Source organism: Niastella yeongjuensis, assembly GCF_900110245.1.
Classification (GTDB): domain Bacteria; phylum Bacteroidota; class Bacteroidia; order Chitinophagales; family Chitinophagaceae; genus Niastella; species Niastella yeongjuensis.
Genome location: NZ_FOCZ01000019.1, coordinates 1 through 57,671 on the forward strand (window position 1 = coordinate 1; position 57,671 = coordinate 57,671).

General features: G+C 44.7%; 47 protein-coding genes and 2 tRNA genes (1 of these 49 running past the window's edge). 21 read left to right on the forward strand and 28 right to left on the reverse strand.

Annotated elements, in window-relative coordinates:
* The coding region (locus tag BMX95_RS30990) for a transposase (protein WP_143067625.1) at nucleotides 1-318 on the forward strand (318 nt) is incomplete at its 5' end.
* A 112-nt stretch (nucleotides 319-430) separates the two neighbouring features.
* Here the strand turns inward: BMX95_RS30990 and BMX95_RS30995 are convergent.
* The 4 genes from BMX95_RS30995 to BMX95_RS34740 form a co-directional block, all read right to left on the reverse strand.
* Nucleotides 431-504: transfer RNA gene (locus BMX95_RS30995), tRNA-Pro, on the reverse strand.
* A gap of 79 nt (nucleotides 505-583) precedes the next feature.
* Nucleotides 584-674: transfer RNA gene (locus BMX95_RS31000), tRNA-Ser, on the reverse strand.
* Nucleotides 675-1,303: 629 nt separating this feature from the next.
* Nucleotides 1,304-2,737 carry a chromosomal replication initiator protein DnaA gene (gene dnaA / locus BMX95_RS31010; RefSeq protein WP_081200821.1) on the reverse strand — a complete coding sequence of 478 codons (1,434 nt, stop codon included), beginning with the start codon at nucleotides 2,735-2,737 and terminating at the stop codon, nucleotides 1,304-1,306.
* A 268-nt stretch (nucleotides 2,738-3,005) separates the two neighbouring features.
* Nucleotides 3,006-3,293 carry a hypothetical protein gene (locus BMX95_RS34740; RefSeq protein WP_133053927.1) on the reverse strand — a complete coding sequence of 96 codons (288 nt, stop codon included), beginning with the start codon at nucleotides 3,291-3,293 and terminating at the stop codon, nucleotides 3,006-3,008.
* A 472-nt stretch (nucleotides 3,294-3,765) separates the two neighbouring features.
* Between BMX95_RS34740 and BMX95_RS31015 the strand changes: the two genes are divergently transcribed.
* Nucleotides 3,766-5,340 carry an NAD(P)/FAD-dependent oxidoreductase gene (locus BMX95_RS31015; RefSeq protein ID WP_081200820.1) on the forward strand — a complete coding sequence of 525 codons (1,575 nt, stop codon included), beginning with the start codon at nucleotides 3,766-3,768 and terminating at the stop codon, nucleotides 5,338-5,340.
* 149 nt (nucleotides 5,341-5,489) lie between these two features.
* Here the strand turns inward: BMX95_RS31015 and BMX95_RS31020 are convergent, their stop codons facing one another.
* Complete coding sequence (locus BMX95_RS31020) at nucleotides 5,490-6,488, reverse strand: zinc dependent phospholipase C family protein (protein WP_165758945.1); 999 nt, start codon at nucleotides 6,486-6,488, stop codon at nucleotides 5,490-5,492.
* A 123-nt stretch (nucleotides 6,489-6,611) separates the two neighbouring features.
* Here BMX95_RS31020 and BMX95_RS31025 point away from each other — a divergent pair, with 123 nt between their 5' ends.
* From BMX95_RS31025 to BMX95_RS31040, 4 genes are all read left to right on the forward strand, one after another.
* A complete protein-coding gene (locus BMX95_RS31025) occupies nucleotides 6,612-7,544 on the forward strand; it encodes an ABC transporter ATP-binding protein (RefSeq protein WP_081200818.1) in 933 nt (310 codons plus the stop codon).
* Between the two features lie 12 nt (nucleotides 7,545-7,556).
* Nucleotides 7,557-8,846 carry an ABC transporter permease gene (locus BMX95_RS31030; protein ID WP_081200817.1) on the forward strand — a complete coding sequence of 430 codons (1,290 nt, stop codon included), beginning with the start codon at nucleotides 7,557-7,559 and terminating at the stop codon, nucleotides 8,844-8,846.
* 91 nt (nucleotides 8,847-8,937) lie between these two features.
* Entirely contained in the window at nucleotides 8,938-9,480 is a 543-nt protein-coding gene (locus BMX95_RS31035) for a 2'-5' RNA ligase family protein (RefSeq protein WP_081200816.1), read from the forward strand.
* A 110-nt stretch (nucleotides 9,481-9,590) separates the two neighbouring features.
* Nucleotides 9,591-10,496, forward strand: a complete 906-nt coding sequence (locus tag BMX95_RS31040; RefSeq protein WP_081200815.1) for a hypothetical protein — start codon at nucleotides 9,591-9,593, stop codon at nucleotides 10,494-10,496.
* A 127-nt stretch (nucleotides 10,497-10,623) separates the two neighbouring features.
* Here the strand turns inward: BMX95_RS31040 and BMX95_RS31045 are convergent, their stop codons facing one another.
* Both BMX95_RS31045 and BMX95_RS31050 read right to left on the reverse strand, forming a co-directional pair.
* A complete protein-coding gene (locus tag BMX95_RS31045; protein WP_081200814.1) occupies nucleotides 10,624-11,037 on the reverse strand; it encodes a carboxypeptidase-like regulatory domain-containing protein in 414 nt (137 codons plus the stop codon).
* A 163-nt stretch (nucleotides 11,038-11,200) separates the two neighbouring features.
* A complete protein-coding gene (locus BMX95_RS31050; RefSeq protein WP_081200813.1) occupies nucleotides 11,201-12,199 on the reverse strand; it encodes a sugar phosphate nucleotidyltransferase in 999 nt (332 codons plus the stop codon).
* A gap of 411 nt (nucleotides 12,200-12,610) precedes the next feature.
* On the opposite strand from BMX95_RS31050, the gene BMX95_RS31055 reads away from it, so the two are divergent.
* Nucleotides 12,611-13,891, forward strand: coding sequence for a serine hydroxymethyltransferase (locus BMX95_RS31055; protein WP_081200812.1), 1,281 nt, complete (start codon nucleotides 12,611-12,613; stop codon nucleotides 13,889-13,891).
* A 119-nt stretch (nucleotides 13,892-14,010) separates the two neighbouring features.
* On the forward strand, nucleotides 14,011-14,433 hold the full coding sequence (locus BMX95_RS31060; protein ID WP_081200811.1) for a DUF4293 domain-containing protein: 423 nt from the start codon (nucleotides 14,011-14,013) through the stop codon (nucleotides 14,431-14,433).
* Between the two features lie 23 nt (nucleotides 14,434-14,456).
* Here BMX95_RS31060 and BMX95_RS31065 read toward each other — a convergent pair whose 3' ends face one another.
* A complete protein-coding gene (locus tag BMX95_RS31065; RefSeq protein ID WP_081200810.1) occupies nucleotides 14,457-14,948 on the reverse strand; it encodes a hypothetical protein in 492 nt (163 codons plus the stop codon).
* Nucleotides 14,949-15,435: 487 nt separating this feature from the next.
* On the opposite strand from BMX95_RS31065, the gene BMX95_RS31070 reads away from it, so the two are divergent.
* Nucleotides 15,436-16,335, forward strand: a complete 900-nt coding sequence (locus BMX95_RS31070) for a T9SS type A sorting domain-containing protein (protein ID WP_081200809.1) — start codon at nucleotides 15,436-15,438, stop codon at nucleotides 16,333-16,335.
* A 175-nt stretch (nucleotides 16,336-16,510) separates the two neighbouring features.
* On the opposite strand, the gene uvrA is transcribed toward BMX95_RS31070, so the two are convergent.
* Nucleotides 16,511-19,321: an excinuclease ABC subunit UvrA gene (gene uvrA, locus BMX95_RS31075; RefSeq protein WP_081200808.1), complete on the reverse strand. Its 2,811-nt coding sequence runs from the start codon at nucleotides 19,319-19,321 to the stop codon at nucleotides 16,511-16,513.
* A gap of 260 nt (nucleotides 19,322-19,581) precedes the next feature.
* On the opposite strand from uvrA, the gene BMX95_RS31080 reads away from it, so the two are divergent.
* Both BMX95_RS31080 and BMX95_RS31085 read left to right on the forward strand, forming a co-directional pair.
* Nucleotides 19,582-20,163, forward strand: coding sequence for an RNA polymerase sigma factor (locus BMX95_RS31080; protein ID WP_014223477.1), 582 nt, complete (start codon nucleotides 19,582-19,584; stop codon nucleotides 20,161-20,163).
* Nucleotides 20,164-20,443: 280 nt separating this feature from the next.
* Nucleotides 20,444-21,226: a hypothetical protein gene (locus BMX95_RS31085; protein ID WP_133053926.1), complete on the forward strand. Its 783-nt coding sequence runs from the start codon at nucleotides 20,444-20,446 to the stop codon at nucleotides 21,224-21,226.
* 72 nt (nucleotides 21,227-21,298) lie between these two features.
* Here BMX95_RS31085 and BMX95_RS31090 read toward each other — a convergent pair whose 3' ends face one another.
* The 5 genes from BMX95_RS31090 to BMX95_RS31110 all read right to left on the reverse strand — a co-directional run bounded on the left by BMX95_RS31090 (nucleotide 21,299) and on the right by BMX95_RS31110 (nucleotide 27,317).
* On the reverse strand, nucleotides 21,299-23,257 hold the full coding sequence (locus BMX95_RS31090; RefSeq protein WP_081200806.1) for a protein-disulfide reductase DsbD family protein: 1,959 nt from the start codon (nucleotides 23,255-23,257) through the stop codon (nucleotides 21,299-21,301).
* Between the two features lie 87 nt (nucleotides 23,258-23,344).
* Nucleotides 23,345-23,800 carry a protein-disulfide reductase DsbD domain-containing protein gene (locus BMX95_RS31095; protein WP_081200805.1) on the reverse strand — a complete coding sequence of 152 codons (456 nt, stop codon included), beginning with the start codon at nucleotides 23,798-23,800 and terminating at the stop codon, nucleotides 23,345-23,347.
* Between the two features lie 68 nt (nucleotides 23,801-23,868).
* Entirely contained in the window at nucleotides 23,869-24,573 is a 705-nt protein-coding gene (gene purQ, locus BMX95_RS31100) for a phosphoribosylformylglycinamidine synthase subunit PurQ (RefSeq protein ID WP_081200804.1), read from the reverse strand.
* Nucleotides 24,574-24,746: 173 nt separating this feature from the next.
* The gene (locus tag BMX95_RS31105; protein ID WP_081200803.1) at nucleotides 24,747-25,727 is read right to left on the reverse strand and encodes a hypothetical protein; all 981 of its coding nucleotides are present in this window, start codon (nucleotides 25,725-25,727) and stop codon (nucleotides 24,747-24,749) included.
* A gap of 12 nt (nucleotides 25,728-25,739) precedes the next feature.
* Nucleotides 25,740-27,317 carry a hypothetical protein gene (locus tag BMX95_RS31110; RefSeq protein WP_133053925.1) on the reverse strand — a complete coding sequence of 526 codons (1,578 nt, stop codon included), beginning with the start codon at nucleotides 27,315-27,317 and terminating at the stop codon, nucleotides 25,740-25,742.
* A gap of 239 nt (nucleotides 27,318-27,556) precedes the next feature.
* Between BMX95_RS31110 and BMX95_RS31115 the strand changes: the two genes are divergently transcribed.
* The 3 genes from BMX95_RS31115 (at nucleotide 27,557) to BMX95_RS31125 (ending at nucleotide 31,245) form a co-directional block, all read left to right on the forward strand.
* Entirely contained in the window at nucleotides 27,557-29,542 is a 1,986-nt protein-coding gene (locus BMX95_RS31115; protein ID WP_081200801.1) for a KUP/HAK/KT family potassium transporter, read from the forward strand.
* A 66-nt stretch (nucleotides 29,543-29,608) separates the two neighbouring features.
* The gene (locus BMX95_RS31120; RefSeq protein WP_081200800.1) at nucleotides 29,609-30,397 is read left to right on the forward strand and encodes an alpha/beta hydrolase; all 789 of its coding nucleotides are present in this window, start codon (nucleotides 29,609-29,611) and stop codon (nucleotides 30,395-30,397) included.
* 41 nt (nucleotides 30,398-30,438) lie between these two features.
* Complete coding sequence (locus BMX95_RS31125; protein ID WP_081200799.1) at nucleotides 30,439-31,245, forward strand: alpha/beta hydrolase; 807 nt, start codon at nucleotides 30,439-30,441, stop codon at nucleotides 31,243-31,245.
* On the opposite strand, the gene BMX95_RS31130 is transcribed toward BMX95_RS31125, so the two are convergent.
* The 4 genes from BMX95_RS31130 to BMX95_RS31145 form a co-directional block, all read right to left on the reverse strand.
* The gene (locus BMX95_RS31130) at nucleotides 31,238-32,173 is read right to left on the reverse strand and encodes a hydrogen peroxide-inducible genes activator (RefSeq protein ID WP_081200798.1); all 936 of its coding nucleotides are present in this window, start codon (nucleotides 32,171-32,173) and stop codon (nucleotides 31,238-31,240) included. The genes BMX95_RS31125 and BMX95_RS31130 overlap by 8 nt on opposite strands.
* Nucleotides 32,174-32,452: 279 nt before the next feature.
* Complete coding sequence (locus BMX95_RS31135) at nucleotides 32,453-33,886, reverse strand: TIGR04222 domain-containing membrane protein (protein WP_081200797.1); 1,434 nt, start codon at nucleotides 33,884-33,886, stop codon at nucleotides 32,453-32,455.
* A gap of 174 nt (nucleotides 33,887-34,060) precedes the next feature.
* Nucleotides 34,061-34,969 (reverse strand): S66 peptidase family protein, encoded by a 909-nt coding sequence (locus tag BMX95_RS31140; RefSeq protein WP_081200796.1) that lies wholly within the window; start codon nucleotides 34,967-34,969, stop codon nucleotides 34,061-34,063.
* A 47-nt stretch (nucleotides 34,970-35,016) separates the two neighbouring features.
* On the reverse strand, nucleotides 35,017-36,039 hold the full coding sequence (locus BMX95_RS31145) for a S66 peptidase family protein (protein ID WP_081200795.1): 1,023 nt from the start codon (nucleotides 36,037-36,039) through the stop codon (nucleotides 35,017-35,019).
* A gap of 73 nt (nucleotides 36,040-36,112) precedes the next feature.
* Here BMX95_RS31145 and BMX95_RS35150 point away from each other — a divergent pair, with 73 nt between their 5' ends.
* From BMX95_RS35150 to BMX95_RS31155, 3 genes are all read left to right on the forward strand, one after another.
* Nucleotides 36,113-36,283: a hypothetical protein gene (locus tag BMX95_RS35150; protein ID WP_165758944.1), complete on the forward strand. Its 171-nt coding sequence runs from the start codon at nucleotides 36,113-36,115 to the stop codon at nucleotides 36,281-36,283.
* A gap of 329 nt (nucleotides 36,284-36,612) precedes the next feature.
* Nucleotides 36,613-38,703 (forward strand): methionine--tRNA ligase, encoded by a 2,091-nt coding sequence (gene metG / locus BMX95_RS31150; protein ID WP_081200794.1) that lies wholly within the window; start codon nucleotides 36,613-36,615, stop codon nucleotides 38,701-38,703.
* Nucleotides 38,704-38,781: 78 nt separating this feature from the next.
* Nucleotides 38,782-39,648, forward strand: a complete 867-nt coding sequence (locus tag BMX95_RS31155; protein WP_081200793.1) for an NAD(P)-dependent oxidoreductase — start codon at nucleotides 38,782-38,784, stop codon at nucleotides 39,646-39,648.
* Nucleotides 39,649-39,793: 145 nt separating this feature from the next.
* Here BMX95_RS31155 and BMX95_RS31160 read toward each other — a convergent pair whose 3' ends face one another.
* The gene (locus BMX95_RS31160) at nucleotides 39,794-41,110 is read right to left on the reverse strand and encodes a glycerate kinase type-2 family protein (protein WP_081200792.1); all 1,317 of its coding nucleotides are present in this window, start codon (nucleotides 41,108-41,110) and stop codon (nucleotides 39,794-39,796) included.
* A gap of 152 nt (nucleotides 41,111-41,262) precedes the next feature.
* Between BMX95_RS31160 and BMX95_RS31165 the strand changes: the two genes are divergently transcribed.
* The 4 genes from BMX95_RS31165 to BMX95_RS31180 all read left to right on the forward strand — a co-directional run bounded on the left by BMX95_RS31165 (nucleotide 41,263) and on the right by BMX95_RS31180 (nucleotide 46,175).
* Nucleotides 41,263-43,644 (forward strand): 3-hydroxyacyl-CoA dehydrogenase/enoyl-CoA hydratase family protein, encoded by a 2,382-nt coding sequence (locus tag BMX95_RS31165; RefSeq protein WP_081200791.1) that lies wholly within the window; start codon nucleotides 41,263-41,265, stop codon nucleotides 43,642-43,644.
* 82 nt (nucleotides 43,645-43,726) lie between these two features.
* On the forward strand, nucleotides 43,727-44,392 hold the full coding sequence (locus tag BMX95_RS31170) for a peptidase M10 (protein ID WP_081200790.1): 666 nt from the start codon (nucleotides 43,727-43,729) through the stop codon (nucleotides 44,390-44,392).
* A gap of 81 nt (nucleotides 44,393-44,473) precedes the next feature.
* Nucleotides 44,474-45,370 (forward strand): ABC transporter ATP-binding protein, encoded by an 897-nt coding sequence (locus BMX95_RS31175; protein WP_081200789.1) that lies wholly within the window; start codon nucleotides 44,474-44,476, stop codon nucleotides 45,368-45,370.
* A 1-nt stretch (nucleotide 45,371) separates the two neighbouring features.
* A complete protein-coding gene (locus BMX95_RS31180) occupies nucleotides 45,372-46,175 on the forward strand; it encodes an ABC transporter permease (protein ID WP_081200788.1) in 804 nt (267 codons plus the stop codon).
* Here the strand turns inward: BMX95_RS31180 and BMX95_RS31185 are convergent, their stop codons facing one another.
* The 9 genes from BMX95_RS31185 to mraY form a co-directional block, all read right to left on the reverse strand.
* Nucleotides 46,176-47,102 carry a TIGR01777 family oxidoreductase gene (locus tag BMX95_RS31185; RefSeq protein ID WP_081200787.1) on the reverse strand — a complete coding sequence of 309 codons (927 nt, stop codon included), beginning with the start codon at nucleotides 47,100-47,102 and terminating at the stop codon, nucleotides 46,176-46,178.
* Nucleotides 47,103-47,448: 346 nt separating this feature from the next.
* Complete coding sequence (gene ftsZ / locus BMX95_RS31190) at nucleotides 47,449-49,275, reverse strand: cell division protein FtsZ (RefSeq protein WP_081200786.1); 1,827 nt, start codon at nucleotides 49,273-49,275, stop codon at nucleotides 47,449-47,451.
* Nucleotides 49,276-49,471: 196 nt separating this feature from the next.
* Entirely contained in the window at nucleotides 49,472-50,851 is a 1,380-nt protein-coding gene (gene ftsA / locus BMX95_RS31195) for a cell division protein FtsA (RefSeq protein WP_081200785.1), read from the reverse strand.
* Between the two features lie 81 nt (nucleotides 50,852-50,932).
* Entirely contained in the window at nucleotides 50,933-51,706 is a 774-nt protein-coding gene (locus BMX95_RS31200) for a cell division protein FtsQ/DivIB (RefSeq protein ID WP_133053924.1), read from the reverse strand.
* Nucleotides 51,707-51,715: 9 nt separating this feature from the next.
* On the reverse strand, nucleotides 51,716-53,134 hold the full coding sequence (murC, locus tag BMX95_RS31205) for a UDP-N-acetylmuramate--L-alanine ligase (protein WP_081200783.1): 1,419 nt from the start codon (nucleotides 53,132-53,134) through the stop codon (nucleotides 51,716-51,718).
* Between the two features lie 23 nt (nucleotides 53,135-53,157).
* Nucleotides 53,158-54,312 carry an undecaprenyldiphospho-muramoylpentapeptide beta-N-acetylglucosaminyltransferase gene (murG, locus tag BMX95_RS31210; RefSeq protein ID WP_081200782.1) on the reverse strand — a complete coding sequence of 385 codons (1,155 nt, stop codon included), beginning with the start codon at nucleotides 54,310-54,312 and terminating at the stop codon, nucleotides 53,158-53,160.
* 19 nt (nucleotides 54,313-54,331) lie between these two features.
* A complete protein-coding gene (locus tag BMX95_RS31215; RefSeq protein WP_081200781.1) occupies nucleotides 54,332-55,801 on the reverse strand; it encodes an FtsW/RodA/SpoVE family cell cycle protein in 1,470 nt (489 codons plus the stop codon).
* A gap of 74 nt (nucleotides 55,802-55,875) precedes the next feature.
* Nucleotides 55,876-57,216 (reverse strand): UDP-N-acetylmuramoyl-L-alanine--D-glutamate ligase, encoded by a 1,341-nt coding sequence (gene murD / locus BMX95_RS31220; protein ID WP_165758943.1) that lies wholly within the window; start codon nucleotides 57,214-57,216, stop codon nucleotides 55,876-55,878.
* A 235-nt stretch (nucleotides 57,217-57,451) separates the two neighbouring features.
* Nucleotides 57,452-57,671 carry the 3' portion of a phospho-N-acetylmuramoyl-pentapeptide-transferase gene (mraY, locus tag BMX95_RS31225; protein ID WP_081200779.1) on the reverse strand. 1,067 nt of this gene lie beyond the right edge of the window, so only the last 220 of its 1,287 coding nucleotides appear in the window; its start codon lies off the right edge, out of view — the gene reads right to left on this strand; the stop codon is at nucleotides 57,452-57,454.

Consider the following 57,671-nt stretch of genomic DNA (forward strand, 5'->3'; position numbering starts at 1 on the left):
TATCCGCCAATCAAGAAGGCCTATGATTTATCAATGAGACTGACTATCATCTTCAACTCCTGCAAGTGCAAAGAAGAGGCGTTTAAAAAACTGGCTTTATGGTTCAATGAAATAGAAGAAGCGGGTATTGAATCTTTTAGGACCGTTTATAGATCCATCGAAACACACCACCCAAGTATCTTGAATTACTTTAATAACAGAAGCACCAATGCTTCGGCTGAATCTTTTAATGCAAAAATCAAATCTTTTAGGGCTTCTGCCAGAGGGGTAAGAGACATTAACTTCTTCTTATTCAGGCTCCAGAAAATCTATGCGTAAAAACCTAATCCCCCAACTATTTGACTTGATCCATCTTTTCCGCGCCATCGCGAATGCCTCTTACCAAATAAAAAACCCATCCCGGTTAAACCGAAATGGGCTTATTTGCTCGTCGGGAGGACAGGATTCGAACCTGCGACCCCGTGGTCCCAAACCACGTATTCTACCGGGCTGAACTACCTCCCGAGCATCTTTCTGGTTGTTACCAACCTACCAAGATTGAGGTAAAAATCTCCGCTTCAGCTTTCGCTTTGGCGGCCTTTCGCGGAGAGGGAGGGATTCGAACCCTCGGTACAAGTTTAAGCTCGTACAACGGTTTAGCAAACCGGCCCTTTCGGCCACTCAGGCACCTCTCCTTTTCCAGCGGGAGGCAAAATTAAGAGTATTCTTTCAAATAAAAATCAATTACATAGAGAAATCTCAAAAATGTTTTATTTTTTTTCAGAACTAGGTTAATAAACCGGCTGAAAGTAGCGTCCAGATTCATTTTTGGCAAAGTCACTTTGTTTGAAGTATTTACAAAAATTATTTACGACGGTATCAAGATGTAGAAGTGAAGCCATTTTACCGGTACCCAGTCCTTTCCCCAAGGTTAGTTTCAATAAGCGCCGCATCTCTTCAAATCCTCCTCTGGTTCGCCACAGGAAGCTCCTCCTTATCTCTTTTTGCATTAAATGAATAGTGAACTGGCCAGTAAAACACAAGCATTTTATGGCCCAAGGCGCGGCAGTCAGGCCCCAACCGAAGAGATAACCAGGACCTGACAAGGATAAAATTCCTTTCGGGTCCCTGTTATGTCCTTGTTAGGTCCCTGCCATGTCCTTGTTAAGTCATCTTTAAACCGGGTATTGTCTCAGACATTCCTCAGAAGCAGACTAAACAGTTACCTTTCAACTGTTTGAAGACCTGGGAAATGCCCCAAAACAAAAAATCCCTCCCGGCTGGCCGGGAAGGATTCGATATATAAATTTTGAAAACTATTTTTCTACATGGCGGCCAGTTGCACCTTTTGCTGTAATTCCATTACGCTCTCGCGGAATGTGCTATCGGTGTCCATCAGGTCTTTTACCGTTTGGCAGGAGTGGATAACTGTTGTGTGATCCCGACCACCGAAATGCTCCCCAATGGTCTTTAATGAGTTTTTGGTGAATGCTTTGGCCAGGTACATAGTAATTTGCCGGGCCTGAACAATTTCACGCTTACGGGTTTTTTGTAGCAGTTTGTCGTAAGGCACATCGAAATATTCGCATACCATTTTCTGGATGGTTTCGATAGTGATTTCTTTGCTGCTAGTTTTCACGAAATTACGGAGGACTCTTTTTGCCAAGTCTAGGTCTATTTCCCGCTTGTTAAGCGAAGATTGTGCCAATAATGAGATCAAAGCACCCTCCAGTTCCCGTACATTGCTGTTGATATTATAAGCCAGATACTTAACTACTTCTTTGGGCATTTCCAACCCGTCATTCTTCATCTTCCGCTCCAGAATTTCGATTCGGGTTTCATAGTCGGGCACCTGCAGGTCTGCACTTAACCCCCAACGGAACCGGCTTAACAACCTTTCCTGAACCCCTTCCAGGTCTTTGGGTGGTTTATCGGAAGTCAAGATCAATTGCTTGCCACTTTGATGTAAGTGGTTAAAGATGGCAAAAAAAGCATCCTGCGATTTCTCAGCCCGGTTAAAGAACTGAACGTCGTCTATTATTAACACATCTATCAGTTGATAGAAATGTATAAAGTCATTGATGGCATTATTACGGCTATGGTCCTGAAACTGGTTAATGAATTTTTCAGAGCTCACATACAACACCACTTTGTTTGGATGCAGCCGCTTTGTATCATTACCTATACTCTGTGCCAGGTGGGTTTTTCCCAAACCAACACTACCATATATTACTAAGGGATTAAACGAGCTGGCGCCTGGTTTTTCCGCAACGGTTTTTCCTGCCCTGCGGGCCACACGATTACTATCACCTTCAATAAAGTTCTCAAATGTATAAATGGGATTGAGCTGCGGATCAATCTGCATTTTTTTCAACCCCGGAATTACAAAAGGGTTCTTAACCGGATTATTTATAATGAGTGGAAAATCCATCTCATTACTTGAAAAAGTTTTGTAGCCGTGTGTAGGAACATCCATAGTTAGCGGTTTGTTATTGTGATTACCACTATCAACCATTATCCGATATTCTAATCTGGCTTCCTTACCCAAAACCCTTCTTAATGTTTTCGCCAACAGATTTACATAATGCTCTTCCAGGTATTCGTAAAAGAATTGACTCGGAACCTGAATGATAAGTATATTGTCTCTCAGCTCTACTGGTTTAATTGGCTCAAACCAGGTTTTGAAATGTTGCCACTCAACAATATCCTTTATTATTTCCAAACAGTTACTCCAAACTTTTTCGGACGTCTTAGCCATTATACTAGAAGCAGTTTTTTTATGTTGAGTTAAGTTGCTATTCATCTTTAATTGCGCACATTATTCTGACTTCACAGGACAGTTGGGGAATCTCAGAAACTTAAAAAGGGCGACGAATATCAAATTTTTCTTCTGAAAAAAAAATTTTTTATTCACTAGTTTTTGACAATTCTACACTTGGCCTGACTTATTATTTTATTTTATTTTTTACTGTCAAAATAATTCCGTTCAATAACTATCCCATGCAATTATTATGCGCAGATTTTAGTTACTGTTCCAACCAGTGAACACTGGCTAATACAAGTGACGTTTCGCAAAAAGCAGCACTCCATTTATTCAATAACTCACAACCAGTACTGCGTACTTTTGCGACACTACTAGTATTAGCAGCGCTCATTAACTTAATATATGCCCGGGAAATTTTTTTGTGCGGGCCTGCCGACCGATACCGTGAAGCTCCTGGTTTACATTGAACGGATTTTATAGTGTTGGTTTTGCAGGAAATACTAAAGAAGAAAGACAACAACGCAGTGATATCAAACAATTCTTTCTTCATATTATTTATTGGATGCTATTGAAGGTACAAATAATTTGAAATGCAGGAAATATTAATCCTCTTTTTTTTATTTCTTGATTCAAAATAAAAAACCAGCGACACCATTGCATTAACTGGAAAAAAGTTATAGATTAACTTTTTACTGCATTAGCTATAAAAGTACCAATATCCAATAACGCTTGTAAGCTTAAAGTGCCCCAAGGTATTCAGGTATTTTATAAAAGCAATAACACTTAGCGGTATAATTTTATACTCCCTGTTCATTTATAAATAATTATCTCCTGCTACTACAAAACATAACAAATAAACCTTCACTTTCACCATTACAAAAGCTAAATAGCTGTATTGCATTAGCAATTCCCATAAATAGAAATCTTTCTCTAATTCGGTTCTAATAGTTCGTGGAACACTTTTGTGAATCGTAAGGTATTACCTTTGCAGGAAATAATTTTTAGGTTAACTACCTAACACTATGCAACAACGAATCACTTTAAAGCTTCTTCCTGCTGAAGCTGCCAACGAATCTATAATACAGCAATACGCTGCGAAAAGTTTAGGACTGTCAGTAACTGCCATTACCGGTTTCCAGATTGTTAAAAGATCTATTGATGCTAGAGGCCGTCAGGCATGGATCATGTTGACGATCACTGCATTTATAAACGAACCATTCATCCAGCGAAGTGTTAAAAAACTTTTACTGCAGGATGTTGCAACCGCCTCGCAACAAGTGATCATTGTAGGCGCCGGCCCTGCAGGTTTGTTTGCTGCACTGAAACTGATTGAACAGGGTATTAAACCAATTCTTCTTGAAAGAGGTAAAGATGTACGCGCCCGCCGCAGAGACCTGGCCGCACTCAATAAACAAGGCACAGTAAACCCCGAAAGCAATTACTGTTTTGGTGAAGGTGGCGCCGGTACATATAGCGATGGTAAATTATATACACGTAGCACCAAACGTGGCGATGTGGAGCGTATCTTAAATATACTGGTTCAATTTGGCGCTCAGGAAAAGATCCTGTATGAAGCACATCCACACATTGGTACCAATAAATTACCCGAGATCATTACTGCTATAAGAGAACAGATACTTGCCTGTGGCGGTATTTTTCTATTTGAACAAAAAGTAACAGACCTCTTAATAAAGGATAACAGCATTTATGGTGTTAAAACCGCCACTGGCGATTCCTTCCATGCCAATGCGGTGATCCTGGCTACCGGACACTCGGCCAGAGATATTTTTGAATTGCTTCATAGTAAAAATATTTTAATTGAAGCAAAGCCCTTTGCACTCGGCGTTCGTGTAGAACACCCGCAAAGCATAATCGACACCATACAATATCACTGCGCCCCTGGTAAACACCGCGACGATTTATTACCACCTGCCTCTTACAGCCTGGTGCAGCAGGTAAACGACAGAGGTGTTTTTTCTTTTTGCATGTGCCCCGGAGGGATCATTGCACCCGCATCCACCAGTGATGGTGAACTGGTTGTGAATGGCTGGTCGCCCAGTAAACGGAATAATCCCTTTGCCAATTCGGGAATTGTTACGGCTGTTGAGGTAAAAGATTTTATACAATTCCAAAAGAAACCATCTCCATTATCAGGCATGTATTTTCAACAAGCTGTTGAACGTAAAGCCTTTCAATACGGTGGCGGTAAATTTGTAGCGCCTGCCCAACGTATGGTTGATTTTACGCAAGGGAAAAATTCTACCTCCTTACCTGATTGTTCTTATTTACCTGGTATTTCTTCAGCTCCATTGAAGGAAGTGCTGCCGCCTTTTGTTTATTCATCCCTGCAACAAGCCTTTATTGAATTCGGGAAAAAAATGAGAGGGTATTTTACCAATGAAGCAGTTCTGGTGGCTACGGAGTCAAGGACCTCTTCGCCCGTTCGCATTCCCCGCGATGCAGAAACAACACAACACCCGCAAATAAAAATGCTTTTCCCTTGTGCTGAAGGCGCTGGTTATGCCGGTGGTATTGTAAGCGCGGCAATGGATGGAGAGCGCGTTGCGGAGAATATTGCTGCCCTTTTGGAAGCCTGATGTGTTGTTATATTAACAATTGATTCAGATAACTGCTGTTCGTTTGTAAGTTATTGAGTTCTTTAATTGCTTTTTAAGAACCCAATAACTTCTAAACTAAATAACTTATAATCTTTTGTTGATTTTACTCCCCAATTCCCCAATACCAACTAATCTTCTTTATCGTAGCCTTGTCTTGATATTAATAATTTTTTCTCTAACAATTTGTTTTTCCTGAACGCCTCATATTCCGTTTTCAGTTCCTCTTTTTCCTTATCGAAATCTGCTGATTGAAATTCCTTGTTCAAATTAGGACAACCGGCATCCATCCAGCTTGTGTACCAGAAATCTGCGACCAGGTTGGCAGAACTGATCAATCGTTGATTGATGGTTTTCCCCAGTCTGGCGCTATATGCTTTGGCAAAGGCAGACGTATAACTTTTACTCTCCTTGCCGTAACGCATTTGCACCCGGTACTTCTCTCCTTCTGTAAATGATTTGCTTACTTCTTTCTCCTGTTCAAATATATCATGCAGTAATTTTTGCGACTGGCGGATCGCTTTCCAGATATTTCTTTCAGGATGCTTCAGGTAATGCGCCTTGTGTTTGCTGCGCAAATCGTATTGTTGTATTTCCAACTCGGGGATCATAGACTCCCATAAACTGTGCAATCCTTTTTGTCCTGTCAATTGCCCGTCATAATTCTCCGATACATGCAAAGGCACATGCGCATCGCTTATATAATGGCCCAGGTCAATGGCGTAAAACAGCATGCTGTCTTTATTTCCACTTTTAAAGGCGGCGGTAAGCCGATCTTTCATGGTGATCACATAATAAGGTACATAACCGCAATGGTTTAAACTGTCCTTCCCGTACTTCTTCAGGGCATCTTCCCACTTCAGGGGCATTTTCCAGGCAGCAGAATCACCATACAACTCCAGGTCAATGTAATGTTTGGGTGCTTCTTCCTTGTCCTGGTTCCGCCGCTGATCGGGCCGTACCGATTGCTTCACCATCTCATTTAAATTATGGTGGAAGAACATACGCATCGAAGGTGGCAACTCATAAACTGCCAGCTGATGAATGGTCCGATGACCCAGAAATCCCCAGCTGCTACATATAATAAATGTCGCTATTAACACACTACCTATTACTATCAGTCGTTTCATGCTGCTTTTTTTGTAATGAAATTGCATAAATATAGGATGCGTATGTAACAATTATGATTTTTTTGCTACTAATTAACTGTTTCGTTATCTTAAGTATCAGACTTCCCTCAAAAGCTCGCATACATGAACAGACTGGACGTTAAACATCTCAAAAAATATTATACTTCGCAAAAAGCGGTAGATGATATCAGTTTCTCCCTTGCTCCGGGCAGCATCTTTGGTTTGTTAGGCCCAAACGGTGCCGGCAAAACAACGCTCCTCAGAATGGTAACCGGGATCCTGTACCCCGACGAAGGCGAGATCACCTTCGATGGGCAACTGTTCAACCCCGACAAGGACAATGCCTATATAGGTTATATGCCCGAAGAAAAAGGCCTGTACAAAAAAATGAAGATCGGTGACCAGGCCATTTACCTGGCGCAGTTGAAAGGCCTAAGCAAAGCAACCGCTATGGAACGGGTGAAACACTGGTTCATAAAATTTGAAATGCAAAGCTGGTGGAACAAGAAAGTGGAAGACCTGAGCAAGGGCATGCAACAAAAACTGCAGTTTGTTACCACTGTTTTGAACGATCCCAAACTCATCATCCTCGATGAACCGTTTAGCGGGCTCGACCCGGTGAACAGCAATCTTATTAAGGAAGAAATATATATGCTTGCGCAAAATGGTGCCAGCATTATTTTCAGTACGCACCGAATGGAGCAGGTGGAAGAAATATGCGACCATATTATTCTTGTAAATAAAGGACAAAAAATACTCGATGGGTCGGTGAACGGCGTTAAGCAACAATTCAAAGAAGCCATCTTTTCCATTGGGCTCGACAGCCAACCCGGTCAAATAAATTCTCCTGCTTTTGAGATCATCAACAAAAAAGAGCAACAACTGATCCTGAAAATAAACGAAGGGTTCAGGTCAAACGATGTGCTGCATTTTTTCCTTCAGCAGGAGGTGGGCATCAACTCCTTTCAGGAAATATTGCCTTCCCTGAGCGACATATTTATAAAACTGGTAGAGGGCACTCCACTCACCCGGCAATTTCAAACAGTAACTGCTTAATACGATATTGTCATGAACAAGATCTTACTTGTTATACAACGTGAATACCTGGTACGGGTTAAGAAAAAATCATTTGTATTTACGACTATACTGATCCCCCTTGTCATCATTGGCTTTTATGCCGTCATATTTGCTATTAGTGTAAGTGGGGGACACGACAAAAATACGGTAGCAGTGATTGACCAGGCCGGATTTTTTAGTTCCAATATTGAAAATTCCAAGGGAGATGAATCGAAATATATAATTATCACCGACCAATCACTCGAAACGTTCAAAGGCAATTATAAAAGTAAAGGCTATGATTACCTTTTATATATCCCGCCTATGGATGTTACAAAAAGCACCAGCAATATTCAACTTTTCAGTCCATCGCCGCTGGGGTTAAGTCAAAAAAGAAAGATAGAAAGAACGATCGATAATGCTGTTGAATTAAAAAGGCTGCAATCGGCTAATATTCCGCGTGAACAGTACCGTTCCATTCAATCGGATGTTTCCATTGAAAACAAAGTGTTGAATGGAAAGGAAGAAAAGAAAAACGTTGCCATTGTTGCACAAACCGTTTCATTCGCTTGTGGCATGCTTATCTACGTCATAATGTTGATTTACGGCACCATGGTAATGCGGGGAGTGATGGAAGAAAAGATAAGCCGTATTGCTGAAGTAATGGTTAGTTCGGTAAAACCATTTCAATTAATGATGGGAAAGATCATTGGCATAGGCGCCGTAGGACTTACCCAGTTCGCCATCTGGATTACATTGATTGTTACTTTACGATATGTACTGCACATTCCGGGCCTTGACTCCATAGGAACAACACCAGGTATGGCAGAAAGCGGAGGCATGATGACTACCATTAACACCGGCTTAGGGTCATTACCCTGGGCTTTAATTATCTCCTGCTTTATCTTTTATTTTCTGGGCGGTTATTTGTTGTATGCCTCATTGTTTGCAGCTATTGGCAGTGTGGTAAGTGAAGATCAAAGCGAAGCTCAGCAATTTGTGTTTCCGGTAATGATGCCAATCGTCCTTGGCTTCGTCATTATGTCCAAAGGCATGTCTGACCCCAATTCACCACTGGTGATTTTTGGCAGCTTATTTCCGCTTACATCGCCTGTGGTGATGATGGGCAGGATAATGTACAATGTGCCCGTGAGCCAGATCATTGCGTCTATGCTATTGTTAGTGCTGGGCATTCTGTTCTTTACCTGGGTAACAGCTAAAATTTATCGCACCGGCATATTAATGTATGGGAAGAAAGTTACCTGGAAGGAAATGATTAAATGGACTTTCCGAAAAAGCTAGTGCAGGTTATTATGTTATTGAAGTTATTGGGTTATTTAGTTGTTAGGTTCGTTGGTTTTAAAACGCAGGAACCTAATAACTTTGTATCCATATGCTTCACTTCATAGCCATAGTAGCTCCCGATAACATAAACCAACAGGTATTGCACTGGAAACACTACATGCGTGACCGGTTCTTGTGTAAAGTGGCCTTGAAATCGCCGGCACATATTACGCTCATTTCTCCTTTCGATATGCCTGAAAATCTGGAGCCTGCTATGCAGGAACTATTACTCCCGTTTGCAGCCCAACAACAGGGCTTTTCCGTTCACTTGAAAAACTTCGCGGCCTTTAAACCGCGGGTAATATATGTAGATGTAATGCCCGGCGTCGCATTGAATGAATTGAAAACAGCTCTTGAAACTACACTTTTGCAAAACAACCGCTTTCTCATCAAAAAAGAAGAACGCCCCTTTCACCCGCACGTTACCATTGCCAACCGCGGCCTCCGTAAAGAAGATTTCCCTGAGGCCTGGCAGTATTTTCAACACCTCAACTATGAAACATCCTTTACTGCCAACACCATTGCCCTGCTGCGTCATAACGGTCAGGTATGGGAAATAGCCCGGTCATTTCCATTTGGCTTTAAACGTTAAAAAAGATTTTACCCCTTAAAATATTTTCACCCCATGCAACATTTTACGAAATCCATCGTATATTTATACGAAAGATGTCGTAATTAGTCAATCTTTAAAAGTAAACAACCATGAAATTGAATCAACCGCTTATCCGCTGGGGTTCGCTGGCGCTGGTAACCAGTGTAGTTACGTTACTGGCTTTTACCGGCGGCCCGCAAAAGGAACAGAGCATTTTTAACCATAACACCGATACCATTCCCACCCAAAAAAGAAATAAAATTACCAGGGAAGATGCCAATGATCGCGACCTGGATAAAGAGTTACGCCAGCTGGATGATGCCAAAGAGAAGCTGGAACAAATGAAAGACAGGGACTGGGAACAGATCTCAAAGCAGGTGGAAGAAACGATCTATAAAATAGATTTCGATAAAATACAACAACAGGTTGATGAAGCTGTGAAACGCATAGATGTGGAGAAGATGCACCGCGAGGTGGAAGAATCGCTTCGCAGGATAGACTTCGATAAAATTCAACAGAACATTGATCAGGTTAACAAAGAAGATCTAAAACGGGAGATTGAAAAGGCCAGAAGAGAAGTGGAGAATGCACTCAGAAATGAGGAATGGAAACAGGAGTTGAAAGAAGCCCAACGGCGTAGCAAAGACGATGTTCAGAAAGAACTCGACAACGCCAAAAAAGAAATGGACCGGGTAAAAGAAGAACTCCGCAACCAGAAATTCGATTTCAAAAAAGATATGGACAAAGCCCGGGAAGAAGTTGACAAAGCCAGGGAAGAAATGAAAGGATACCAGGAATTGATCTACGAAATGGAGAAAGACGGTTTACTGAACACTAAAGAAGATTACAGCATCGAGTATAAATCGAGCGACCTGTTTATCAATGATAAGAAACAACCACAATCAGTAACTGATAAATACAGCAAGTACTTTAAGAAAAAGAATATAGCCATAAAAAAACAAGGTGGTAAAATGAAAATCAACCATCAGGAACGTTCGGATACGCATTTAGACTAGTGATTTTCTCATTTCGCCTCCCGGTTCTCCGGGAGGCTTTTACCCCCCATCAACTGATCGTAAAAAGAAAAGAGGCCATCCGCCGTTGCGGATAGCCTCTTTTTATTTTTAGTTAGTTTATTCTAAATTATCCTTCCATCATCCGGAAGAAAGGGTGGAACACATCGCCCTCATCTTCCAGTGGCAGGTTGGTAAGATCGAAGCTCATTTTCAGGGAAACACCTTCTTTAATTATGATCCCCTCACGGCGGGTAGTTTTATAACCTTTCTTCTCCAGGATAATGATCACCTCACCTACGGGCATTTGCGGCACTTTAAAGTTGCCCAATGCATCGGTAGTGAATTCTTTCATCTCCTTGCCTTTTGAAGTGGAAATTGATACCGTTACGCCTTGTACTGGTTTTTTGGTATATGCATCAGCTACGCAGCCCTGTAATACCGGTTCAGTCGATTTACGAAGACCGTTATCGCCGTTAGCTTTGGTTAGCAGAGAAAGAGGCAATAACGCTGCTAATAACAGGTAATTCTTTTTACCTCTCATAAAAATTAGTGTTTAAAAGGTTGGCAAACCAAACATCAGCTGCCATAAGTTTTCAACCAGGACCAAACATAAAGACACCAGGTGCGTACATTATGTTGCATTCCCTGCTTGAAGATACTCAAATTTTACCCAGATAAGTTGGTTTTTTCGCCGAAATATTTTATCAGGATTCGCCCAGATCTATTTCGGTATTATCGCCAATATTTAAACTGCGGCTCTCCCCTTTTACTTCGGTATCGCTGCCAATGAGTGAATTGGTTAATACAATATCGTAGAGGTCTGCAAATGAGCCTATAATAGAATCTTTAATTATCGAATAATTGATGGTGGTTTTTTCGCCAATGGTTACATTAGGCCCCACTATGGAGTTTTTGATATCGCAGCCTTCGGCCACGCTTACAGGGGGGATAATGATGGTATTTTCAAAATTGTGCTCGGGTGAAATAATCCCGCCAAACTTTTTTAGCAAAGTGGCATTCGACTCCAGTAAGGTATCCTTCTTGCCACAATCGAACCAGTTCTGCACCTTGAATGGCTGAAACCGGGCGCCATTCTGGATCATGCATTCCAGGGCATCCGTTATGCTGAATTCGCCGCGGCTCATAACCTGGTTCATGATATTGCTTTCCAGACAATTGAACAGGAAAGACGTTTCTTTGATGCGGTAAATACCTACGAGGGCCAGGTTCGATTTGGGGATCTGTGGTTTTTCAACCACGCGGGAAATGTACCCATCTTCACCCAGTTCGGCCACCCCGAAATCGCGGGGATCATCAACCCGTTTTACGCCCAGGGCAGAGCAGGGCATATCGAGCAGTTCCTTTACATCATATTCGCAGATGGTATCACCCAGCACGATGAACATTTCATCATCGCCCACGATGTCTTTGGTCAATTGAATGGCATGGCCAATACCGTGACGTTCGCTCTGGGTAACGAACCAGGCTTTCAATTCGGGATATTTCTCTTTTACGTAGTCCTGTATTTTATCGCCCAGGTACCCTACTATAAAAACAAATTCACTGATACCCGCATCGCGCAACTGGTCAACAGTAATGCTGAGGATAGTTTTGCCGGCAAGGGGTATAAGTGCCTTTGGTTGAGTATACGTATGTGGTCGCAGTTTTGTGCCTGCACCTGCTACGGGAATGATTGCTTTCATTTGAAAAATATTTGCTTTTCAGCCATTCCGTCTACCAGTTGGCAGACGAAGAACATCCATGCTTATTTATTGAACTTCTGCTTTCTTTTTTTACTAGGCCGCCAAGCACTGTTATAACTTGAAAAACAAGTGGTTTGTTTTTTTTCAAAGCCGTGAAAATAGTAAAAATTATTTTACCAGCGTTTGTTAGCATAAAAGATGCCCTAAGCTTAACCCTTTGGAAAGGGTCCTCCTACGCTAAAGCTTCGGCGGACAAAGCAGAAAATCCTCCTTTATCAACAATATCAACCCTGTCAACCTGCTTTGCCCCCGACTGCGTGCTGCCTAAGCTTTAGTGAAGGCACAAGCCTTGGCATAGGCGGGTCAACTTTTCAACTCCGTTAACTCCCCAAACCGCTGTATATTTGCGCCATGCAAAAAGACACGCTTGTTTTTGACCTTCTCAAGAAAGAATTGGAACGTCAAAGAAATGGAATAGAACTCATTGCTTCAGAAAATTTTACATCATACCAGGTAATGCAGGCCATGGGCACTGTACCAACCAACAAATATGCGGAAGGCTATCCCGGCAAACGCTATTATGGTGGTTGTGAAGTGGTAGATGAAATTGAAACGCTGGCTATTGAGCGCCTGAAAAAGGTTTTCAATGCCAGTTGGGCCAATGTGCAGCCCCATGCAGGCGCCCAGGCAAATGTGGCCGTATTCTTAGCCTGTTTAAAACCAGGCGACAAGATCCTGGGTCTGGATCTGAGCATGGGTGGTCACCTTACCCATGGCAGCCCCGCCAACTTCAGCGGTAAAAACTACCAGGCGCTGTCGTACGGGGTGAGTAAAGAAACCGGTTTGGTTGACTATGACCAGCTGGAGTCCATCGCCAGAAAGGAAAAACCAAAAATGATTATTTGTGGCGCTTCTGCCTACAGCCGCGACTGGGATTATAAACGCATCCGGGCGGTAGCCGATGAAATTGGCGCCCTGGTAATGGCCGATATTGCCCACCCCGCAGGTTTAATTGCTAAAGGTTTGCTCAACGATCCTTTTGATCATTGTCATATTGTAACCTCAACTACCCATAAAACATTACGCGGTCCCCGTGGCGGTATCATCATGCTGCGTCATGATTTCGATAACCCACTGGGTATTAAAGACCCTAAAGGCAATATCCGCTCTATGAGCTCCTGCCTTGACCTGGCCGTTTTCCCTGGTATGCAGGGCGGACCGCTGGAGCATGTGATCGCTGCCAAAGCAGTAGCTTTTGGTGAAATCCTCACCGATGAGTTCAAAGCCTATGGCGAGCAGATCATTAAGAATGCCCAGGCTATGGCCGCCTCTTTTGTTAAACGCGGTTATAACCTCATTAGCAATGGTACCGATAACCATTTAATGCTGATTGACCTGCGTAACAAAAACATCACCGGTAAAAAAGCCCAGGAAACCCTCGATAAAGCACACATTACACTTAACAAAAATGCAGTGCCTTTCGATGATAAGAGCCCATTCGTTACCAGTGGTATCCGCGTTGGTGTTCCTGCGATTACTACCCGTGGTATGAACGAAGGACATATGGAAACAGTAGTAAGCATGATCGATAAAGTATTAATGGATACTGATAATGAAGCTACCATCACAACTGTTAAGAATGATGTATATGCCTTCATGAAACAGTTCCCGTTATATCCTGAATTGGGATAGGTCAGTGGTGAGTGGTCAGTGGTGAGTAGGTTCCCGAATTTTTAGCAATCTGATTTTTCGCGAGCTTACTCACCACACACAACTCACTTAGCGTATTCACTACTCACAAACATTAACCCATGATCCAACGTCTACAGTCAATTTGGTTACTTTTGGCTGCCGCAGCCGCTTTTTGCAGTTTGAAGGTCCCCTTTTACAGCGGGCCTATGATCGTAGGAAATCAAACCCAACAGGTTAAATTAACTGCGGAAAGTAATCTGCTTTTATTGATCTTAACTGCAGGTGTAGGCATCGCTTCGCTGATCGCAATCTTCTTATACAAAAACAGAAAGAAGCAACTCCGTATCGTTTTACTGACTCTGTTAGTATCTATCCTCAACCTGGGTCTGTTCTTTATTGAAATAAAAAAGTTTGTTCCGGATCAGGGCAATTTGACCCTTACTGCTGTATGCGCCCTCTTTGTTCCCATTCTGTTGTTCTTTGCAATCAGGGGAATTCGCAGGGATGAGAAACTGGTAAAGAGTCTGGACAGGCTTAGATAGTGAGTTGTCAGTTACTCACTGTCTTACTTCCCCAGTTCCAATTCATATGCAATAAACTTCCTCCCATCTTTCAATGCGGTGGTGATCACTTTTACCCTGATGGTAAAGGTGCCATTGCTGTATAAGGTATGCTGGGCTTCCTTGAAATCGAATTTCGCCGTGCTGTGATAGTTATTGGCCAGCAGCCAGGCAGCTATTTCCTGGTATTCTTCTTTTTTATAGGTGCGATAGGTGATCAACCGGCTTTTCAGGTTTCTGACGGCCGCATCGGCATAAATAAACGATCGTACAACCGCTTTGCCATCTTCCTGCTTATCGAACCAGGAATACTGAAATAACGAACTGGTTGAATCAACATCCTTTTGCATCAACAGGTACCCGTCCTTCTTAAGAGTGGTATCTATCCCAACCGGGGTCCAGTCGAGCATGCCGATCAACTGCTGTACAGCTATTTCCTGTGAGTGCGCGCTTACAGAAGTGATTATCAGTAGTAAAGAAATTATAAATTTATACATTCAACTGCTATAGTTTTTGCAATGTAAGCATTCCAAATGTGTTCATTGTGTTAAAAGGCTACAAAGGGGCATGGTGAAAATCGGCTACCCTCCCTCGTAAATACCTCAACGCGCTCACAATCACAATTTAATCTTACAAATGATTTTGAAATCTGATTTTTATTATTACCTTAGCCACCATATCCACCCCCTATTAAAATAAAGGAAAAGAAGACCTTTAGATTTCATTCCCCTTGACGTAGTAGCCATACTCCAATATCTGTTAGAATTTCCTACCTGTTGTATTTCCCTAGTTGAAACTTTTTTGTATTTAGTCCAGATCCTGTGTATATCCCACCAGTTTTGGTTTTGTTACTCCCTAATTATTCCACTCCTGTCTAAAGCCTTTGCGGTCTTACACGAGGTAAGTCGCTAACTGTAATCCGTACGTTTTTACAAACTGCGGCAAGGCTTTGTATTCTATTTTCTGAACCAAATAAATGTATGTATGAAAAAGTTTTACCTCTTGATTTTGGCATTGGTTACTTATGCCGCTACTACAAACGCTCAATGTCCGGCGGGACTTTATGTACAACCTTACAATTATGGCACTTACACTAAATTGTTTGTTGCCTTTGCCCCTGTTGGCGACAACGGTACTGCCATATTAACTGTGATTGATGTTTTTAACAAACCCATTCCCAGCATAAGACCTCCACATAATATTAATACCACTTTGACTGCTGATGTTACCGGAACAACAACCGGCGGAACCTTTGAATACAATTTTGAGAGTATTGGAAAAGTTCAAATAGAGTGGTTCGAGGGTGGTGTTTTTAAGCAATGTGTGGTTACGAATCTTCCGCCTCCAGCTTCCCTCCCCATCAAATTATCTTCTTTCACCGGTCGTTTAAGCACTGAAACTGAAGCTACGATCGCCTGGTCTTCTTCCCTGGAAGAAAACAGTTTCAGATATGAAGTAGAAAGAAGCGCTGATGGAAAGAACTTTGTAAAGGTGGGTACAGTAACCGCTGCCGGAACTTCTGTACAAACCGTTAAATACTCATTCAATGACCCACTTCCTGGTAGCGGCGCTTATTTCTATCGCCTTAAGCTGGTGGATCAGGATGGCAGATCTGAATATTCAAAAACGGTGTATGTGAACAGCAAAAAAGGCGCTGGCGTGGTTACCAAAGTGTTCCCGAACCCATTCACCAGCGAAATACAGCTGATCGGCGCTACTTCTGCTGACCTTACTACCAACAACATTAAAGTATTCAGTATTACTGGCCAGCGCGTCGATTATCGCATTGTGGGCGCCAACGCCATCGCAATCGATGACAATGCCCCCAGAGGTTTGTACATCATTAAGATCAAGGATCAAACGTTCAAGCTGAGCAAACAATAAGGTATAGTTACCGCAAGTAACACTGTGTTATAAAAAAAGCTGTTCCGGTAGCCGGAACAGCTTTTTTAGTGGTGAGTGGTGAGTTGTGAGTGGGAGGCTGAGCTTTAGAGTGCCTGCAAAGTTGGCGAATACCGAAATTTTTTGAACTAACTCACAACTGACAACTCACCACTCACTACAAAAATTTCCCCGTATAACTTTCCTTCACTTTCTTCAATCCTTCCGGCACACCGGCATATACGATCTGTCCGCCACCATCACCCGCTTCGGGGCCCAGGTCTATGATCCAGTCGGCGCTTTTGATCACATCAGTATTGTGCTCAATTACCAGAATGGAATGTCCCTGTTCTATCAACGCATTGAAACTGGTGAGCAGCTTTTTAATATCATGAAAATGCAAACCGGTAGTGGGTTCATCAAAGATGAATAAGATATGCCCCTGCCCGCGTCCCTTACCCAGGAAGGAAGCCAGCTTTACGCGTTGCGCTTCACCACCCGACAGGGTATCTGACGACTGGCCCAGTTTAATATAACCCAGGCCCACATCACTCAGGGGTTTTATTCTATTGATGATGTCTTTTTCATCTTTAAAGAATTCCAGCGATTCATCTACACTCATTTCCAGCACATCGTACACGCTCTTTTCTTTATAGGTCACTTCCAGTACTTCTTCCTTGAACTTCTTGCCACCGCATACTTCGCAGGTAAGGTGCACATCGGCCAGGAACTGCATTTCAACAATTTGTTCGCCTTCGCCTTTACAGGTATCGCAACGGCCACCGTCAACATTAAACGAAAAATGTTTGGGTTGAAAACCACGTATTTTGCTCAGCGGTTGTTTGGCAAACAGGTCCCGCACTTCGTCCCAGGCTTTGATGTAGGTTACCGGGTTACTGCGGCTCGATTTACCGATCGGGTTCTGATCTACCAGTTCTATCTGTGAGATATAATCTATATCGCCGGTAATGGCTTTATGCAAGCCCGTTTTATCAACCGGTTCGCCTTTTATCTTTTTTAAGCCGGGGTAAAGGATCTGTTTTACCAGGGTGGTTTTACCACTGCCGCTTACGCCGCTTACCACACACAACAGGTTCAATGGAAAGGTTACATCCACGCCTTTCAGGTTGTTCTGCATGGCTCCTTCTATGTTCACCGACCGGTTCCATTTACGTACGGTGCGGGGCACTTCAATCTTAAGATCGCCGCGCAGGTACTTGCCCGTAAGACTTTTATCGTTTTTGATAATGGCGTCATAATCACCCTGGGCTACCACTTCACCACCCAGGTGTGAAGCCAGTGGTCCCATGTCGATGATGTAATCGGCTTCGCGCATCATCATTTCATCGTGTTCAACCACTACTACCGTATTGCCCAGATCGCGCAGTTCTTTTAACACCTTTATCAGTCTTTCGGTATCGCGTGAGTGCAAACCGATAGAGGGTTCATCGAGTATATACAAAGAGTTAGTCAGGTTGCTGCCCAACGACCGGGTCAGCTGAATACGCTGGCTTTCGCCACCACTCAGGGAGTTGGCCAGGCGGTTGAGGGTCAAATAACCCAACCCTACATCCAGCAGGGTTTTCAACCGGTGGTTTATTTCAATTAAAATACGCTTACCTACCTGTTTATCGTACTCGCTTAACTGCAGTTCGGCAAACCATACGGCCAGGTCTCTTACCGGCATTTCGCACAGCTCGCCAATATGCATGCCACCTACTTTTACATACAATGCTTCCTTACGCAGGCGATAGCCATGACAATCGGGGCATTCAGTACGGCCGCGGTAACGGGATAATAAAACCCGGTATTGTACCTTGTACAGATTCTGTTCTACTTCTTTAAAGAAATCGTTGATCCCGTTTACAAATTCATTGCCTTCCCACAGTATTTTGAATTGGGCTTTGGAAAGCTCCATAACAGCTTTATGTACCGGAAAGTCGAATTTGCGGGCGCCGCGGATGAACTGGTCTTTCCAGGCCCCCAGTTTCTCCCCTTTCCAGGGCGCAACAGCGCCTTCGTATACGCTTAACCTTCTGTCGGGGATCACCAGGTCCTCATCGATACCCAGCACCTGGCTAAAGCCTTCACAGGTAGGACAGGCGCCAAACGGGTTATTAAAGGAGAACAGGTTGGGAACGGGTTCTTCGAACAGCATGCCATCCAGTTCGAACCGGTTGCTGAACTGGAGTTTGGTTTTGCCATTCACTTCCAGCATCAGTTCGCCTTCGCCTTCATAAAAAGCGGTGCCAATGGAATCGGCCATGCGATGCCGATCGTCCTCATCGAAATCCTTTACCACCAGCCGGTCAATCAGCACATAGGTATCACCGGTGAGTTTGGGACCGGAACCTTTTTCGTTGGCCGCGTCGATCAGCTCTTCGATGCGCAGTATTTCGCCATTGTATAAGCGGGAAAATCCTTTTTGCAAGAGGATGTTCAGCTCTTCCAGCGGTTTTCGGTTCTTATGCTGTTTGAAAGGGATCAGAATAAGGACCTTATCGCCGGCCGGCCGTTTGGCAATTGCGTCAATAACATCGTTGACGTCGTCTTTTTTTACCTCACGGCCTGAAACAGGGGAAATGGTTTTACCTGTACGGGCGAACAGTAGCCGCAAGTAATCATAAATTTCTGTCATACTTCCCACGGTACTGCGTGGGGTACGTGTAATTACCTTTTGTTCTATCGCAATTGCCGGGCATAAACCCTTGATAAAATCCACATCGGGTTTTACCATACGCGCCATGAACTGGCGCGCATAAGCACTAAGGGATTCTGCATACCTTCTTTGCCCTTCAGCAAACAAAGTGTCTATGGTAAGTGAGGACTTTCCCGATCCAGAAACACCGGTAACTACGATAAACTTGTTCCGCGGAATCTCTACCGAAATGTTTTTTAAGTTATGTACCCTGGCCCCCTTTATGAAAATGTTATCAGAGGACTTAGGCACAGGACTTGCTAATGTATTAGCCTTTGTTGATGTTGCCATAATATTAAGGATACAAATTTATTATATAACAGCGCTTTTCGTAAATAGTTTCTTTAGCGGTTATTGGGTAAAAAAATCTAAAAATTGCTTAAAGTTTGCTTTTTTCGAAAAAGTCTCTATCTTTAGTTGGTAATTTGTACAACGAAACGAAAACTAAACACACACCGCCTATCAGCAGGACACTTCTACTCAGAAAAGCCATTCATATATAAAAATCCATTTAATAAATATCCTATCACCTTCAAAAAACCGTAGAAGTTATGAGTTCACTACGTAAAAAGACCGATCATGAGTTAATCCAGGACTTCCAGGATGGAGATCTGTATGCTCTTGAGACACTCATTCTCCGCCACAAGGAAAAGATGTACACTTCCATTTTATTCCTCGTTAAGGACAAATATCTCGCCGAAGATATTTTCCAGGATGTGCTTATCAAGATCATTGACACTATTCGTGGAGGTCGTTACACAGAGGAAGGAAAGTTTCTTCCCTGGGCAATGCGTATTGCTCACAACTTGTGTGTTGATCATTTCCGTAAGGTAAAACGTACCCCTGCTATCAAAACCAGCGACGACAGGGATATCTTCGAGGTGATCAATTTCACAGAAGACGGTGCGGATCAAAAAATGATGAAGCGTCAAAGTTATGACCGCGTTCGTCAAATGCTTGATCTGTTACCGGATGATCAACGCGAAGTGATCATTTTACGTCATTATGCCGATCTGAGCTTCAAAGAGATCGCAGCCCTGACCAATTGCAGCATCAATACTGCATTAGGCAGAATGCGTTATGGCCTGATTAACCTCCGCAAAATGATGTTACAAAAAAAGATCGCTTTGTAGGACTTTTTTACTTTTGGGTACTTCAGAAAAAAATTTAACAGCATTTTCTGATTAGGGAACGGAACAAGCTGCTTAGATTTGAGATAACGATTCGAAAAAGTAAAAATATTGTCATTCTGGCCCTCCATCCGGGCCCATTTCCTGAATTGCTTGCTTGCCGGAAGGCTGGAACAGAATGACGCCTAATTAAACACCCCGCTCAGGCTGAGCGGGGTGTTATTTTTTGTATATTGGGATTGGCAAAAAAGGGAATCAGACAACTACATCAAATCAAACCTTTATGCCAACAAACATTTTGTACGGTTTCGTACTGCTCTTATTCGTCATTTCCTGTAACGACAAAGACTCACCGATTGATCCTCCCACTGATCCGGTTAAGAAATGCCGCCTGGTAAAAATGATCCAGGGAACGAACAATGGTGCCGTGAATGACACCACCTTTAATTTTTACTATGATGCCGCAGGAAAACTATATATGGTCACCGGATCCTACGCCGGCTACCGCCGCATTGACACCTCATTAATAACGTATAACGATTCGGGAAAGCTGGTAAAAATTTCAACGCCCGGCTCCGCTTATGGAACAACGTTTTCGTATACCAGCAATGGTTTGCTGAGTGAAATAAACCACAGCAGCTATGACCCAATGAGGATGAGGTATGTGTATAACGGCACTTCTATCCTGCCCGAAAAGTGCGTAGCATTCAGATTATCCGGCACCAGTGGTACCCCGCTAGACACTACAGAGTACCGTTACACGTCACAAAACGGCAATATCGTTTCCAGTGAAACTTTTAGAGGTGGTGTTTCAAGGGGCAAAAGTACCTTTGAGTTTGACACCATACCTAATCTGAATGCCGACCTGGCTTTGATCGATCTGTTTGATCAACCACTACTTTTTGGATTTGAGTTTTTTTACTTCAACAAAAACATGTTCAAAAAAGGCGGCAGCACCTACCTTACTTATAAACTGGATTCAGGCAGGTTAGTACAAAGTTTAACTTACAAAGATCAAAACCAGCTGCCCAGTGCTACCCGCAATTATTTTTGGGAATGTAATTAATAAAACGTCTTTATAAATGAATAACCCTCCCGAATAAATTCAGGAGGGTTATTCATTTAATTGCTTTACAGCTTATTTAGAAGCAGTTCCCTGCCCTTTTTTATAGGCATCTACACCACACTCCAGCCACTGCGCAAATTCCTTGGCACTGGGGGTATAGCCTTTTGTTTTTGTCAGTATTTTCTGATCGGGGCTGATGATCGCATACTGCGGTTGTGCTACTGCATCAAAATTTTCTGACTGAAAAGTAGCCCATTTGTCCCCCACCGTAATGATCTTCTTTTGCGAACCGGTTTTGGTAGTGAAATCAACCTGTTGTGTAGCAGGTAACGTCCTTCTTTCATCTACATACAGCGATACAATGATGAATTTATCCTTTATCAGTTCGCCTACCTTTTCATCGGTCCATACGTTCTCTTCCATGCGGCGGCAGTTTACACAGGCCCAACCGGTAAAGTCTATCAATACAGGTTTGTTTTCCTTTTTAGCCCGCGCCAATGCTTCCTGGTAATCATTTCGCAAGGGTTCAATTCCCTTTTCACAGTTCACCGGGTTCTTATACAGACTGTAGCAAAGCGGTGGCGGAAAACCACTGATCAGTCCCAGGTTGGCACTGTGCGTATTGGTTAAACCGGGTATCACATACAGGGTGGCAGCACTAAACAAAACAATAAACGCGATCCTTGTTTTGCTGAACTTTTTAACCGGGCTGTCGTGCGGGAATTTGATCTTACCCAACAGGTACAACACGATACAAATGCCTACTATTACCCAGATGCCGATAAATACTTCTCTTTTTAGTATGCCCCATTGTTTTACCAGGTCGGCATTCGATAAAAACTTCACGGCCATGGCCAGTTCTAAAAAGCCCAACACCACCTTTACACTGCCCAACCAGCCACCCGCTTTGGGCAACGATTGTAACCAACCGGGAAACATGGCGAATAAAGCAAATGGCAGCGCCAGGGCGAGACCAAAACCTGCCAGGCCTACTGTTAACGGCCACGCACCTTCAGCCGCTGTACCAGCCAGTAATGAGCCCAGGATGGGGCCAGTACAGGAGAAGGAAACTATGGCCAGGGTCATGGCCATAAAGAAGATGCCGCCCAGGCTGCTCATGCCCGATTTGGAATCAATTTTATTGGCAAGCCCGCTGGGCAAACCGATCTCAAAATACCCAAAGAACGAAATGGCAAAGAACACGAAAATGAGAAAGAAGGTAATGTTCAGCCAGATGTTGGTACTGATGTTATTGAGTATCTCGGGGTTTACACCGCTTACCAGATGGAACGGAATACTCAGTAAAATATAGATCAGGAAAATAGAGAATCCGTACATGATAGCATTGGATACTCCTTTCTTTTTGTCTTTCGATTGTTTGGTAAAGAACGATACCGTTAATGGGATCAACGGGAACACACAGGGTGTAAATAAGGCTATAAAGCCACCTAGCATACCCAGAAAGAAAATGCTCAGCATACCTTTGCCGCCAGTATTCTCGTCGCCACATCCGCTTACCGGGTGTTTCAGATCGAACGATTTTACCAGGATGTCATTGGTTGCAGCTACCCCGCCTTCGAGTGGCACAGAGAACGCACAAGCATTTAACGGATAGAACTCATCGCCCTTTCCATAAGTATAACGAAACGTACCCAACAGCTTCGCCGGCACATCGCCGGTAAAGGTTACCGTTGCGGTAAATGCGGCTTTTCCTTCGTAGATCTTAAAGGAGGCATTGTCAAAAATGGGATTTTTGAATGCTTTGTTATCGCCTGTTTCTTTAAAAGGCCTGGTTATTTGTATGGAAGAATCGGCCAACTCCAATTCAGCAGCAGGCACATCGCTGATCACCTCATTGACGCCATATAATTGCCATTTGGGGTTGCCGGTTGTTGTGAAAGTTAATTCGTATACTTTATCCTGTACTTTTTTACCGGATACTTCCCATTGATAAGCAGTTGAATCCTGTCCCTTAACCACAGTGGAGTTAATAAAAAGCAGCACTATTAAGCTCCATAGAAAATGTTTCATAAAACAGATACTGGTTGATTTAAAAAAACAAACGAGTTCTTTCAATAAGAACCCGTTTATATCATTGTTAACTTACATTACACAGTTTTAACCACCGATGGCAACAGAAAAAGTTGTTTCTGATGGCGGTAAACATTTTTCATCGTTACAAACCATGTACTCCACTTTACCAGCCACATTAGTTTTTGCTGCGGATCTTGTTTTAACTACCTGTATAAATTCAACCTTGTTTTCGTAATACCGTACTTCTCCACCCCATACTTCTTCGCTCTTCTTTATCAGTTTACCATTTTCTTTTGGTGTGCCATCCATGGCAACCAATGGGTTTTTGGTAAAAGTAAAGGAAGTAGCAATAGGTCCGTCTACTCCTACATTTTGAGAATAAATATGCCAGTTGCCGGTGACAGTAGCTGTCGCATGCAATTCATATGTTTTATCGGCTATTTTCTTGCTTGAAAACGCCCATTTAACCTGGGTATTTGACTGTGCAAAAGACACAGCACTGATCATCATTACAAAAAGAGAGAGCAGAGTTACCTTCATGTTGTTTTGTTTACTTATTAAAACAGTTTACCTGTTCCAAAAGTCTAAGAAAATATCTTAATAATTTTCTAAAAATTTACCAACGCAGCTTTTTGATTGGCAACGGCGTTCGCTCCAATGATCAATGACTCTAAAACAATGCGGCCATCGGTATTTCCCAGAGAATCGTTCGTTGCTCTTTCGGGATGCGGCATCATGCCAAACACATTGCGTCCTTCATTACATATTCCGGCAATATTGCGAATGGCACCATTGGGGTTGCTCAGTTGTGTTATTTCGCCACTTTCATTGCAATAACGATATATTACCTGGTTGTTTTTCTCCAGTTTATCTAATGTGGCTTCATCGGCAAAATATCTTCCTTCGCCATGGGCGATCGGTATTTTCAGTGCTTTATCAGCTCCTACGCCTTTAATGTGGACGTTCTTGCAAATAAATTGTTGATTGGCATTGCGTAATAACGCGCCGGGCAACAAATGCGCCTCACATAATATTTGGAAGCCATTACAAACCCCCAGCACCTTGCCGCCTTTATTGGCAAATTCAATCACACTTTGCATAATAGGGCTGAACCGGGCAACGGCGCCAGTACGCAGGTAATCGCCATAAGAAAAGCCGCCTGGCAGTACAATACAGTCATCTGTAGTGAACATGCTGAGGTCCTTTTCTTTGTGCCATAACATGATTACTTCCTGATTCAGATCATTTTGCAAGGCATCCTGCATATCGCGATCGCAATTGGAACCGGGGAAAACTACAACACCAAATTTCATTAGCGGGTATTTATTGATTTAAGCGGGTATTTATACAAACAAGGTGCAAAGATAACATAAGTTGCGGTTACAGGTTTCAAGTTACATGTTACAGGGAGCCATATTAAGAATTTCCTTGAAACCTGGAACCCAGAACCTGAAACAGCAATTATAAAACGATAATTTTCAACCTATTAGATAAGCCAGTAATTAAGATAGATCGCATAGCCAAACAAGATCCAGTGAATGATCATGGGCAGGCGGCGGGAATTGATGTAATAGTAAGCGGCGGCATGAAAGGCCGTAATAGGCACCGAACACAGCATCCAGCTGATGTAATTATTGCCGCCATCGGCCATAATGATCAGCATGGCCATGATCAGGTACAACAACAACAGGCTCCAGCTTTTACGTACGTGGATATACATTTTATTGAGGTTCGCCTGTACATAATACCCCCCGATTATAAACGGCACAATCAGCAGGGTAATACTGATGGTGGTGTAAACGGAGGAGGGGATAGCGGGCAAACCAATGTTGAAAACCGGTTTTATCTTGTTCCAGTCCCATTTATTGCCCAGGTACAACACCAGCGCCAGGAAATAATACGGCATGGTGATCCCCAGTACATTGATGGCCCATTCCCGCAGGCGGAAAGGCCGCATAATAAACAGGGCCAGTAATACCAGCAGCACAAATACAACCGCTGGTTTGTATAATAAGGTAACAATACCCATTTGTATCCCAATTCCCAAAATGGCTGCCGCCGGTTTTTGAATAGTGGGCAGTGTGGTCATGCGGTAAAAGGTCCAGATCAGGAAGGTATTGGCCAGCAGGGGTGCCGAAAAGTAGTTCCACTCCACAAAAAGTGAAGTGGTGAGCATGTGCGCCATGGCCGGCAGGTAATTGGGCCGCGGTAATAACTTCTGGTCGTTACAAATGCGGTTGAATAAAAGCGCCTGGCCATACAGCAGTAAAAACGTGATGAGCACATACAATACCCCTGGTATATGCAGGGGCTTTAGCCACTCTATAAGCCAGTTGTATAAAAAGTGATCTTCCGGTTGTTGTATTGGACCGGCAGGGTGCAGAAAGCAGTTAAATTTCAGAACTAAACCATAAACCAGCAATAACACAATATTGCTGGAGGTTTTTTGCTTGAATATTCCTGTCACTCAAACAATAATTTAAAATTCAATTTTGGCGAAAGTAAGATAGTTTCTGTACTGACATGGAACGATAATAGAGCTGGCGCTGATCTGCTTTGCCAGCCTGGGCATGAATTCCACGCCTCTTTCCAGGTTTTTCAACGTGGGATGCCGGGTTATTTTACCATCGGCGCCTACGCTGTGATCGTTCAACAACAGGGTCCTGCGTTCGTATAAATTAAATAAAAAATGCAACTCGCCGCCGGTATTCATCAGTGTGTGCGATACCAACGCATCTGTTTCATCGTCAAATTGCGTTTTGGAGATCACATTGCTCCATTGCAGGGTTTCATCCTTGTCGAACGACAGTACCATGATGTTTTCTGCATGGTACCGGGTAGCAGCCGAACCTCCATACCGGTTCCACGGCGACCGCCAGGGACTATAGTAAGGCGACCAGTAACTATAATCGAGTGGCGACGACCAGGGATTGTTATAATACAGATAATCCCACCTATTAAACGTACCGCCCCGCGATGTAGTATACATGGATTCGGCGGTAAGTATATAACCGCCGTCGCGTTTTATGATAATATCACTAATGAAATAGTCATTAAAGGCTATGCGCAGGTTGGCATCGGGCCCCTTGGCCTGTTTGCGCAGGTCGTCATTGAAGGTGAGCATTATTTCCTTCAGCACCGAATCGGCCGTTTTATCCCAGATCACGGTGTACAATCCTTCTACATTTCCCCGTTTTTGTTTATAATACAGCGCCGAAAACACATAACGCTTGTTTGTATTATCGATTTTCACCTTCACCTCATCCAGCACCCGTTCGTCTTTGTGGTTTAGGTCCCTGACGGTGAACTTCTCCTCCCCTGCCTTTTTAGTGACCAGTTCCAGGTTGGTGATGTAATCGCTCCCGTTCTTTCGAATAAACTTGCCGAAGACCATGTCACCATCGTTATCGAGCAGAAAATCGGTAAAGTAATCGTTCCGCTCTTCCATGGTCATGCTCATATGGTGCTTGTTCTGCAATTGCATTTCAGAATTATACAACTGGGTGGTAAACAGGAAGTTTTTCGGGTTCTTGTTATTGATCTTGAATACCATGATCTTTTGCTTGTCGTCGCTGAAGATGGTGCTGTATAATTTGTTGCTGGCAGCCCAGCCGATACGGGTAGTATCCAACTCTACGGGCTCGGTCAGGCGTTTGGCATTGGCATCGAGCTTAACCGCCATGCAATAGACAATACTTCTGCGCTGAAACTGGTAGATCATCCAAACGTGATCGGTGTAGGGCACAAAATCCACATTGATCCACCGGTCGTCTAACGCATCCACTTTCACCCGGTCGAGCAATTTCATCTCCTGGTTGTAAACACTGATGGCGTTTTCGTTGCGGTTATTTTTAAAAACAAGCACATTCTGCCCAATTTTACCGATGATCTCAAAATCTGTACGGCGGCTGTCTTCCCGTTCTGCTTCGGAATAAGTGATCTTCTGAGCGGTACTGATTGTGGAAAAGGCAACCAGCAACAGCGTTACCAGGAACGCCTGTCGCCCGATTTTTTCGCAATATTTCGTCATGATGGTGAAATACATGTTATATGCCAAATTACTGATTGTTAAACGGCTGCCCAAACTTTCAATATAAATTTAAGCATTCATTTTTCCTGATTCACAAACAACCCAAACTGCATAAATTTCGTTCCCTTAATGATTTGACGTTATAAAACCGTGGAGAATTAATTTTTTTACGTATACCTTTGTATCAGCGCGCCCCGGGTTACTAACCCGGGGTTCTATTATTTTTACAAAAAACCCTTTGATAAACGGGATAAGCGACAACTACCGTGGGCAATAAATTAAATAAAGTAACAGTTGCCACTTTACTAATTGCGTTAGGAATTATTTATGGCGATATAGGAACATCTCCATTATACGTACTGACAGCAATTACAGGTGGCCGGACGATAGATGAAAGATTGATTCTGGGTTCATTGTCCTGTATTATCTGGACACTCACCCTGCAAACCACTCTCAAATACGTAGTGCTTACCCTTAAAGCCGATAACCGCGGCGAAGGGGGCATATTTTCGTTATACGCACTGGTGCGACGGCAAAGAAGGTGGCTGGTACTGCCCGCCATGCTGGGGGGCGCTGCCCTGTTGGCCGACGGTATGATCACTCCACCCATTTCGGTTACCTCCGCCATCGAAGGTTTACGCAATATCAAGGCCCTTGGCCATATTGAAGATAATACCATTGTTTATATTGTTATTGCCATCTTAAGCGTACTGTTCTTTCTGCAGCAATTCGGTACCGCATCCATAGGCAAAATGTTCGGACCCATCATGTTCTGCTGGTTCTGTATGCTGGGTTTACTGGGCGCCTCTCACCTGCTGGACGACATGCATATTTTTAAAGCACTCAGCCCTTATTACGCAATAGATTTACTGGCTAATTATCCCAAAGGCTTCTGGCTGTTAGGAGCCGTTTTCCTTTGTACAACCGGGGCCGAAGCCCTGTATAGTGACCTGGGCCACTGCGGCCGGGCCAACATCCGGTATTCCTGGATCTTTGTTAAAAGCACGCTGATCCTGAACTACCTGGGCCAGGGCGCTTTCCTGCTTTCGAACTACCATGGTAAAGTAATCACCCACGATATGATCAGTGCCGGGTTCAACCCGTTCTACGCTATTATGCCGCACTGGTTTTTGATCCCGGGCATTTTAATATCCACTGCCGCAGCCATCATTGCGAGCCAGGCCCTTATCAGCGGGTCGTTTACGCTTATCAGTGAAGCCATGCGGTTGAACCTGTGGCCAAAGCTGAAGATCAATTACCCCACCGAAGAAAGGGGCCAGCTGTATATACCCGGCATAAATATGCTGTTGTTTGTGGGTTGTGTGGGCATGGTGTTATACTTTAAAAAATCCAGCAATATGGATGCGGCCTATGGTTTGGCCATCACCATCTGTATGCTCGCCACTACCATCCTGTTTGCGAACTTTCTGGTAAGCCGACGGGCCAAACCTATTTGGATCTATATGTTCCTCATAGTTTATTTCACCCTGGAACTGTCGTTCCTGTTCGCCAACCTGGAGAAATTCCCCCATGGTGGTTTTGTAACCCTGCTGGTAGGCGGCTGTCTGTTCTTTGTAATGTACATCTGGTACCGCAGCCGTAAGATCAAGAACCGGTATGTGGAGTTTGTTCGCCTGGAACATTATATCCCCCAGATCCAGGAATTGAGCAACGACAAAACCGTACCCAAGTACGCCACCCACCTGGTATACCTTACCAGTGCCAATAACCCCAAGGAAATTGAGCATAAGATCATTTATTCCATCCTGAATAAAAAGCCCAAACGGGCCGATATCTACTGGTTTGTGCACGTCGATACCCTCGACGATCCCTATACCTGCGAGTATTCGGTAGATCATATTATCCCCAATGACATCATCAGGGTTGAGTTCCGCTTAGGGTTCAGAATGGAGCCCAAGATCAACCTCATGTTCCGCAAAGTGGTGGCCGACCTGGTTGCCAATAAAGAGGTGAATATTACCAGCCGGTACGAAAGCCTGGAACGGAACAATGTGGTAGGCGATTTCCAGTTCATTGTAATGGAAAAATATCTGAGCCAGGATATCGAACTGCCTTTCTTCGAGAAGATGATCATGCGCCTGTACTTCATGGTGAAGGAATACAGCCTGTCGGAAGAACGCGGTTTTGGTTTGGATGTCAGCAACGTGACCATCGAAAAATTCCCGCTTATAGTAGCGCCGGTACCCAACCTGAACCTGAAAAGGGTTTATCACGGCGAAGAAAGTTTGTAAATTCAAAGGGCAGAAGGCAGAGGGCAAAGATGAAATACAGTAACTTGTAAACTGTAACCATAACTATTGCCAACTTTCGTTTACTATATTGCCGGAAGCCTGTTGCTATTAACGATAGTAGCTTATTTCATCCAGGACCGTTTTATCTTCAAACCTGAAAGATTACCTCCCGATTTTCAGTTCCGGTACGATGTGCCCTTCAATGAATTAAATTTTGATGTATCCCCCGGTGTGCGCATCAATGGGCTGCACTTTTACCGTGCCGAACCCAAGGGACTGATCCTGTATTTTCATGGCAATACCCGCAGTATAAAAGGCTGGGCTAAGTATGCCCGTGATTTTTACCGGTACGATTACGATGTGGTACTGGTTGATTACCGGGGGTTTGGCAAAAGTACCGGCAAACGCAGTGAAAAGGATATGCTGGATGACATGCAGTTTGTTTATAATGTTTTAATTGGCAAGTATCCCGAACACCACATTATTGTCTATGACCGCAGCATCGGCAGTGGTTTTGCCGCCAAGATCGCATCAGACAACAAACCGCGCTACCTGATCCTGGATTCCCCTTATTATAATTTCCGTATTGTGGTAAAACGGTTCCTGCCCATTTTGCCTGTAAACTGGGTATTACGATATCACCTGCGCACCGATAAATGGATCCGCCACGTAAACTGCCATACCTATATCATTCATGGTACCCGCGACCGCCTGATCCCTCTCAAACACAGCGAAAAACTGCAGGCCATCAACCCCAATAAAATTACCCTCATCCGAATCGTTGGCGGCCGTCATAATAACCTGCCTTCCTTTCCTGAGTATCATAATTTTATCAGGGACATACTAAAATATTGATAGTTCCACTCCACGCAGGAGTATTATCTTGCAGCCCAGTTATGAAAAAGAAGATCCTCTTCCGCTGGCTTAAAGTATTCATTCTCATATATTGTACTATTGGGATTGCCATTTATTACGGGCAGGACAAAATCCTCTTCCATCCGCAGGAATTATCCGAACATTCGCAATACACCTTTCCTTATCCTTTTAAGGAAGTTAACCTCCCATACTCGCAAAAGTCGAACATCAACATCATTCAATTCGCGGCCAATCAACCGCAGCCCAAAGGAGTGGTGTTGTATTTTCATGGCAATAAGGAAAACATCGCCCATTATGCGAAGGCAGCCCCCGATTTTACCAGCCGGGGATATGAGGTGTGGATGATCGACTATCCCGGATATGGCAAAAGCACCGGTGCTTTTACTGAACAGCAGTTGTATGACTGGTCGCTGGTATTTTACAAACTGGCGCAGGCAAAGTATTCGAAGGACAGCATCATTTTATACGGAAAATCAATGGGTACCGGTATTGCGGCCCAGCTGGCCACCCTGCGCGATTGTAAAACACTGATCCTGGAATCACCGTATTACAGTTTTCCTTCCCTTATCGGCAGCTGGCTGCCGGTATACCCCGTTAACAATATGATCAAGTTTAAAATTCCTACCTGGCAATACCTGAAGGAGATCACCAATCCGGTGGTTATATTCCATGGTACGGATGACAATACCATTCCTATCCGCAATTGCAATCAATTGAAGCCGTATTTAAAACCGCAGGATGTGTTTGTTACCATTGAAGGTGGACATCATAATGATTTACCTGCGTTCCCGGTGTATAAACAAAAAATGGATTCGTTACTTAAATAGGCACCACATTCAAATCCTTATTCAGTTTTATTTTATCAGGTATTGCATTAATGATCTCCTCCTTCAGCGCTTCGATCAATCGCTTTTTTACAAAATCGCGGTGCACTACAATACTTACTTCGCGCATGGGCGCGGGCTTTTTAAAATGCCTGATCAATTGAGATTGGCGGGTCGTCATATCGAGTGTAGAGAGCTCGGGTAATATGGTGATGCCGTCGTTCAGTTCCACCATCCGGCGGAGGGTTTCAATACTGCCCGCTTCGTATTCGAAATGGGTGCCCATTTCACTGGCGCGGCGTAATTCGCACAGGTTTACGATCTGCGAACGGAAACAATGCCCCTCTTCCAGCAACCATAATTTCTCGGGGTCAATGTCCTGCGGCAATACATACGTTTTTTTATACGCTACATTTTTACGGGAAACATAGGCCAGCATTTCCTCATAAAACAATACATGTTCCTTGATGCCATTTTCCTGTAAAGGCGTTACCAGAATACCGACATCGATGCGGCCTTCCCGCAGGCGGGTAACAATGTATTCTGTCATCAGTTCCTGCACCACCAGTTTTATATGCGGGTATTTTTTGTAGAAGCTCTGGATGAACAGGGGGAGTAAATAGGGCGCCAGGGTGGGTATAATACCGATGCGCAGTTCCCCCGTGAGGATACCTTTTTTGGTTTGAACCAGCTCGTTGATCACGTTTTTCTCCGACAGAATGCGGCGTGCCTGCTCAATGATCTCTATACCAATTTCAGTAGGCACAACAGGTTGTTTACTGCGATCGAAGAGCTTTACACCCAATTCTTCTTCTAGTTTTTGTACCTGCATGCTTAGGGTAGGCTGGGTAACAAAACAATGCTCGGCAGCGGAGGCAAAATGCCGGTATGTATCTACTGCTACCACATATTCCAACTGTACAAAGGTCATAAATAGATTTTATCTATGGTTCTATAATATTAATCAATTTGCTTTATAAACAAAATTATAGAACATTTGTGAAGCAATCTAATCTTTCATTATAGCAACAGCACAGGAGAAAATTATAGCTTGGATAGTTTGACAATTAAAGGGTGTGTTCCATCATGGCGGAATGCACCTTTTTTAATTTGACAGGCAAGTTATATAAACAACAAACCCGCCTATTGGGGCGGGCAAAATTTACATGTAGAACGTTGTACCTAAAACTTTGAACTTAAAACTATAGCCTTAACTTCCGCATCCACCACCACAGCCTCCGCATCCGCCGCCACAGCTGCTGCCACATCCACCACCGCCATCACCGCCACTGCTACAGCTGCTGCAACTACTGACGTTGAGATCATTTCCTGCGACCTTGTTATGGTTCAGGACGGGGTAAGGTGCAAAGATGCTTGCCAGCAGGGCGCCTTCCGCAAACCATACGATGGCGCTGTCGCCCTTTTGTGCGAAACTGGATACTACATAATCATCATACAACGTATTCACTCCTTTATTGTTCTTTGTAAGCACTTCTACTTTATCGAGTACTATTCTTTTTCGCGATAAGTACTCTGAAACAAGGTAGCAAACAAACGAGTAACCCATCATTTCCGCGATGAGGTAACTTACCGGTCTTTCGTGGTATAACCCCTGACAGAATCTCGCTATCCCCACTGCAAAAGGAATAATCAGCAGATTGTATCTTTTGATGAAAGACTCTTTGCGATAAGCCAGTAAGTACAGCTTTTGCAAAGCCGGGTGTTTCGCGGTCTCTTCATTGAACCAATTATTGACTATTCCTTCATAACTGGTACTGTCGTTGGGCTCATTTAGCAACCCGGTTATCAGCGGATTCTGTTCATTGTCCACCGCATGGTACCTGTTTTTATGAACCAGGAATCTTTTATCAACAGTAAGCTCGATCAGATTCCTTCGTATCAGGTCTATGATGGCCGTTTGCACAGCCCGGTGTTTACCATAGAGGAGTTGGGCGGTTTGATAAATAGTAGCATCAGTGGGAAAGTGTTCATCTGCCAGTTTTTGTAAAGGCCGGCATTTGTCTGCCTGAAGAATGATATAGCTAATAATACAACTTAGTGCCAGCCACGGAAAGAAGGATAAAAACTGGGGCCCCGTGAGTGCAAAAGGAAATAAAACGTTGTGCTGAATGGCACTTGCAATGAGCGGGAGACTTAACAATGTTACAATAAGAACTAATACTTCATTTCGGATATGCCAGGCCGGTTCTCGTATTGGCAATTCATTTTGCGGTGGCGGCCAAATGTCATCTGGCGGTGGTGAGCCAAAAACCGACTCATACAGGAGTAAGGTTTCGGCATACCAATCATGGTGTTTGTGGTCTTCTTCATCCCCTCCCCGGGATGGATGGTGGTGAATGTCTTTGTTGAGTGTGTTTTTACACAAGTCGATCCAATAGGATTTTGTGTACGTGAGGTGCAGGTGCCATGCTTCGTCTACAACCTGTGAAGGCGAAGCGCCATTTGGAGAGATACAACACAAGAAGAGGAATTTCCGGTATTCTTCAATGACCCGTTCTGTAAAGAATGGTAACCAGTTTTGCTTTGCAGCCAGTTTGTGAGAGAAAGTAATTGCTGCATTGGGGTCATCGAGTGGAAATTGTTGAATACTACTCCAAAGGCCAGTGTGTTCTTCAATTTTCATAATTCTGACTTTGGTTATACAAAGGTATAACGGAGTTATTCAACCGTGCAAGGAAAACTATATTACCAAAATGTTAAGTACCGTGGAACCTGTGGAACTGTATAAATGGCGCGTGGAACTCCCGTGGAACTTAAGACAAAGTGAAACTTCGCGTGCCCACTCACCACTCACAACTCAACTAATCAACACTGTCTTCGATTTTCCCACCTTCAACTTGTACCCAACTCCTACCTTCAGCGCATAATTCTCTTTCTCATGGCTTACAGGGAAGTCAAAGCAAACCGGATAATCGTATTCCTTCACTATATCGCGGATAATTTCATACACTGTTTGTCCGAATGGCCGTTCGGTATCTTTGGTATCGGTAAAACCGCCAATGATCAGTCCGGCAAGTTTTTCCAGTTTACCACTGCGTTTTAACTGGTGCATCATGCGATCGATATTGTAGATGTATTCGCCCACATCTTCCAGGAACAGGATCCGCCCTTTTGTTTTTATATCGGAAGCTGTTCCTACCAAATGCGCCAGCAATGCCAGGTTGCCGCCTATGAGCTCGCCTATGGCTTCGCCCTTTCTGTTAAAGGCATGGCCGGCCACTTCATACTTTATGCTTCCTCCTTCCATTACATGCTTCAGCGATTGTACATATTCGTTCTTATAACCGTCGTTGTTAAAAGCTCCGGCCATGGGTGCATGCAGGGTAGCAATGCCATAGTTGGCATAGATATGGGAATGCAGCACGGTTATATCGCTAAACCCGATCACCCACTTCGGGTTCTTCTTAAATTTTTTGAAACTGATGTGATCGATAATACGGCTTAAGCCATAACCCCCACGGGCGCAGAGCACGGCCTTCACATCATCATCGTCCAGGATCTGTTGAAAATTGATGAGCCGTTCCTCATCGGTACCGGAAAAGTAAGTAGTGGAATGGCTGCCAACGGTAGTGCCTACTTTTACTTTGTAACCCCATTCTTTCAATACATCGATACAGGTTTGCGCTTTTTCAATTGCCATATATCCTGAAGGACATACCAAAGCTATTGTATCACCCGGCTGTAAATAAGGAGGAACTTTTACCATTGTTGTTGTTATTACGAATGCGCAAAAATAAGCAAACCATTTCACGCTTAAATTTCCCGCAGTATTACATCTTCATTAGAAACGGTCAGCTGGTGTTTAACCCCGCATTTTAATGCATAATTATTCCGCTGGTGGCCAACGGGAAAGTCGAAACACACAGGATAATGGTAATCTTTCACCTTTTCCAGCACAATATCCTGAATGGTGCGGCCAAACTCTTCACCGGGATCGTCGGGCTTTATCTTAAAACCACCCACTATCAGTCCGGCCAGTTTTTCCAGCTTGCCGGTACGTTTCAGGTTCCAGAACATGCGGTCGATGCTGTACAGGTATTCCCCGGTATCTTCCACAAACAGGATCTTATTGGTGGTACGCAGATCGGATTTGGTACCGGCCAGCGTTTCAATAAGCTTCAGGTTTCCCCCAATGAGGGTACCCTCGGCCCTGCCCGGTTTATTCAGTGGATTTACCGGTACGGTATACTTCATCTTCTGCCCGGTAAGGGCCTGTTTTATGCTGAGGATCGTTTCTATTTGAATGGGTTCGGCTTTATTCCAGTCATCGGGAAAACTGTTACACATTTTAGAGTGAATGGAGGCAATGCCATAATTCCGGTTCAGGTGGCAGTGCAAAACGGTAATATCGCTGAAGCCGATGATCCATTTGGGGTGGGCAACCAGTTTGGTGAAATCCAATTTATCGATGATCCGGACAAAGCCATAGCCCCCACGGGCACACATAATGGCTTTTACTTTGGGGTCGTCGATCATTTGTTGAAAATCGTGCGCCCGTTCTTCATCGGTACCGCCGAATGTAAAATCCTTTTTTCCTACCGTATCCCCCACCTTTATGTTGAACCCCCACTCTATCATTTGCAACATCGCCGGTTGTATTTCAGGCAGGGTAATAAAGCCGGCCGGACAGGTAATACCAATTGTATCGCCGGGTTTTAAATAGCGGGGCAGAACAGGCGCCGGAGCATCGGAGTCGCCATCGCTACACCACGCAGACCAACCAGGCAAAGGCAAACCGGCTACCAGGAACGAGGATAAAAAATATTTACGGTTCATGTACTTAGATATGATTTTTAAATATAGCTGAAAGTTTTATGCTACAGGAATCTAAAACACTAAATTTACTTTCATGTACGGACGTTTTATTCAAGCCATATTTGTTGCTGTGGCCCTTGTTGGCTGGGTAGTATACCAGCTGGCTATACGCAAAAAGCGTTTTTCTGAAATATCGGGCGATGCGCTGTTCATTGTGTTTTTTGTGGCCGTTTGGTTTGGCATTTGTTACTGGGTGCTTAACTAACATTTTACCTAAATCTTTCTTTTCCCAACCTTTTCAACTCTTCCCTTCGTCTGTAAGCAATACACCTCTGCACGGCAACCGCGTCGCGGCCCTCTCCTTCCGCCAGCTGGCGAAGCCGGGGAAGGCCGATAACCTCGAACGAAGAACTCAGAACCCAGAACTAAGAACCTGGAACCGGAAAACCTGTACCCTGCAACGGGTAACTGGCAACCGGTAACCGGAAACTCGTTATTTTTGCAATCCACCTTCGTGCCCTCCTACTCCAACAGTTGGCGGATTCGGCGGGCACAAAAGGTTGATAGTCAGAAATACTAAAGAGGATTACCAAAATGAGCAATTTTAAGCGCTATTTAGTCACAGCGGCCCTGCCATACGCCAATGGCCCGGTGCACATCGGTCACCTGGCAGGCTGCTATTTACCGGCTGATATTTACGTGCGTTACCAACGGGCGCAGAAAAGAGATATCAAATTCATTGGTGGCAGTGATGAACATGGGGTTCCCATTACCATTCGCGCCATGAAAGAAGGCGTAACGCCGCAACAAGTTGTAGATAAATACCATGCCCTGATCAAAGAAAGTATGGAACAGATGGGCATTTCTTTCGATATCTATTCCCGTACCAGCAACCAGGTGCACCACGAAACTGCAGCTGCTTTTTTCAAAAAGCTGTACGACGATGGACTGTTCGAGGAAAAAGAGACCGAACAATTTTATGATGAAAAAACCAATACGTTCCTGGCCGACCGGTACATTACCGGTACCTGTCCCATTTGCGCCAATCCCAATGCGTATGGCGATCAGTGCGAACGTTGCGGTTCTTCCTTAAGTCCTGAGCAATTGATCCAGCCGCGCAGCACCCTCAGCGATGCTGTGCCGGTAAAACGGAAAACCAAACACTGGTATTTCCCGCTGCAAAACTATGAGGAATGGCTGAAGGGCTGGATCCTGGAAGGCCATACCGAATGGAAAAACAACGTATACGGACAGTGTAAAAGCTGGCTCGACAGCGGCCTGCAAAGCCGCGCCATGACGCGCGACAGCAGTTGGGGCATCAAGGTTCCCCTGCCCGATACCGAAGGCAAAGTGCTGTACGTATGGTTCGATGCGCCAATCGGGTATATTTCCGCTACTAAAGAATTAACCGAGGAATGGGCTGATTACTGGTGCCAGGAAGACACCAAACTGGTACACTTTATCGGAAAAGACAATATCGTTTTCCACTGTATCATTTTCCCCGCAATGTTAAAAGCACACGGTGGATTTGTACTGCCCGATAACGTACCGGCCAATGAGTTCCTGAACATTGAAGGCGATAAAGTAAGCACCAGCCGCAACTGGGCGGTTTGGGTGCATGAATATATACAGGATTTCCCTGGTTGCGAAGATGTATTGCGGTATGTGCTTTGCAGCAATGCCCCTGAAACCAAGGATAATGATTTTACCTGGAAGGATTTTCAGGACCGTAATAACAGCGAACTGGTTAGTATCTTCGGCAACTTCGTGAACCGGGCACTTGTGCTGATGCATAAATTGTGCGGTGGCAAAGTTCCCCCATTGCATACCGATGTACTGGACAACACCGACAAAAACATACTGGCAGAGTTTGAGATTGCTAAAACCAGAGTGGAAGAAAGTATCGAGAACTTCAAATTCCGCGATGCCCTGTTCGAAGTCATTGACCTGGCCCGTAAAGGCAACAAATACATGCAGGAAAAAGAACCCTGGATCGTTGCCAAACGCCTGGAGTCAGATCCTGAAGCACAAAAGCTGATCGACAACTGTTTGCATATCTGTTTACAGTTAACCGCCAACCTGGCGATCCTGATCAATCCTTTTCTGCCCACCACGGCTAAAAAAATGCTGCACCTGATGAAGGTGGTGGAAAAAATGCTGGATTGGGAAAATGCCGGTAAAACAAAATTGCTGAGTGTGGGTTATAGCTTACGTGCACCAGAGTTACTGTTCCGGAAAATTGAAGATGATGAAATAACAGCACAGGTCGCCAAATTAAAAGCCGGACTTATTAAACCGGCACAACCCGCGGAAACAAAACCAGCCACCGACGCCGATACACAACCTGATGCCCTGAAAGCACAGATCGTATACGACGATTTTGCCAAACTCGATCTTCGGGTAGGCACCATTGTGGCTGCAGAAAAAGTACCAAAAGCTGATAAGCTCTTAAAATTACAGGTTGACCTGGGTTTTGAAACCCGTACCATCGTATCGGGTATCGCAGAACATTTTCAACCCGATAACATCATCAATAAACAGGTGGTGGTGGTAGCCAACCTGGCCCCCCGCAAAATGCGCGGTATCGAAAGCAATGGCATGATATTGATGGCGGAAGACAAAGCAGGCAAACTGCATTTCGTCAATCCCATCGATGCTATCGACAACGGTTCTTCAGTAAGCTAAATAGTTTATTCACCATTGTGCCCCACTTGTTTTGCATAATGGCAAAGCAAGTGGGGTTCTTTTTTAAAATACTATTATATGAAAATCGGATTTATTGGATTGGGAAATCTGGGCACGCCCATAGCAGAGAACATCCTGGAAAGCGGTCATGAGTTGTATGTATACAACCGCACGGCTTCCAAAACAAAACCATTGGTTGACAAAGGCGCTATCGAGGTTGGATCGGTAAAAGCACTGGCCGCAGCATGTGCGTTCATCATTACCATGGTATCTGATGATAAAGCTTTGCAAACAATCACAGAAGGCGCTGATGGATTAGTGGCCAATATGCAGCCCGGCGGTGTACACCTTTCCATGAGCACCATATTACCACTTACCGCAGAAGAGTTAAGCAAACTGCATACACAAAACGGCTCCCAATACCTGGCCACCCCAGTGTTTGGCCGGCCCGATGCGGCACGCGCCCGTAAACTGAATTTTGTGGTATCTGGTGATGCCAAACTGCGTCAGCAATTTGAACAGTTGTTAAAAGATGCCGGTGGCGCCGGCGTGTGGGATTTTGGCGACAGCATCACAGCCGCCAATACCGTTAAATTATGCGGCAACTTTACTATCGCCGCTGCCATGGAAGCCATTGGCGAAAGCGCCGCCCTGGCCAGCAATAGTGGCGTTGATGCCCAAAAGATGTGGGCCTTCTTCTCCCAAACTATTTTCAATACCCCCTTATACCAGAACTACAGCAGGATCATCGTTAACCAGCAGTTTACACCCGCCGCCTTTAGTATGCAGCTGGGGTTAAAAGACCTTAACCTGGTTTTATCACAAGCCGAACAGGTTCAACAAAACATGCCATTGGCTGATCTATTGAAACGCCATATGCAGGAAGTGATTAAAAAAGATCCCGAGATTGACTGGAGTGCGGTATCGCAGGGAGGAAATAATTAAAGGCACTAGGCAGTGGGCAGTAGGCAGTGGGCAGTAGGAAATAACACTGTTCAGAATTCTATGTTCTTGCTTTTAGTTGCCGCGACAATGCTTTTGCCCTCTGCCTTTTCCCCATTGCCTACTGTCCACTGCCAACTGCCCTTCCCTACGGTATCAACACCACAATAATATCCATCACATTAGTATGTGTTGGCCCGGTAATAACATGCCCGCCGGTTTGATCAAAGAAGTTCCAGGAATCATTTTGAGTTAAATACTTTTCAGGTGACAGTCGCCGTTGGGCCGTCAGTTGTAATACCCCTTTATCAACTATGGCACCGGCAGCATTGGTTGGGCCATCGGTCCCATCGGTGCCGGCACTGAGTAAAACCGGCATTTGGCCGCCATCGGGGTAAGCTTGTTGTAACGCGATCATCGCAGCCAGGGCAAACTCCTGGTTACGGCCGCCTTTACCGGGGTTGTTGATGGTAACAGTTGTTTCGCCCCCCAATAATAAACAGGCAGGACGCGGCCCATCATACTGCTGTACCTGTGTTACCAGCTCCCGCGCCTTATCACGCGCCTCTCCTTTCAGCGAATCGGTTACTATCACAGGTGTATAATGTAACTCCCGGGCCATGGCAGCAGCGGCCTCCAGCGCAATGCGATTGGTGCCAATGAGGTAATTGAAGCTCTTTGTAAAAATGGGATCATCCGGTTTAGGGGTTTCTGCCACCTCTTTATTCAACCCTAAATGTAACCAACGGATGATACTCACCGGTAGTTTATCCGTCAACTGGTATTGGCGAACTATTTCCCAGGCATCGGCAAATGTACTGCGGTCGGCAACGGTTGGTCCGCTGGCAATGATATCGAGCGGGTCGCCGATCACATCGCTCAAAATAAAGCTGACCACCGTAGCCGGCCAGGCGGTGCGTAGGAGCTGCCCGCCTTTAATACCGGCCGATAAATGTTTTCGCACGGTATTCATTTCTTCAATGGTTGCCCCACATTGCAGCAGCTGGTTAAAAACAGCCTGCAGTTCGCTCAGGAGTATGCCGGGCGGACAATCAACCAGCAGCGCCGATGCGCCGCCGCTTATTAAAGCAATCACCACATCCCTTTCATTAGCATTTTTTAGCAACCGCATTATTTCCCGGCCGGCCTGTACACTGTTATCGTCAGGCACCGGGTGCGCCGCTTCTATGCACTGAATGGTCTTTAGTGGAAAGGTGTGTTCATACTTGGTAACAATGATACCGGCATCGATGCGGTTGCCCAAAATGCGCTCGGTTTCCCGGGCCATGGCGGCACTGGCTTTACCCGCCCCTATTACAAGTACCTTATTTAGATCAGGCTGTTTAAAAACCTGTTCGCCCAACTGCAGCTGCTGGTGCTGCCAGCGCATATGCCTGGGCAATAAATACTGCGGTTGAACGGCCCGCACCCCGGCTGTAAAAATTTTAAGCGCATCGTTACGCATGTTTATGGCAATTTTTTAACGGAGAGCCAATAACTTATACAAATACTTATCAAAAGTATAGTACTTATAAACCTGCTAAATTATAAAAAGCTCTTGGTTGCTTCGCAGAAATCATTATCTTTGGAAATAGTTGTTTAGCTAACTATTTTTTTATGACTAAACGAATCATTAAAAAAGTAGCTGTATTGGGCAGTGGTGTTATGGGATCGCGTATAGCCTGTCATTTCGCAGGTACTGGCGTTCAGGTGTTGTTATTAGATATGGTGCCGAAAGAAGCTGTGGAAAGCAATAACAAGACCGCCCGCAACAAACTGGTTAACGATGCGCTGCAAGCTGCTTTAAAAAGCAACCCTTCTCCTGTTTACACTAAGGATGTGGTGAAGAAGATCACCACCGGTAATTTCACTGATAACCTATCAGCTATTTCCGGGTGCGACTGGATCATTGAGGTAGTGGTAGAACGGCTTGACATCAAACAACAAATCTTTGCAGAAGTAGAAAAGTACCGAACGCCGGGCACGCTTATTACTTCCAACACCTCAGGTATTCCTATTCACCTGATGGCCGAAGGCCGAAGCGACGACTTCAAAAAACACTTCTGCGGCACGCACTTCTTCAATCCGCCCCGTTATTTACGGTTACTCGAAATAATTCCCACACCGCATACTGATGCAGCTGTAGTTGATTTTCTGATGCAATATGGTGACCTGTACTTAGGTAAAACCACCGTATTATGTAAGGACACACCTGCATTCATTGCTAATCGCATAGGCGTATACGGCATCATGGCCATCTTTGGCCTGGTTGATAAAATGGGATTGACCATCGACGAGATCGATGCGCTGACCGGCCCCATCATTGGCCGCCCCAAATCGGCCACGTTCAGAACAGCCGATGTGGTGGGTATCGATACCCTGGTAAAAGTAGCCAAAGGGGTGTATGATAATTGTCCCAATGATGAACACCGGGATACCTTTATTATACCTGCCTGGTTAGAGAAAATGGTAGCCAGCAATCAGCTGGGCGACAAAACCGGACAGGGCTTCTTCTCCAAGAAAAAGGGAGAGAAAGGGGAAAAGGAAATATTTACCCTCGATTTAAAAACATTTGAGTATAAACCCCGCGCCAAAGCAAAGTTTGCAACAGCTGAAGCGGCCAAACCCATCGATGACCTTAATACCAGGTTGAAGGCGCTGGTGGCGGGTGCCGATAAGGCCGGGGAGTTCTATCGTCATTTTCATTACGGACTGTTTTCGTATATCTCACACCGTATACCCGAGATCTCTGATGAGATCTATCGCGTAGACGACGCCATGATGGCCGGTTTTGGCTGGGAAATTGGCGCCTTCGAAAGCTGGGATGTACTGGGTGTTGAAGGCACGGTAAAGAAAATGAAGGAAGCCGGTTATGCTGTTGCCCCCTGGGTAAACGATATGCTGGCAGCCGGTGTAAAAAGCTTCTTCAAAGTTGAGAATGGCAAACGGCTGTATTATGATGTAGCCTCAAAATCGTATAGATCATTGCCCGGTGGCGATGCATTTATAGTGATGAAAAATTTTGAGAACCAGACCGTATGGAAAAACAGCAACTGCCGCCTCTACCATTTGGGTGATGATGTATTAGGATTGGAATGGAACACCAAAATGGGCAGTATTGGCGGGGAAGTGCTGGAAGCTATTCAAAAATCGATTGCTAAAGCGGAAGAAAAATACAAAGGACTGGTTATTGCCAATGACAGCCCCAACTTCAGTGCCGGCGCCAATGTAGGCATGATTTTTATGTTTGCAGTTGAGCAGGAATACGATGAGTTGGATATGGCCATTCGCATGTTCCAGAACACCATGATGCGGGCACGTTATTCCTCCGTGCCGGTAGTGGTAGCGCCTCATGCGCTGGCCCTGGGCGGCGCCTGTGAGTTGAGTTTGCATTCCGATAAAGTATGTGCGGCCGCTGAAACCTATATTGGGTTGGTGGAATTAGGCGTGGGCCTGATCCCCGGCGGTGGTGGCACCAAAGAATTTGTGTTACGTGCAGCCGATGAAATGCACGAAGACGAACCAGACACCATTACACTTAAAAACAGATTTCTTACCATAGCTACGGCCAAAGTGGCTACCTCAGCCGCAGAAGCATTTGAACTGGGCATTTTACGCAAAGGAAAAGATGAAGTAGTATTGAACCAGGGTCGGCGTATTGCGGAGGGCAAAAAGAGTGTGATAGAACTGTTCGACAGTGGGTATGTTACCCCGATACAACGCACCGATGTAAAAGTTCTGGGCCGTTCGGCACTGGGCGCTTTATATGCCGGTATTAATGGCATGTGGCGGGCAAACTACGCCACCGATCACGATGTAACGGTGGCTAAAAAGCTGGCCTACGTAATGTGTGGCGGCGATTTAAGTGAACAAACTTTAGTATCTGAACAATATTTACTGGATCTGGAACGGGAAGCCTTCCTCTCACTATGTGGCGAGAAGAAAACCCTGGAAAGAATTCAAAGCGTTTTAAAAGGCGGAAAGCCGATCCGCAATTGATAATCACAATTGATAACCAGGCGTCACATGAGAAAATTTGGCGTTCCGTTCAGTCGGGACGCCTTTTTCGTTAATTTAGGGAATGGGTGAAGCAGAACTCTATACTACCACTAATCAGCTCATCATACATTCTGTGATCTTCTTTTATGGGGATGCGGCCAGCAAAGATCTATCCTGGCAAATAGCCAACGACATTAGCAAACACTGGAATGAACCCAACGCCCAAATAAAGATCAATGATGACATGTATACGGTTCAATTTGAAATTGATGGCATTTATGAACCAGATCTTAACCCCGAAAAGGTTTGGTACAACGATAATCCACGCTTTAACTTTTTTCGCATCGAAGAATTTGCCAACGGCAACATTTCCTTTGTAGATGACATCGGCAGTAATACCGGTTATTTTAAACTCGACAACCTTTTACAAACGTCCACTACCGCACCCCATGAATACGGGCACACGATCGGGTTGGTGCATCCTACCAACCTCGACATCAGGGGCAAGGGCATACCCGGTATTATGTATCCCCGCGGCACTATTGTTGACCCGCCCTTTCAATACAATCCCGAAGCCCGGGCCGGCGATAATACCAATGGCGGTACCATGAACCCCGTTTACCGAAAAGTATTACAAGCCGATATAGAAGACTTAAAACTACATAAACTGTTTTTTACCAATTGCAAGGCGGTGGTGGGTGGCTTTTCCAGCCTGTATCATGAAAAGCATACCCCTGCAGTTTCATAAATACCTGATTTTTCTGCCCTTCACCGGTAATATTTACGTGACTGCCGCGACATACTTCTAACACCCGTTAAACAGGTAAACATGGCAATTCTTACCGTTGAGAATCTACATAAAAATTACGGCCCTATTCAGGCATTAAAAGGGGTTTCTTTTTCCGTGCCCAAAGGTTCGGTTTTCGGCATCCTTGGCCCTAACGGCAGTGGCAAAACGACCCTGCTGGGTATTGTCCTGAATGTATTAAAAGCCTCCTCTGGTTCGTTTAAACTGTTTGACGAGGAACCTTCGCATGTGCACCGGCAACAGATTGGTACCCTGCTGGAAACACCCAATTTTTATCATTACCTGAACGCAGTACAGAATTTAACAATAGCGGCTACTATCAAACAACGGGGCAGCGCAGACATAAACCGGGTGTTGGAACTGGTTAACCTGGAACAACGCAAGTTCTCTAAATTCAGCACCTATTCACTGGGCATGAAACAACGACTGGCTATTGCCAGCAGTCTGCTCGGCGACCCCGATGTGCTTATCTTTGATGAACCCACCAATGGCCTCGATCCCGTAGGTATTGCAGAGACCCGGGAGCTGATCAAAAAGTTACACCAGGCCGGTAAAACCATTATCATGGCCAGCCACCTGCTCGATGAGGTGGAGAAAGTTTGCACCCATGTAGCCATTTTGCAAAAAGGCACGCTGCTTACACATGGGCATGTGGATGAAATACTGATCACCGATGAAATTGTAGAAACCGGCGCCGCCAATTTGCAGCAATTGCAAAACATCCTGCAACAATACCCGGGCGCCAAAAGGGTGTATGTAAACGACCAGCATGTTGAATTGACTTTCGCCGCAGGCACCGCCTCACTGGAAGCATTGAACCGGTATTGTTTTGAGCACGGTATAACACTTCATCACCTGCGCCTTCGCAAAAAAAGCCTGGAAACCAAATTCTTTGAACTTACGCAAAACACTAAATAACATGGGGCAATTATTAGCTATAGAATGGATGAAGCTGAAGAACTACCGTGCTTTCTGGATCCTGTTTTGCATTTACCTGGCTACCATCTTTGGCGCTAACTATATCATTTATCGCATTCAATTAATAATATATTCTGAACGCCAGGCAAAGGGAATTGCCACTATGGTGTTGGGCAATCCGCCCTACTCCTTCCCTACGGTTTGGCAGGCAGTTGCCCACGTAAGCAGCTGGCTGTTGTTTATTCCCGGTTTGATCATGATCCTCACCATCACCAACGAATACAGTTTTAAAACACACAGACAAAACATTATCGATGGCTGGACGCGCCAACAATTCATTACCTCCAAAATATTGCTGGCTGCAGCATTTGCTTTATTATCTACCGTAGTGGTAGCTATCACCGCCGTTATCTTTGGTTTTATGTCGGGCGATGCATCTTTTAGTTTTGAAGGCTTCTCTTACATCGGTTATTTTCTGTTACAGGCAATGAGCTATATTATGGTAGCCGTGCTGATGGCAGTGTTATTTAAAAGAGGCGCATTGGCCATTGGGGTATTCTTCGCTTACTCCACAGTACTGGAGCAGATCGTTGTACTGATCTTAAACAAATACGCGGACTATTCCGGCCGGTATTTACCATTGGAAACCACCGATGTGATGGTCCCGTTCCCGCACATTCAACGCGTGATCAATAAATTCCTGGCTACAACGCCCAATTACACGGCCATCTTTATTGTGGCCCTGATATACCTGGCTGCGTATTTATTTATTACAGTCAGAAAATTTCAGACAGACGATATGTAACTACTTTTTCAACAGATCGTCGAGCGCTACTTCCAGGGTGGGAAATAAAAACTGGAAGCCGCTGCTTTTGATCTTTTCACAGCTTACCCGGGCGCTTTTCAGGATCTCGATACTTAATTCTCCCAATACCAGTTTCAACAGGAAAGAAGGAACATAGACAGGAATGTAAAACTTCCCTTTCATTTTTTTAGCCAGGGTCAGCATCAGGTGCTTATTGGTCACCGGTTCGGGGGCTACCATATTGTATTCACCACGTATTCTTTCTTTTTCAATAGCGAGTGCAAACAACCGGCACACATCATCGATGTGGATCCAGCTGGTCACCTGATCACCGCTGCCAAAGAACGTTGCCACACCGGCCTTTACGGGTTTCTTAAACTCTGCCAGGGCACCGCCTTCATTACTTAATACAATGCCACAGCGAAATATTACCAGGCGTTTGTTCAGGGCTGTTACCGGTCTGATAGCATTTTCCCATTGTACGCAGGTATCTCCCAGAAAGCCGGGATCGGCAGGATCACTTTCTGTAAAGAATTTTTGGGAAGGGTTTCTTTTATTATCATCGCCATAAAAGCCAATACCACTCATGCTGATCACAGCCTGTACCTTATTGGTATTTTCCTGCATGGCTTTTACCAGCAGCTGGCCGCTTTGCACCCGGCTGTCAACAATTTCTTTTTTGCGCTTTTTCGACCAGCGTTTATCGGCCACACCGGCACCAGCGAGGTTGATGATAAAATCGGCTTTTTGCAAGGCAGCTATATCAATGGATTGGTTGGCAGGGTCCCAGGCGGCATAGGAAACAGCGCCAGAAGCTGGCCGGGGATGGCGGGTAAGAATAATTACTTCGTGTTGTTTTTCAACCAGGACCTTACTCAGGCTTTTGCCTATGGTACCGGTGCCGCCGGTGATTAATATAGTTGCCATAGTACAAAGGTAGGAGTTGAATCTGATACAAGATGTATTGTCAGTTGTGAGTTGTGAGTTGTCAGTAGTGAGTGGGTTTCCGATATTCGGAGTTCTCTAATTTCCGCGAGTTCGCGAATAGTCGGATTGCCTGGATTTAGGAGGCTAACTCACTACTCACAACTCACTACTGACAACTCACTACTCACAAATAAAAAATCCCCCCGATTAGTCGGGGGGACTACAACTAAAAACAACAATCGCTGTGTTAAAACAATCGATTTATACCTGGTACTTCTGTTCAATGAACCTTTACTCTCAATACAACAGTAGCACACCAGGCGGGATAGATACTAAACAACTATTATTAATCCGGTTTCTTTCCATCTAAAAACGTGTTCAGCGTGGAAATTTGGGTATTATTATTTTCGTCGGTTTTTACTTCATACTTGCTGTAGAAGTTTTCTACGCTTGAAAATGTGTTATACAGTTCCAGATTGCGGCGGATGTATGCCGGCACAGTTTCAAACTCGTTGTTAGGGTCTGCTCCGTTAATGTTGAACGAAAGATTGCGCAATTTTTGAATTCGTTCGGCAGCACGGCGTTTTTGATCTTCTGCTTCGTCTAGCATCGCCAGGTCCTCTGCAGAAATATTGCCGCCACTAACAGGGGGTTGAGAATGGTAGGCCCCAGGCACATCCGTCGCTGAAATATCATCTTTGAAAACCAGATGCAGGTCATTGGAATCATCATCTTCCTGGACCGGTTTTGCACTGGTGTTTCTGACAGGTTCCTTCACAGGGTTGTGTTCTGCCTTGGATTCGTTTGTTTTCGGTTCTGCATAAATATTGGAAGGCTTGGCCAAGTATCCTCCGGATGCTGCAGACACCGAAGAATTATTTTGATTTTTTTGTGCTTGTTGTGTAGCTGGCACAGGGTCGGATGGTTGCGAAAGTACCCATTCGATCCTTTCCGGGGCCTCATTTTTATCCACAGTATTTTTACCTGCGTCGTCATTCGTATAAAGCTCCATCGTAGGTTCGGCAACGGTAGAATCGCCATCGATCAACCGGGGCGCCAGCTCAGGTTTGATCTCCAGGTCACCCTTCTCTCCCTGCTCGGCAACCGGTTGCTCCTTTTTAGGTTTTTCCGGTTGTTGGTTTAAAGAAAGCAGGATTTTCTCATCCTTCTTAGGTTCCACTTTAGGCGTTGCCTTCTTAAAAGGGTCTTTATGTTCAAAACCAGTAGCGATCAGCGTAATGCCTATTTTGTCGCCCAGGGCAGCATCGTAGCCCATACCGAGGATCACATCAGAATCTTCCCCGGCCTGGCTCAATAAATAGTTTTGAATGATCTCCACTTCATCCATGGTAAACTCATGGTCACCTTCCGATGAATTGATATTTATTAATATCCATTTGGCGCCTCGGATATCATTATCGTTCAGCAATGGCGAGTTCAGCGCTTCTTCAATACAACGAATAGCGCGGTCTTCACCCCTGGCAGTTGCACTACCAAGAATAGCCACCCCGCCATTACGCATAATGGTACATACGTCGGCAAAGTCAACGTTGATCTGGCCAGTGCTATTAATTACATCCGTAATACATTTAGCAGCAGTTGCCAATACATTATCTGCTTTGGAGAAAGCATCTTTCATTTTCAGGTTACCAAACTGATGACGCAATTTGTCATTGCTGATCACCAACAGGGTATCAACCGACTGTTTCAGTTGTTTGATGCCATTCTCGGCCTGTGCCTGACGTTTTGGACCTTCATATGAAAACGGGGTAGTTACAATACCTACAGTAAGTATGCCTAATTCCTTACATATTTTGGCAATAATAGGCGCTCCACCGGTACCGGTGCCACCACCCATACCTGCAGTAATAAACGCCATTTTAGTGTTTACTTCCAAAATACGCTTCAGCTCTTCCAGGCTTTCTTCTGTTGCCTGCCGGCCAATTTCCGGATTGGCGCCTGCCCCCAATCCCTGTGTAAGGTGGGGCCCCAACTGCACTTTATTAGGCACCTGGCTTCTTGCTATAGCCTGGGCATCGGTGTTACAAATAATAAAATTTACGCCCTCGATCTGCTGGCCGTACATGTGGTTAACCGCATTGCTACCACCACCTCCTACACCTATGACTTTTAGTATAGATGATTTTTCCTTCGGTAAATCAAAATGAATCATAGCTTACTGTTTAACAGCCCCACCAGCCTACCCTTCACTCGCTGCTGAGACCAGATTAAGAATAATAACGGGTTAGTTTAACAAATTTGCATTGTAATGGTTTACCCATTGTAATGCTGGCATTTTTCATATTCCCCGGATTTTCTTTTTCAATAGGTTGATTGGTGTCGTGGGCCGGAACTCTCATATATATTAATTATAACGCGTGGTCTTCTTCTTCCTTGAACAGTTCAATGATACCATCTTTGAACTTGCCCCAGAAATCTTTAATCCCCTTGCGATTCCTTAACTTTTCTGTTTGCAATTCCTCTTCCTCTTCAAAAACATCTTCTTCTACGAGTTCAGTTTTGCGCAGGTTTTCGGGGATCTCCATTTTCCTGAACTGGTTCTCGAATTGCTTGCGATGATTTTCATAATCGCTGTAGCCTTTCATTATAAGACCGATACAAGTTGAATAAGTTGGGCGGGCCAGTTCTTCAATATGTCCGGCAGCCAGGTGTTCTGTTGGGAAACCGATGCGGGCATTCAAACCGGTTACGTATTCTGTTAACTGGATCAGGTGTTTTAATTGTGAACCTCCACCGGTTAATACGATACCACCATTCAGCATGCGGTTATCCAGGCCAACCTGCTTTAAGTGATAGGTAACAAAATCCATGATCTCACTCATACGTGCCTGTATGATGTTCGCCAGGTTCTTTACACTGATCTCTTTGGCGGGCATTCCACGCAAACCAGGTATGGTAATGAAGGCATTACTGCGGGCTTCATTGGCCAGGGCACTGCCAAACTGCACTTTCATTTGCTCAGCCTGTGTTTTCAATACACCCAAGCCTGTTTTAATATCGTTGGTAATGTTCTCACCACCAAATGGGATAACAGCAGTATGTTTTAATATTCCTTCATAGAACACAGCCAGGTCGGTTGTACCACCACCAATGTCAACAATAGCCACCCCAGCTTCCAGGTCTTCAATTCCCATAACGGCTGCGGCAGATGCCAGTGGTTGCAATACCAGGTCCTTTGTTTTCAATCCACTTTTATCTACAGCACGGGTAATATTGCGGATGGCATTTTTGTCGCCGGTGATGATGTGGAAATTAGCACCAATTTTCACGCCACCATAGCCAATTGGGTTAGGAATATTTTGAAAATTATCAACTGTGAACTCCTGGGGTATCACATCGATGATCTGATCACCGGCAGGAATGTATGTTTTGTATTGATCATTGATCAGCTGATCGATCTCACGTTGCGAAATTTCATCGTCGTTATTCTGACGCACAATATCACCACGGGTTTGCAAGCTTTTTATATGATGACCTGCAATACCAACATATACCTCAGAGATTTCCAAACCGGGATTTGATGCATAACAGTTTTCAAGTGCCATGGTAATGGCCTTGATGGTTTCATCGATATTAAGCACCTGTCCGTGCTTAACACCATTGGAGTTTGCCCGGCCAAAACCGAGGATCTCCAGTTTGCCGAACTCGTTCTTTCGACCGGCAATCGCGGCAATTTTTGTCGTACCGATGTCCAGTCCGACAATAATGGGTTGTTGTTCGTGTTGCATATCTATCCTGTTTTTAGTTGTTGTATAGGGAGTGGCCTATATTAATTCTTCAATCTTCTTATTACTGTAACCTCTTTCTTCTTATGTTCCCTTCACCCCAATCACCTGTCGTGCGTATCGTACATTCAGCCTTTGGTAAACATCCATGCCTGTTTTGCTCAACACCTGCTGGTAAAACAACAGCAACCGCTTAAACTTTTTCTCGTAATCGGTACCATCTCCAAATTCAATGATATGGTTGCCTACAACGGGGATCATGTCAAATGTGCGATCGGGTTGGATGTCTATCTGCGAAACCTGTGCCATCCAGAATTCATCGTGTAACAGGTAATTGCTGATATTGATTATATCCCGCATCATCGCACTATCTGCTCCGGTTAGTTTATCTTTTTCTGATGGAAAGCCGGTAACCACGGGCAAACGGGCCGAGAACTTTTCTGACAGCGGCAGCTTTGCGCCACTGCTATCGATATAAAAGCTATTGCCTTCAGCCGTAAATACCCTGGCAACGGGTACGCGCTCTTCTACACGCACCTGCAATACCCGGCCGTTATCAAAGAACAATTCTGCATCTTTCACCCACACATTACGCTTCAACTGGTTTTCCATCCGGCGCAGGTCGAAGCTTTTTATAGACCGGCCCTTGATGCTGCCCTGGCTGGTTAGTAAGGTGGTGATGTCTTTTTTATCGAGGAACCATTCATTGGCTTTGCCCTCGATGCGGATCTCCTGCCCTTTACAGGTCTTATTGCTCTGCGCTTTCATGGCCGCTGCCAGCAATACTATAGTACCAGCTGCTATTAACAGCCAGAAGATTGCCAGTATCGGTTTTTTGAAAGCGCGTTTCTTTTTCACCTTTGTCAATTATATCGTTTCAATGATCTGCTTAATGGGTTGCACCAGTGTATCTATATCGCCAGCGCCGGCGGTTATCAATAACCAGCCTTCCCCGGTTATTGTTGCCGCTTTGTCTTTCACCCACTGTAACAACTGCTCTTTATTCAACACCTGTTTATGATCATTTTTCATTTTATCCAGTATCGTGTTGCTGGTTACACCCGCTATCGGTAATTCCCTGGCCGGGTAAATAGGCAACAGTACTACTTCATCGGCCATATCCAGCACTTCGGCAAACTCGGCAGCCAGGTCTCTGGTTCGGGTGAACAGGTGTGGTTGAAACAACACGGTGCATTTCATATTCCCAAACAGTCCCTTTGCCCCGGTTATCAATGCGCGCAACTCTTCGGGGTGATGGGCATAATCATCTACAAATACAATTGGCCCCTTCCCGACCTCCTCCGCCAGCTGGCGGAGAGGTGTTGATGATTTGAGAATATATTCAAATCTTCTTCTTACTCCCCGGAATGCTTCCACTGCCGCTTTGATCTTTTCATCTGCTATCCCCAGGTGGTGGGCGATGGCAATGGCTGCGATCACATTCTCTATATTGTGCAATCCGCCCATATTCAACACCACGTTTGTCAGCTTCCAGTCTTTTACCTGTACATCAAATACATAAGTACCATGGTTCATTTGAATATTACTGGCATAAATATCTGCCTGGGTATTCTGCAAATGATAGGTAAGCTGGTTTGGTGCTTTCAGGTCGTTCCCTCTTGGCAAACCATATTTGCTGATCAGCAAACCACCGGGTTTTATTTTACCGGCAAATTCAACGAACGCTTCTTCCATGGCGGCTGTAGTGCCGTAAATGTCAAGGTGGTCGGGGTCCATGGCACTGATCACCGCTACATCGGGGGTTAACCGTAAAAAGCTGCGATCGTATTCATCGGCTTCAACCACACAGGTATCACGTTCATTACTCCAGTAGTTACTGTTGTAATTCACGGCAATGCCCCCTAAAAACGCATTGCAACCATATTCGCTGTGGCGCAGAATGTGCGCCACCATGGTAGTGATGGTTGTTTTGCCATGCGTGCCTGCCACACAGATATTAAAGGAACTTCTTGTTATTGCGCCCAGCACTTCACTCCGTTTTAACAACGGATAGTTGTTTTGCTGGTAGTACATAAACTCGGTATGTCCCTTGGGTACCGCCGGTGTATACACTACTAATTGTGCATCTTTTGGCGCCAGCTCCAGGTTATCGTCATAATGCACCGGAATGCCTTCACTCACCAATTGTTTGGTAAGCGGCGTTTCGGTTTTATCGTACCCACTTACTTCTTTGCCATGAAACCTGAAATAGCGGGCTAATGCGCTCATTCCTATTCCACCGATGCCCAGGAAGTAAACCTTATTTATGTCTTTTATATCGATCATTGTCTTAATTCGTACTTCTTACTTCAGCCGCCTATTATTTTCAAAATTTCGTTTGCTACAACTTCATCAGCATTGGTAACAGCCAACTCCCCTATATTCTCCCGCAGCATTTGTTGCTGATCGTTGTCTTTTGCCAGGGCAATCACTGTTGGAACCAGCTTTTCCTTCGCCTCACTGTCCCTGATCATCAGACCAGCCTGTTTGTTCACCAGGTTTTGCGCATTGGCCGTTTGATGGTCTTCTGCGGCAAATGGAAAGGGAACAAACACCACGGGCTTTTTGGCCACACATAATTCCGCTACCGACATGGCCCCCGCTCTTGATACAACTATATCTGCCGCCGCATAGGCATATTCCATTTGGGTAATAAAACTATTGGCCCAGATGTTTTTGTTTTCTGCTGCAAGGGCACTGGCTTTTTCGGCATACGGCTTGCCTGTTTGCCAAATCAGCTGCACATTGTTTTGTGAAAAGGCTCCAATGCCGGCATCAATCGCTTCGTTAATGCCTTTGGCACCTAAACTACCGCCCGTAACAAAAACTGTTTTCTTGGCCGGCTCCAACCCAAAGAACTGAATTCCCTCACTACGGCTGATCTTGTTGGTTACAATGTTCTGCCGTACCGGGTTACCCGTGACCATGATCTTTTCTGCGGGAAAGAACTTTTCCATTCCATCGGTGGCCACAAATATTTTACGGGCCTGTTTGCCCAGCAGCATATTCGATTTACCAGCGAAGGAATTGGCTTCATGTATGAAGGTGGCAATGCCCTGGGCCTGCGCATACCGCAGTACCGGAAAACTTGAATAACCACCCACACCAATCACCGCATCAGGTTGAAACGCTTTTATGATGCTTCGAACCTGCCAGAAACTTTTTATCAGTTTAAATGGCAGACCGATATTTTTGATCAAAGAACTTCTGTTAAAACCGGCAATGTCAAGCCCTTTTATTGCATACCCCGCCTGCGGCACTTTTTCCATTTCCATTTTTCCTTTGGCGCCCACAAACAGGATGTCGATGCCTGGTTGCAGTTTACGCAATGCGTGTGCAATTGCTACTGCGGGAAAAATATGTCCGCCTGTTCCACCACCTGCTATGATTATCCGGTGGCCTCCCCCAACCCCTCCAGAGGAGGGGGGCTGGTTACCTAATATTTTATTTTGCGACTCGCTCATTGCACATTTATTTTTAGGCTCACTTACCTTGCTTCAGATCATTCATTGCTATATCTGTCAGCGGTTTCAACGCTGCCAGCTTTGCGGCCTTCTCCTCAGTTGTTTCCACTTTCTCCTTTTCTTTCTTTTTTGTCAATTTTGCCTTTTTGACTACCGGTGCTTCTTCTTCCACCTCTTCTTCTGCGATATCATCCTTTTGCTTTTTGGCGGAGGGTTTCTCTTGTTCTCCTCCACCGGGGGAGTTAGAGGGGGCCTCCAGTTGCTCCACATTACGGGCCACACTCAGGATGATGCCGATGGCCAGACAGGTAAACAGGAAGGAGCTTCCGCCCATACTTACCAATGGTAAGGTTACCCCCGTTACCGGAAACAGGTTCACGGTTACGGCCATATTGATCAGTGCCTGGATCACCAGCGTAAAGCTTAGCCCCAACGCCAGAAATGCCCCAAATGCATAAGGACATTTTTTAAATATTTTTATACTCCTCAATAGGAAGAGCAGATATATAAAGATCAAAAAACCGCCTCCCGCCAGTCCGTATTCTTCAATGATGATCGCAAAAATGAAATCAGAATACGGATGCGGTAAAAAGTTCCGCGTTTGGCTGTTACCGGGTCCCAATCCCAGCAATCCGCCTTTTGCTATGGCAATCTTCGACTGGTTTATCTGGTAGTTTTCGTCTTTGTCAACCTGTTTGCTGTCGTAAATAAAATTCTGCACGCGACTGATCCAGGTGGGCACGCGTGCAATGTGTAAAAAGAAGGGCAGCTCGGCGCACTTCTCTTCTTTTTTATCGTAGAACCCGATGGCCAGCATTACCAGGAAGGCAACCGGGATCAATGCTACCCCAATGGTCATCAACAGGTGTTTGGTGCTTACGCGGCCTATAAATAACAACAACATACTGGTAGCTCCTACCAGTAATGCAGTCGACAGGTTGGCGGGCGCAATCAATACACAAATGATGCCCACCGGTATGATCACCGGAATAAATCCTTTTTTGAAATCTTTGATCACTTCCTGTTTCTTGCTCAGCAGCCGGCTCAGGAACATGAACAGCGACAGCTTTGCGAGATCGGAAGTTTGAAAGGTTAAATTAATGATAGGTAACCGGATCCAGCGGCTACCTTCATTCAGTTTTAAACCAAAGAATAATGTATAGATCAATAATGGCACAGATGCCATGAATAATATGCGTGCTACCCGGCTCCACAGTGTATAATTAACCCGGTGCGAAAAATAAATGATGCCCAGGCCCACAGCGGTAAATACCACCTGTTTAAACAGGTATACCTCCGTGTTTCCGCGGTTATACTTGTATGCCAGCAAGCCGGTTGAGCTGTAAACTGCAAGCATTGATACCACGGCCAATACCACTACTATTGCCCAGATCACTTTATCACCCCTGGTTTTGCTTAGCAAGCCAGCTGCACTTCTACCGTTAGGCAGATTTCCTCCTTTTAACGATATGTCGTTTGCGCCCGTCATTATCTATATAACAGAATGTCTTTTCCAGTGTACTTACTTCTTACTACTTACCCCTCTCCTTCGTTACTTGCAATTCATAACTCGCGAACTGCCTGTTTGAACTGATCGCCGCGATCTTCATAGTTCTTGAACAGATCGAAGCTGGCGCAGGCCGGGCTCAACAACACGGTATCGCCGGGACTGGCTAAATGAAATGCTGCTTTTACCGCTTCCTCGGCACTGCTGGTGTTTACCATCAGCTGCACATCGTTTTTAAAAGCTTCCTGTATTTTGCCATTATCAGTACCCAGACAAACGATCGCTTTTACTTTTTCGCGAACGAGGTCTAACAATACTGAATAATCATTTCCTTTATCTACACCACCCAGTATAAGAATGGTAGGACGTTCCATGCTTTCCAGCGCAAACCAGGTACTGTTCACGTTGGTGGCTTTGCTGTCGTTGATAAATTCAACACCACGCACTGTAGACACCGGCTCCATTCTGTGTGCCAGCGACTCAAACGTTTGCACGGCTACGCGGATCTTCTCCTTGCGGATCCCCATCGTTACGCCACCTAAAGCTGCTGCCATTGTGTTATTCTGGTTGTGTTTGCCCTTTAAAGTAAAATCACTCACATTCATCTGCATCTTCTCATCGTCAACTGTAACAGTCATCTGTCCGTTCCTGATAAAGCCGCCCTGGGGTAATTCTTTACTCATACTGAATGGTAATGGGTTAGATTTGATGGAATATTTCTCTAAGTATTGCATGGTCACCGGGTCATCGGCACAGTAAATGAAATAGTCATGCGCTGTTTGGTTCTCCGCAATTCTGAACTTACTGTGTATATAATTTTCGAACCGGTAATCATAGCGATCCAAATGATCTTCTGAGATATTGGTAAGTATAGCTACATCCGGTCTGAACGTTTGGATATCATCTAACTGAAAACTGCTGATCTCGGCCACATACAATTCTTTTGGATCTTCAGCAACCTGTTTCGCAAATGAATATCCGATGTTCCCTACGAGCGCACAATCCAACCCTGCGGTTTTGCAAATGTGGTACATGAGCGACGTCGTAGTGGTTTTTCCGTTACTACCGGTAATGCCAATGATCTTACTGTTGCCTTTGTAGCGATACGCAAATTCAATTTCACTGATAACCGGTATTCCTTTTTTCCTGATCTTCTTTACCAGCTCGTTCTTTTCAGGAATGCCCGGACTCTTCATCACTTCATCTGCATTCAGGATCTTTTCTTCGGTATGTTGATTTGCTTCCCACTCTATCTGATACTTATTCAACTCCTCTTTATACTTCTCTTTTATTGGTCCACCGTCTGATACAAAAACATCATACCCTTTCTGCCTGCCAAGGATGGCAGTGCCTACGCCGCTTTCGCCGGCACCAAGTATTACCAAACGCTTACTCATTGTAATTACTAACTCCATTAACGCCTTTGACGTTTCAGTCAGAGACAACTTTATTATTAATCGGGATTACACCGGATTAAAGGGGGTTCTTCGCTAGTTTGAATTCATACTGCCTTACCACACTCCTACCTACTACTATGATTGGTTTTCCTTAAGTGGAAATTCAGAGTGATGGTTTTTCAGTAATTCACTTGCTATGTTTTTTAAGGTACCGGCTAACCGATCACGCTTTTTATTATCTTACTTTCAAAGTCACTATCGCGAACACGATGCACAGAATGGTTACAATCCAGAACCTTGTTACGATCTTCGACTCATGATACCCCAGTTTCTGGTAGTGGTGGTGTAGCGGGCTCATCAGGAAGATGCGTTTGCCCTCACCATATTTCCGTTTTGTGTATTTGAAATAGGAAACCTGCAAACTTACGCTCAACACTTCCACCAGGAACACCCCG

Coding starts and splice junctions, on each gene's coding strand:
- murC (WP_081200783.1), bottom strand. CDS start 53,134: ATGATCGATATAAAAGACATAAATAAGGTTTACTTCCTGGGCATCGGT.
- uvrA (WP_081200808.1), bottom strand. CDS start 19,321: ATGGCAACATCAACAAAGGCTAATACATTAGCAAGTCCTGTGCCTAAG.
- BMX95_RS31130 (WP_081200798.1), bottom strand. CDS start 32,173: ATGACCTTTGTACAGTTGGAATATGTGGTAGCAGTAGATACATACCGG.
- BMX95_RS31175 (WP_081200789.1), top strand. CDS start 44,474: ATGGCAATTCTTACCGTTGAGAATCTACATAAAAATTACGGCCCTATT.
- murG (WP_081200782.1), bottom strand. CDS start 54,312: ATGAGCGAGTCGCAAAATAAAATATTAGGTAACCAGCCCCCCTCCTCT.
- dnaA (WP_081200821.1), bottom strand. CDS start 2,737: ATGGCTAAGACGTCCGAAAAAGTTTGGAGTAACTGTTTGGAAATAATA.
- BMX95_RS31030 (WP_081200817.1), top strand. CDS start 7,557: ATGAACAAGATCTTACTTGTTATACAACGTGAATACCTGGTACGGGTT.
- BMX95_RS31170 (WP_081200790.1), top strand. CDS start 43,727: ATGGGTGAAGCAGAACTCTATACTACCACTAATCAGCTCATCATACAT.
- BMX95_RS31145 (WP_081200795.1), bottom strand. CDS start 36,039: ATGAACCGTAAATATTTTTTATCCTCGTTCCTGGTAGCCGGTTTGCCT.
- BMX95_RS31125 (WP_081200799.1), top strand. CDS start 30,439: ATGAAAAAGAAGATCCTCTTCCGCTGGCTTAAAGTATTCATTCTCATA.
- BMX95_RS31090 (WP_081200806.1), bottom strand. CDS start 23,257: ATGAAACATTTTCTATGGAGCTTAATAGTGCTGCTTTTTATTAACTCC.
- BMX95_RS34740 (WP_133053927.1), bottom strand. CDS start 3,293: ATGAAGAAAGAATTGTTTGATATCACTGCGTTGTTGTCTTTCTTCTTT.
- BMX95_RS31040 (WP_081200815.1), top strand. CDS start 9,591: ATGAAATTGAATCAACCGCTTATCCGCTGGGGTTCGCTGGCGCTGGTA.
- murD (WP_165758943.1), bottom strand. CDS start 57,216: ATGAGTAAGCGTTTGGTAATACTTGGTGCCGGCGAAAGCGGCGTAGGC.
- BMX95_RS31140 (WP_081200796.1), bottom strand. CDS start 34,969: ATGGTAAAAGTTCCTCCTTATTTACAGCCGGGTGATACAATAGCTTTG.
- BMX95_RS31215 (WP_081200781.1), bottom strand. CDS start 55,801: ATGACGGGCGCAAACGACATATCGTTAAAAGGAGGAAATCTGCCTAAC.
- BMX95_RS31160 (WP_081200792.1), bottom strand. CDS start 41,110: ATGCGTAACGATGCGCTTAAAATTTTTACAGCCGGGGTGCGGGCCGTT.
- ftsA (WP_081200785.1), bottom strand. CDS start 50,851: ATGCAACACGAACAACAACCCATTATTGTCGGACTGGACATCGGTACG.
- BMX95_RS31165 (WP_081200791.1), top strand. CDS start 41,263: ATGACTAAACGAATCATTAAAAAAGTAGCTGTATTGGGCAGTGGTGTT.
- BMX95_RS31095 (WP_081200805.1), bottom strand. CDS start 23,800: ATGAAGGTAACTCTGCTCTCTCTTTTTGTAATGATGATCAGTGCTGTG.
- BMX95_RS31045 (WP_081200814.1), bottom strand. CDS start 11,037: ATGAGAGGTAAAAAGAATTACCTGTTATTAGCAGCGTTATTGCCTCTT.
- BMX95_RS31155 (WP_081200793.1), top strand. CDS start 38,782: ATGAAAATCGGATTTATTGGATTGGGAAATCTGGGCACGCCCATAGCA.
- BMX95_RS31135 (WP_081200797.1), bottom strand. CDS start 33,886: ATGAAAATTGAAGAACACACTGGCCTTTGGAGTAGTATTCAACAATTT.
- BMX95_RS31070 (WP_081200809.1), top strand. CDS start 15,436: ATGAAAAAGTTTTACCTCTTGATTTTGGCATTGGTTACTTATGCCGCT.
- purQ (WP_081200804.1), bottom strand. CDS start 24,573: ATGAAATTTGGTGTTGTAGTTTTCCCCGGTTCCAATTGCGATCGCGAT.
- BMX95_RS31080 (WP_014223477.1), top strand. CDS start 19,582: ATGAGTTCACTACGTAAAAAGACCGATCATGAGTTAATCCAGGACTTC.
- BMX95_RS35150 (WP_165758944.1), top strand. CDS start 36,113: ATGTACGGACGTTTTATTCAAGCCATATTTGTTGCTGTGGCCCTTGTT.
- BMX95_RS31035 (WP_081200816.1), top strand. CDS start 8,938: ATGCTTCACTTCATAGCCATAGTAGCTCCCGATAACATAAACCAACAG.
- BMX95_RS31085 (WP_133053926.1), top strand. CDS start 20,444: ATGCCAACAAACATTTTGTACGGTTTCGTACTGCTCTTATTCGTCATT.
- BMX95_RS31025 (WP_081200818.1), top strand. CDS start 6,612: ATGAACAGACTGGACGTTAAACATCTCAAAAAATATTATACTTCGCAA.
- BMX95_RS31050 (WP_081200813.1), bottom strand. CDS start 12,199: ATGAAAGCAATCATTCCCGTAGCAGGTGCAGGCACAAAACTGCGACCA.
- BMX95_RS31060 (WP_081200811.1), top strand. CDS start 14,011: ATGATCCAACGTCTACAGTCAATTTGGTTACTTTTGGCTGCCGCAGCC.
- BMX95_RS31185 (WP_081200787.1), bottom strand. CDS start 47,102: ATGGCAACTATATTAATCACCGGCGGCACCGGTACCATAGGCAAAAGC.
- metG (WP_081200794.1), top strand. CDS start 36,613: ATGAGCAATTTTAAGCGCTATTTAGTCACAGCGGCCCTGCCATACGCC.
- ftsZ (WP_081200786.1), bottom strand. CDS start 49,275: ATGATTCATTTTGATTTACCGAAGGAAAAATCATCTATACTAAAAGTC.
- BMX95_RS31015 (WP_081200820.1), top strand. CDS start 3,766: ATGCAACAACGAATCACTTTAAAGCTTCTTCCTGCTGAAGCTGCCAAC.
- BMX95_RS31020 (WP_165758945.1), bottom strand. CDS start 6,488: ATGAAACGACTGATAGTAATAGGTAGTGTGTTAATAGCGACATTTATT.
- BMX95_RS31065 (WP_081200810.1), bottom strand. CDS start 14,948: ATGTATAAATTTATAATTTCTTTACTACTGATAATCACTTCTGTAAGC.
- BMX95_RS31055 (WP_081200812.1), top strand. CDS start 12,611: ATGCAAAAAGACACGCTTGTTTTTGACCTTCTCAAGAAAGAATTGGAA.
- BMX95_RS31180 (WP_081200788.1), top strand. CDS start 45,372: ATGGGGCAATTATTAGCTATAGAATGGATGAAGCTGAAGAACTACCGT.